Raw genomic sequence first — 57,671 nt, 5'->3', positions numbered from 1 at the left:
AAAACAAGTGGTGATTAGTTAATGAATGAGTATAAACGTTTTATCCAGAGAATTGGAATTGTTGGAATAACAAATATACTCATATCTATTAGTGGATTAATTTTTATTCCAATAATAACTAAAAATTTTCCAGTAGCTGATTATGGTATTTGGGCACAGGTAAATACTACTATTGCTTTAATTCCTAACATAGCTAATCTTGGGCTTCCTTATACAATGGTAAGATTTTTATCTGCAGAAAATGATAAATTAAAAATTAGGGACTCTTTCTATTCAATGTTGGCAGTTGTTTTTGCTTCAAGTTTAATAATTTCTTTAATTTTTATATTATTTAAAGTACAAATTGCTAATTCTCTTTTTGGAGGAAATTTAAATATACTATATATTGTTTCAATAATCTCCTTTTTTGCATGTATGAATTTAATGCTTATTAGTTTCTTTAGAACTTTTCAACAAATTAAAAGATACTCTTTATTTTTAGCTTTACAAACATATATTGGGGTCATTGTAAGTTCATACCTTGCTTTGTCAGGCTATAATATCGAAATAGTTGTTCTTGGACTTCTTGTTGGATATTTAATTGTTTTTATTATAATGTTACTGATAATTGGGGGTTATTTGGGTTTAAATATTCCAAAATTTAAAAATTTGAAAGAGGAGTTGGAATTTGCTATTCCAACAATTCCTAGCAATGTTTCATCATGGGTAGTTGATTCTAGTGATAAATATGTTATAGGAATATTCCTTGGTTCGGCCGCTGTAGGGTATTATTCTCCAAGTTATGCTCTTGGGAGCATACTTTTAATGTTTTTATCTCCATTTGCACTTCTTCTTCCAGCAGTACTTCCAAAATATTTTGAAGAGGGTAATTTAAAACAAGTAAATGTCTTTCTTAAATATTCTATGAAATATTTTTTGATTATAACAATCCCTGCAGCAGTAGGCCTTTCGGTTCTCTCAAAACAACTTTTACTAATTATAACAACTCCAGAAATAGCTATGAATGGCTATTTAATAACTCCATTTGTTTGTCTTGGTGCTATATTTATGGGAATGTATGGAATAACAAATAATATATTAATATTGGAGAAAAAAACAAAAATTCTTGGTAAAATTTGGATTATTGTAGGGTTCTTAAATATTATATTTAATATTATTGCGGTTCCATTTATTGGAATTATTGGGGCTGCTATTGTAACTTTATTTTGTTATCTTTTCTCATTTTTGATTACTGCAGTTTATAGTAAGAAATATTTAAAACTTCCTTTTGAAATTAATTCTTTAATAAGAATAATCATATCTTCAATTATTATGGGGATATTTGTATTTTTGATGAATCCTTATGGTTTATTAAATGTTTTAGTCACAATAATAGTAGCTATTGCTATTTATTTCATAATTCTATTTTTAATAAGGGGAATAAATAAAGAAGAAATTAACTTCTTCAAAAAAATGATAAATGAAAGCTGATTTATTATTTTTATTATTTAAGTTTGTATTTGAATAATTTTTAAATAATATCAATTTATAATTTTTTATTATCAAAAGAAAATATAAAATTATATAAACCTAAAAAATTAATTTAAATTATTGGACTATATTTAACTAAATTTAAAATATAGATAAACAAAAAGGTTATTAATTTGATTGCTGTATTATCTGGTGGAACTGGAACTCCAAAATTAATTCAAGGAATTAAAAATATTCATGATCCGTCTGATTTGAATATAATTGTTAATACTGTTGAGAATGATTACTTTTCAGGAGTATATGTAGCAGCAGACATTGACACTGTTCTATATACTTTAGCTGATGTTATTAATGATGAAACTTGGTATGGAATTAAAAACGATACATTTTTAACAAATGAGTCTCTTAAAAAATTAGGCTGTCCTGAACTTCTAAGAATAGGGGATAAGGACAGAGCTACTAAGATTCAAAAAACAATATTAATGAAAAAATATGGGCTTAGTCAAGCTGTAGATATTCAAAGAAAAAAGATGGGTATTAAATCAAAAGTAATTCCAATGAGTGATGAACACTCTGATATAACTGTTAAAACAAGCATAGGGCACCTTAAATTTCATGAATTTTTAATAGAGCATCAAACTAAACCAGAAGTATTTGGAATAGATTATACTAGTGTAAAACCAAGTCCAAATATATTAGAAATAATAGAAGAATCTGAGATGGTTATTATCGGACCTTCAAATCCTATAACTTCAATTCTCCCGATAGTAAATCTCGAAGGGGTTGAAAAAGCATTAAAAAACAATTATGTGGTTGCTGTTTCACCTATAATTGGAAATAGTCCTTTCAGCGGACCTGCTGGGAAATTTATGAAATCTATGGGTTATGAAGTTTCTTCTTTTGGTGTTGCATCTATTTATAAAAATTTTTTAGATAGGTTTATAATTGATGATGTTGACAGAGAATTAAAAGAAAATATAGAAAAACTAATTGAAGAGGTTATTGTAGCTAATACTAATATGAAAAATATTATTGATAAAGAAAACTTAGCTAGAATAGTTTTAAAATAAATATTTTAGTTTAATCTTTTTTATTCTATTAAATCTTCTATAGTTAATTAATTTATTATAAAATTAACTTATTATACATTTAAGTTATTATAAAATTAACTTATTATACATTTAAGTTATTATAAGATTAATTTATTATAGAATTAATTTAAAAATATATTAATTTATTCAATGAATAAATGGAAGATAAAAATAAGTTTAATAGATAATTAAGAGGTAACTATTTAAAATTTAATTAATAACTAGGATTTAAAATACAATAAATTTAATATAAATCTTATATTTATACTCTTTAAAAAATTTTATTCTTCTTGAAAAATTTTAAAATTATATAAAATTATATAACAATATATTTAAGTACTAACAATAAAAGGCTATATGTAATATTTATTTTAAGTATTAAGGTGAGATTAATATGATACAAATGACATTAATTCAGATTGATAATTATGGGCCATGGACTGTCACTCCAAACCCTAGGAATGAATCAGACCTCCAAATTTTACAGGCAGAACTTTTTGCAGATGTACAAAGACAAATCGCAATGAAAAAAGGTTTAGTATTTTATACTAGGTTTGATAATATGTTAGCAGTCACAAATGGTCTTAATGAAGAAGATCATATGAGGATTCAACGTTCTATAAGAAATAGATATCCTATAACCATTAGTATGGGAGTTGGAACTGCAAAAACACCTTATGAAGCACAAAAAATAGCTACTGAAGTTCTTCAAAAGAAGGGAGGGGCTCAATCTGAAGATAGAAAGGAAATTTTAGCTATTGATTCTCTTGTGAAACCTGAAGATAGCTTTGTTCAAATGGCGCATATAGATATTAATGGGATTACTGACTCTTTAACCGATATAATTCCTGCTTTTGACACTAATTTTCTTGTAAATAAAGCTCAACATTATCTCATGACAAAATTAATTGAAAAAGGATCTTTACTTTTCTTCATTGGTGGGGATAATTTCATGTCTCCTTGTAATGAGCTAAGTATTGATGAATTAATGGAAATTATCGAGGAAATTGATGAAGAAATTGATATTCCTCTAAAAGCAGGTGTTGGAAGGAGTGACAATGCTGAAGATGCTGCTTATATGGCGGATTTAGGTTTAGAAGAAATAAGGGAAGGAAATAATGAAGAATTAGTTTATGTTTTAGAAAAAATAAATTGATCTCAATTATTTAAATAATGATCTAATGTATAATATTTATAGATAAATATTAATTAATCTTTAAAAACCTAAATACTTAACAATTCTCTTTTATTTTTAATAGATATGAATTGAAGATACTATACAATAAAATAACTAAAAAATATTTTTAAAATAAGTTATTTAATTATTTAATAAGTTTTTATAAAATTAAGTATTTATTAATCTACTTTTAATTTATATTTTGTATAATTTTTTATTTTTAATTCTATTTATTTTATTTATATTATTAATTTCATTTATTTTTTAATTCTATTTATTTTATTTATATTATTAATTTTATTTATTTTTTAATTTTATTTTATATTAAATTTAAATTTTATATTGCCTAGATAATTATTTTTATTGTTTTAATTGTATTATTCTATCTATATATGGTCTTAAATTATAATAAAAATGATTAAATAAAATATTTAAATTAATAAAAATAAATATTATATAATCATTTTAAAAAAATTAAAAATTTTTAAGTAATATTAAAATATTATTAGGATGATAATATTATTGTAGAATTTGGGGTAAAGATTAAATATTTAAATTGATATTATTATAAAATGAAATATCTAATTTATATTAACCTTTGTTATTTTATTAACTTTTATGCCCTAAACTTAAAAATAATAACTAAATTTTTATTATGTGGAAATTTTTATTGAAAATTGCCATTATTAGATATTCATTTGTAATTTTTATATTTACTGGAGAGAATATGATTAAAGTAATTGCTCCCATGGCAGGAATAACTGATAGTAACTTTGCATTAAAAGTCATACCCTATGGATTTGATGTTTTTACTCTTGGAGGGTATAATACTGATTATAAAACAGTAATTGCTGGGGAAAAAATTTTAAAAAGGGGTAGAAGTGAATTTATAATTCCATTGGAGGAATTGTATTCGTATATTGAAAATGAAATAAATATAATAAAAAACAGGCATCCAGAAATTAAAATTTCTGTAAATTTACGGGCTACTTCTCCCGATTCAATTATAGCAATTAGTAAGATAAATAATTTAGATATTATTGAAATAAATGCACATTGCAGACAAAAAGAATTTTTAGACATTGGTTGTGGTCAAAATATGCTTAATGATCTAAATAATTTGAATGATTTTGTCAGTGAAGTTGTTAAAAAAGTAAAATCTAATCAAAAAGTTTCTGTAAAGGTTAGGGCTAATGTTAAAAATGTAGATAACTTAATTGTAGCTAAGGAAATAGAAAATTCGGGTGCAGATTATATTCATATCGATGCTATGAAACCAGGGGTCCCTAATGCTGATTTTAACTTAATAAAGGAAATATCTAATGAAACAGATATTTTTATAATTGGTAATAATTCAATAATTGATATTGAAAGTGGAAAAAGGATGATTGATGCTGGTGCTTCAGGAATATCTATTGCAAGAGCTTTAATTGATGGAAAATTAAATTTTGATATTTCTAAAATATGAAATTATATTAAAAAATTATCAATAAACATTAATTTTAAATGCTATAAGTGCGAATATTATACTATTGGGAGTGTATTTAGATAATAAAATAAATATAACGATAATTATATTATTAAATCGTATAATAATATATTTTGAATATTAGATTAAGATATTACTAATATACAATCAATTTAATTTTTAAAGGTGGAGATATGTCTTTTATAGAGCTTAAAAATATTACAAAAACATTCAATGGAGTTATTGTTCTTAAAGATTTGAATGTTGAAATTGAAGAAGGAAGTGTTCTTGGAATTCTTGGTAGGAGTGGATGTGGTAAATCTGTTCTAATAAATATGCTGAGGGGAACAAAAGAATATGAGCCAGATAGTGGCCAAATGATTTTTAACATAGCTATATGTAATAAGTGCTCTCATGTTGAACCTCCATCAAAAGTAGGCGAAACATGTAATTGTGGAGGTAAATTAGAAGCTAAAACTGTTGATTTTTGGCATTCCGATAGAAAAGATTATGTAGAAATTCGAAAAAGAGTTTCAATAATGCTTCAAAGGAATTTTGCTCTTTATGAAAGAGAAACAGTAATTGAAAATGTTTTGAGAGCAATGGATGAGGGAGAATATGAAGATAATCTTTATAAAGCTTTAGATCTTCTTGACATGGTTCAAATGAGTCACAGAATTACTCATGTTGCTCGTGATTTGAGTGGTGGTGAAAAACAGAGAGTTGTTCTTGCAAGGCAAATGGCTAAAGAACCTATGTTATTTTTAGCGGATGAACCAACAGGAACATTAGATCCACAAACTGCTGAATATCTTCACCAAACCTTAATTAATGGTGTTAAAAACAAAGGTACAACCATGGTAATTACTTCTCATTGGCCTGAAGTAATGAATAAACTTGCCGATAAAGTTATTTGGTTAGATAATGGGGAAATAATTGAAGAAGGATCTGCAAATGATGTTGTAGGACATTTTTTAGAGACTGTCCCATTACCTAAAAAAGTAGATGAAGTAGAATATGGTGGTCCTGTTATTAATGTTGATGATGTGAAAAAACATTATTACTCAATTGAAAGAGGGGTTATTAAAGCCGTAGATGGTGTTGATCTTAATATTAATAAGAATGAAATATTTGGTATTGTAGGACTTAGTGGATCTGGAAAAACCACTCTATCCCGGATGCTAATTGGATTAACTGAACCTAGTTCTGGTGAAATAGAAATTAAATTAGGGGATGACTGGATTGATATGACTAAATCTGGTCCATTAGGTAGAGGTAGAGTTATACCTTATATTGGTTTACTCCATCAGGAATACTCTTTATATCCTTATAGGTCAGTTCTTGAAAATTTAACAGAATCTATAAGTTTAGAACTTCCTGCAGAATTTGCTAAAATGAAAGCTATACACACATTGAATGCAGTAGGTTTTGATGATGATAAGGCTAATGTTATATTAAATAAAGAACCTAATGAACTAAGTGGTGGAGAACGTCATAGGGTTGCAATAGCTCAAGTATTAATCAAAGAACCAAATATTATAATATTGGATGAACCAACTGGAACAATGGACCCTATTACAAGAGTACAAGTAACAGATTCAATATTAAAAGCTAGAGAAGAATTAGAACAGACTTTTATAATTATTTCTCACGATATGGACTTTGTGATTGATGTATGTGATAGGACTGCTTTGATGAGGGGAGGAAAAATTCTTAAAATAGGGGAACCTAAAGACATAGTAAAAGAATTAACTCCTGAAGAAGAAGAAAAGATGTTAGGTTAATTAATATTAATAATTAATAGATTGCTGTTTTTGGATAAGAATATGTAATCTAAATATTATTAATAACTCTTTTTATTTTAATAATAATTATAATAATCATAAATTATATGATTAAAAATACATAATTAAAAATTATAATGTATCTTATTTTTGAATTTTAGAACTAAATGAGAATAATTTAAATATAATGTATAATTAATATAATATTTAAAATTAGAAATTTATTGTAAACTAAATTTTATTTTAGACTAAATATACTTTTTTTAAAAAATTGATTTTTTTAAATCATATTTATTAATAATTAAATTAATAACTAAATTAATAATTAGGATTTATTATTAAATTATAATATTATAGTTTAATTAAAAGTTTATACTAAATTTTATTCACAATAATAAAATATTAAGTCAAATAATAACTTATATATAATTTAAAAGAATATAATAAGTCATTAGTGGCATGTTTTGAGATTAATATTTAAAAATAACTAAATCTTAATTTAAAATATACTAAATAATTTTAAATATTAAATAATTTTAAATATTAAATTTTATCGGAGGATTATTAATGGTATGGGATGACGCACCATCACATGTATGCAGGGGTGGAGATAGCAGGGCATTAGCTTTTTGTTGCCCACCAGTAAAACCTTGTCCAATATTACACGCTCTTGATGATGTAAATTTATCTCCACAAGAATATATGGATATTAAAGAGGACTTTGCGAAAAAAACTAGACTTGGGGAAGGAGCTGGGACATGTTTTGGGTCTTTAGTCTGGTGTTGTAAAACATCAAAACCTTGTCCACTTAGAGATATGGTTTTGAGAAATATTGATATGAGTGTAGATGAGTATTTAACTTTAAAAAAACAATTATCTGAAACTTTAGTTGGAAGTAGCAATAGTAATAATAATGATAATGTAAATGCATTAGTTGATGCATTTTCAATTACTGATGAAGAGGCAGTTAAGGTTCTTCATGATTGTGATAATGATTTAAGAACTGCTATGAAGTTACTCAGAATGAAAGCTTTGGAAAAATCAGAATAAATATTTTAATTTTTTATTTATATTTAAAAATTTATTTTTTTTATTTAATAAATTATCAAAGCAGAAAATAGGAAATTTTTAATTTATATAATTAAAAATTTTCTATAATAAAAAATATGTTCTTAATTAAAATATAAAAAAATTAGTTTATAATCAGTTATTATTCTATTAAAAATATTATTATATAAATTAAAATGATAATATTTTATATTATATAGTAACTATAATTATTAATGGAATATATCTTTTTATTTAGGATTATATTTTTAAAGTTTAATTCCTTATATTTATAAAATTAAAATATATTATAAAATATATTATAAAATATTTATTTATATTATTCCCTTTTTGAATATTTTATAAAATATTTTAGCTAAATACTTTTTGCACATTTTTTAATCAAATATTTTTCAATTAAACTATAAATAAGTTTGTATAAAGTGATATAATGACTTGGACTTCAATTTTTTTGGATGCTAATGAAAAAAAGGTATTTATATTGGGGACTGGCGAAGTTGCACATCGCAGAGCTGATAAATTTCTTAAAAATGGTTCAAAAGTTATATTATCTGGAAATAGGATTTCAAAAGAATTAATGGACAAAGGGGCAATATTGGAAAAAGATAACTCTAAAGAAACATATAAAAAATTAGTTAGTTGGGCAGATATTGTTGTTGTAGCTAGTGGGGATAAAATTAAAAATGATTATATATCATTAATTAGTAAAGATAAATTATTAAACCGGGCAGATTTTCCTGAAAAAGGGAATCTTATTGTTCCAACTAGTTTTTATATTGAAGATATTCAGATATCAATTTTCACTAATGGTAAAAGTCCATTAATGGCTCGAGAACTTCGAAAAAAGATTCAAAATATAATTTCTGAAGAGGATATACTTCAAATTAAGTTACAAGATTTTTCAAGAAAGATTTTGAAAGAAAAATTTGATAATCAAAAAACTAGAAAAGAATATTTATATAAAATTCTTCAAGATGATAATATTTCTCATTTATTAAAAGAAAATGATTTAAAAGAAGCTAAAATATGTGCTGAAAAAATTATAAACAATGAAGGAGGATAACTATTGATAATCAATTTGAGAGTTGACCATAAAGTTGCTAATATTGAAACAATAGAAACAACAGCAAAAGATTTAGAAATCATATTCAACAAGATTAAAAAAGATTTAGATATTAAAGAATATGTTGAGATAAATACTTGTAATAGGGTTGAATATTATATAAATACTGATATTGTTAGCTATGAAAATGATTGTTTTAAAACTGAAAATGAGAATATAATTATTCATTATGATGATATGGCTATAATTCATCTTTTTAGAATGACTTCTGGGCTTGAATCAATGATAATTGGGGAAGATCAAATATTGGGTCAAATTAAAAGTGCTAAAAAAAGAAGTATTGATGAAAATCACTGTGGTAAGATATTAAACACTTTATTTACAAAAGCTATTCATGTAGGACAAGTTGTAAGGCAAAAAACATATATAAATAGAGGTTCTGTTTCTATTGGATCTGCAGCTGTGGATTTGGCAGAAGAGAATATTGGTGATTTAAAAGGCAAGCATGTTTTGGTAATTGGTGCTGGGAAAATGGGAAAATTAGTTGCAAAAGCTCTCGCTGAAAAGGATTTAAAAGCTATATTTGTTGCAAATAGAACTTACTATCGTGCAGTTAGATTAGCTGATGAACTTAATGGAAAAGCTATTCTTTTAGATGAATTAAGTCAATGTTTGCCTACAGCTGATGTTATTATAAGTGCTACTGGGGCTCCTCACACTATACTAAATAAAGAAAAAATTGAAGATTTTATAGATTCTAAAAAAGCTTCTTCAATTATAATGATTGATATAGCTAATCCACGAGATATTGATGAAGATGTATTAGATCTAGGTGTTAAACTTTTTAATATTGATGATTTAAGGGGAATAGCTGATGAAAATAAAAAGCTAAGGGAAAATGAAGCTAAAGAAGCAGAAAGAATCATAGAATCTGAGTTTAATTTACTTAAAAATTCTTTTAAATTAATGGAAGTTGAAGATCTTTTAGCGGATATAAGGTTATCAATGGAGAATATTCGAACAAAAGAAGCATTAAAAGCTACTTCAAAACTTTCAAATGTTGAAGGTAGTGCTAAAATAATTGATAATATGTCCAAATCTATTGTGAATAAAATATTTCATGATATGTCTTTAAATATCAAAAAAGTTGCTGAAGAAGAAGATCATGATGTTATAAAGACATTAGAATCCATATTTAAATAATAATTCATTAATGATCTTTTAATTATAACTATAGTTAGTAATATTCCTTTTTTAAATTTAAAATCTTTTTGAATATGATGTATTATTATATAAAATATTTATATTATTATTATTATTATTATCTTTTTATTGATTTTTATTAATTTATTTTTCCTAATTATATTTTATTTTTAACTTATTTTCATTCTATCTATTTCTATTCTATCTATTTTTATTCTATATATTCTTATTTTATAATTTTAAAATTAAATGATCTGATTATTACTCTTTAAAATGATATCTGCCTATTAATCCCATGAATCTAGCCGAAAATACTGCTAAAAATGGTAATATTGTAAATGCTAGTATTAGGGATAATAAAGGGTGAATATGTTCAGAAATATCTGATAAAGTCGGTTGTAAAATTAATGTAAATAATATTACAAATGAAAAAGAGCTAATAAATTTACCAGTTCCCATGTTTTTTAATTTTTTTAATATAGTTCTAATCTCAAATATTGCACGTAAATTGGAATGATTGTATTCATAATGAATAATTGCTGCCTGAACAACAAACAATGAACCAAATAATGATAAAATGAACAATATAAATATAATAAAATTAGAAATGTCGTCTGAAAATATAATAGTATCAATTAATGATATTATCAATACTACTAATGGTATAAACAAATAAACAACAAATATTATAACCTCTTTTATTCCTCTCCAAATTAATATTTTAATATTTTTAAATTGAGGATGGACATCTGAACCAAATATACTATCTTCAATTATAGTGGCAAGATATCCTCCTTCTATAAGTAAAAAAATTGATAGAGGAATAAATAAAAAAATCCCTATTATTAAATATTCTTCAGTAATATAAGTACTAATACTTATTGACCAAAGAAGAAGCCCCAAAAAAATAAAATCTTTTTTTCCTTTTAGTGCATATTTTACAGAATCAATAAGCATCTCTTTAACATTCATATTTTCCATATTTATTATATGGATTATATTTATATTTATATTTGCTATGTAAAATAGCATAATTTTATCATAAATTAAGTTTTTTAATAGTGTTTGTTAATTTTTTTAATCATTATTTTATTTTTTGTAATTATTTTTAGTATCTATTTTTATAAAATATTAGGTTAATAATCATATTAATAATATTGATTATTTTTGTAATATTTAAATAATATTTATATATTTTTATACACATAATATTTATAATTAATAATTAGAATTTTTAAAGTTTTATTCAATATTGAAATTAAAATTAAGTATTTATAACTTAGGAGGATTATATTATGGAAAGCTTTAAAAAAGAAGATATTATAAAATTGGTAATTTCTTTCTTAATAGTTTATATAATTGCTATTATTGGTTCTTTGTTTACATCTCCGGAAATATCTACTTGGTATGCTTCTATTGCAAAGCCAGCTTGGACTCCTGCAGGTTGGGTTTTTCCAATAGTCTGGAATATTCTTTATATATTAATGAGTATTGGACTATTTTTAGTCTGGAGAGAAGGTATTCAAAATAAAAATGTAAAAACTGCTTTAATCATATTTTCCATACAGCTCAGTTTAAATTTAATATGGTCCATAATTTTCTTCGGATTTCATTCTATAGTTGGAGGATTAGGAATTATAATAATTCTATGGATATTTATACTTCTGAACATAATTACTTTTTATAAGGTTTCTAAGTTAGCAGGGATAGTTCTGATTCCTTATATCATATGGGTTACCATAGCTATGTATTTGAACTACTCAGTTTATCTTTTAAATTTATATTAATAAATGGTGATAAAGTTGGTAAGTAAATCTTCAAGAAATACAGAAAAAGCCTGCACGAAAGTAAAATGTAAATGCTTATATCGTGATTGTCTAAATACTATTGAATGGGTTTGTCCTAGATGTGGTAGGGTATATGAACTCATAGGCAATGAGTATGTACTAAAAATTGATATTTAATAATAAATTTTTCTATTTTTTTTAAATAATTTATTCTATGTTATTGATAATTATAAAAAATATATTAAAAAGAATTAAATGTGGAGAAAAACTCACATTTTTATAACTGGAAATTGAATTTCAGTCAACAACTCATTTTCTGGAACTTCATGGGGACTATTTATATAAACTTCTTTAGGAGATCCAATAATATCATAATTATTTTTAATAGAATATTCCACCATTTTTTCATATGATTGTTTTAATGTTTCATAAGATCCTTTATGTATAGTGGATAGTACTCTATGTTCTAAAAGTTCGACAACTTTTATTTCTCCTTCTTCAGAAAGTTCAGTGTCTTTTGAAATAGGGATGCCCATATCATATACCATTTCTTCAGGATCAGTATTTTGAGGGCTAGTAAAATAAATAGAGAAAGGGTTTCCAATAACTTCAACTTTTTTAACTTCTGCCCATGCTAATAATTTTGCAATAAGTATTCCCATATCTTTAACATTTCCTATATAGTTAATTATAGCTAATCTCTGTTCTTCAACGATTTTATCTTCTATTTCCATCTTTTCACCTATTATTTAAGTATTCAATTAAATTGATTTAGAATTTAGATTCAATTAAATATTAGCTTATCAAAAATTTTATATTATTTGTAGATTTAATTAATTTTAGCTAATTATTTGAAAAGTCTAACTTTAACATTTTCTCCTTTATCTAAAAGTTCTATAGCTTTAGGAATTTTTATATATCCATCTGCATGAGCAAGAGAGGTTATAGCACCTGAATCTTTTACAATTGGATATGCTAATCCATCTTTTATATGAACTAAATTATAATGTATTCTACCTTTTGGAGAATGAATTCTATTTGCTAAAGCAGCATTAACTTTTTCATTATTATCTCCTAATTTTCCTGCTAACTCTCTAATATTTGGAATTATAAAAACATAAAAAATAATTAGTGCCGAAACAGGGTTTCCTGGAAGCCCAATAACAATTTTTTCATCTACCTTTCCAATAATTGTAGGTTTTCCTGGCTTTACTGAAACTCCATGAAGTATTACTTCTCCAATATCCTCTAAGACATTTCTTAACACGTCTCCAACTCCTGCTGAAGTTCCGCCAGAACAAATAACTATTTCTGAATCTTTAAGGGAATTTTCTATTTTTGTTTTTAGTTCATTGTAATTATCTTTTACTATGCCATTAGAAGTAGCTTCTGCTCCATTTGATATAGATGCATTTTTAATAGAGTAACTGTTAACATCAAATATCTTCCCATATTCAAGGGATTCATTTTCCATAACAAGCTCATTTCCAGTAGAAATTACTCCAATTTTAGGTTTATCAAATACTTCAACCTCTTTAATTCCTTGAGCAGCTAAAACGCCTATCTTATCGGGACTTATGGATGTATTTTCTTTTAAAAGTAATTCATCCTTTTTTATATCTGAACCTTGAAGTGCCAAATCCTGATTTGGAGTTACACTTTTTAGAATATGAATTTTTTCACATTTTTCATTTTTTTCAGATTCTCTATCTGTGAATTCAACCATAACTACTGCATCTGCTCCATTAGGAATTGGTGCACCAGTACTTATCTCAATGCATTCTCCATTTTTTATTGTTTTTTTACTAAATGATCCTGCTTCGATACGATCAATACATTTTAATATTTTTGGATTTTCATCGGTAGCTCCAAATGTATCCTCTGATTTAACAGCAAATCCATCCATAAGAGATCGATTAAATGGAGGAAGATCCATTGAAGCAAAAATATCTTTAAAAATTATTTTTTGATGGCTTTTTTCAATAGGAACTATTTTTGACTTCTTTTGATAAAGTTCTTCAAAAAGATTTTTTATAATTTTTTTAGCTTCATCTGCTTCTTTTATCTTTAAAAATTCAGTTCCCATTTTTTATCTCCAACCAATTAATAAAATTATTTTCTAAAAATATCTAATTCTTTTGCTCGTATTAAGGGTTTTATATTTGATTGACTATCTTTCAATTTATCAAAATTTGAAAATCCTCTTATTATGACAATTGGGATTCCTTCATCTGCTTGACCCATTAAAAGTGATGCAGAAGCAGCTAGTTCATCTGCAATAGCTATCTCAGTAGTTTGAAGACTTCGACCATAAAGATCTTTTTCTCCAATTCTTTCCCAAAGCGGTTTTATTCCACTACAACCTATTGCTACACCAACGGCACCATTTCTAAATGCTCGTCCTTGGGTGTCGGTTATTATGACCCCTATTTCTTTTTCTGTTTTATTTTTCAAAGATTTGTAAATTTTTTGTGCTGATTTATCAGGATTTATTGGCATTGGTGTGGCTAAACCATCTTCAACATTAGATTCATCAATCCCTGCATTAGCACAAACAAATCCATGTTTAGTTTCACTAATAATGAAATTATGTCCAATAGCTATAATTTCTTTAGATTCTTTTATTATTGATTCAACCAGTTTTGGATCTTTATTAGATTTTTCAGCTATTTTTTTAGCTTCGAGGCTTGGATTTATTTTTTTTAAATCAATATAATTACCTTCGACTTTTGATATTAATGTTTCAGCTATTAATATAACATCTCCTTCTTTTAGGCTGTTTTTCTGTTTTTTAAGTGACGATAATATTAATTCAACTAAATTATCTCCTTCAACTACTAAAGGAATTTCTGTTAATCCAAACATCTCTAATTTCATGATTAACCCATTTAATATTTTAAATAATTAAATATTCATTGATTCAATAATCCATTTTCCGTCAAAGACTGATCCTACTGAAGCTACTGGATTTGTAAAATTTTTAAATTCGCCTTCATCAAGTATAAATTTTGCTGAAGACTTTGAATCACTTGCAACGAAATTTACTTCATTTGGGGATTGACATTCATATGTGGATATGAAAAAAGCTTTATTTTTACTTATCTTTTCAACTAATATTTTTTCATGAGTTACAATCCCAATGTATCCCTCATATTCATTTTTATTTGTTTCAGGCTTTATGACTGCAGCTATTCGTGGAGTGTTATAATCATCTTTTTCATAATCCATAGCAATTAATGATAAAGTCAATGCATCTTTTATATTCATCCCTACAGATATTTTATCTGCAATCACATCTGTATGTGATCCATTTGATACAATTGCTGTGTTTTCTATTATTTTAATACAATTATAAGCTATATATGCATTTTCAAAAATGTCTGTTTCATATCCTTCTTTTGGGATTATAGCTGCTTTGTCTTCAAAACTTTTAGCCATTCTATTCGGAAAAGACCTACTAGATACTCTATATGCTATAAATGGGGTTCCTTCATTATTCATTCCTGCGGATATTATTCTTCCTAAATACATTAAAATTCCTCTTATTTTATTAATTAGTTAAAAATATTCAATATTTTTTTAAGTTATCTTATTATATGTTTCATTAATAGATATTTAGTTAATATATTATTTCATTGTGGAGAACGCACTGCTTGTTCAGGAGTCATACCTGGTGGAGTCATGATTGTAATGGATCTATCTTTTGGTTTTATACTAATTTCTCCCTCATCAATAACCTTCGTCTGAACAGCTATAGCATGATCTTTAATAAGTGAAGACATATCTTGACCATTAACAATAACTTTTTCTAATCCTGCTACTGGTATTAAATAGTATTCTGAGTTACCTGATGTATCGGTTATGTTGGGCTTACCTGTAGCCCCATCGGTAGTGTCTTGGATTCCTGCACCACTAAAACTACTTGTCACAACTAAAAATATTAACAGTGTAAATAGGATATCAATAAATGGAACAAGATTAAATTGAGGGCTTGTATCTTTTAATTTTTCTTTATGTCTTTTAATATCTAATGACATTTTAATCACTTAATGTATCATATTTCAATAATTATTGTTTTAGTTTACTTTCAGTTATTTCTGATTTTATATCACATTTTTCTAGTATAATATTGTTTATACTTTTTTCAAGCATACTTGGCTTGAATGAGATTTGTATATTTGCTCTATTAATATCTTCTCCAATAATTTCTCTTGTATTTACAATTCCTTCTGCTTCTTTTAATGCTTCTAAAGCACATGGAATATTTCCACTAACTCTAATTTTAGCAACTGCATAACTCCAATTAGTCATTTTGTTGGCTAATTCTATTTTATCCATTTCTGTATCAATTAAACTTTTTATATAAGTTTGAATTGGTAAAAGTATAATTGCAGTAGCTAAACCAACTATTGTAGTTATTAATGCGATATAAATTCCTTCAGCCATTGCAGTACTATTTGCTTCTACTCCTAATGTTCTAAATGTCATCCATATGCCTATAACTGTTCCAATAAGTCCTAAAAATGGTGCAAGTTCAATCATGGTCTTCAGAGTATTAAGTCCTTTTGTCATTTTACTTAATTCAACGATAAAAACTTGTTCCATACCTTCTTCAACTTCGGTCTTATTTTTGTATCCAATTTTAAGGGCTTCTGATATGATTTTTGAGACAGGATTTTTATATTGGCTTATTGATTTTAATGCTTCAATCGCCCCTCCCCTATTCATAGCTTCTGTAACAGTTCCCATAATTTCTGTGGTGTCAGATTTACTTATGCTTCTTAAGTAACGTATTTTTTGTATTGAGGTAATTAAACCATAAATTCCAATAAGAACTATTATATAGGTTATTACTCCTCCACTTTGAAATATTTCTAAAATACTTTGAAATATGCCAGTAAAAAATTCAATTATCATTCTATCCTCTAATTAGTTATAATTATAATTTATCTATTTTTCATATTTGAGATTTTATTATACTTTAGAACTCATAATATTTTTAGTAGACTTCTATTTTTATTTTAAATTATCAATTCTTAATTATAAATTATTTTTATTCAAAATTAGCTATATTTGTTTAAAAATACTTTTTTATTTTTTATCTTTACGATATATACATTTAGATTATATAAATATCTATTTTTTGTTTTTTCAAAATGTTATTCATATTATATAATTATTTTTATTAATTATATTTATAAATTAAAATACTATAATTTTATTAATATATTATACTATTTTTTAATATATTTTACTTTTTAATATAATTTTATTTTTAATATATTATTTTTAGTATAATATTTTTCATTATGTAAAATAAAATTTTTTAATAATATTGCATTAAATGATTTTTTTTTATTGTTACAATTAATATTATTTATTATTATTTTTAATTTAGGATTTTTAATTTAGAAAGTGAATTCTTAAAACAATTATTATAGATTAAATTTTCATAAACTGTATTTTATTCAGTTATTTCATTGTCTTTTATGTTTTGAATAGTTTTCCAAGATTTTCTAACAATCTTTGGCATTTCTTCATAAGTAAAATTTTCTAAAAATCTTTTTGTTTTAGGGTCACTTGGATATCCTGATCCAATTTCTCCTATTTTTCTATATTCTTTTTTTAGATTTTCTATTATGGAATCTCTTTCATATTTGGCTACTATTGATGCAGCTGCAACCTGAATATATTTATCATCTGCTTTATGTTCAGATATTATCTCAATATTTCCCACAATGGATTGTATTTCATTTTTTAATCTTTCTGGTTTTATATCGACTGAATCTATGATTACACAATCATAATCTAATTTATTGATGATTTTTAACATAGCTATTTTTTCTATTTCATTTAAGTTCACATCACTTGCTCTTAGATTATCTATATCCTGAGCAGTTATTTCTACTGTTTCATATTCAAACATATTTTTTAATTTTCGTGATAGGACTTTTCTTCGTGTTGGTGTTAATTTTTTGGAGTCTTTTATACCCATTCTCTCCAATACTGGGATTTTATCATCAGGAATCACAATTCCTGCAACTATGAGTGGACCAATAACAGGGCCCCTACCAGCTTCATCTATTCCTAAAATATTCATTTGTTCACCATTAATTAGTTTAAGCAATAATTAATTTATAATAATTTTAATTATAATATTTTACTGATTTAATTAGAATTAATAAAAGTTAGTTATATATTTATCTTAATAGTTATTATTAAATATAGTTAGTATTTGAATTATAATTTAATAATAACTCAAAATATCATTTTAAATTTATTAGAATATCTTAGATAAATAATATCAATAACTAAATTTAATTAAAGAAATATCCTGCATATAATATTTAGAAATATATTTTGGAGGATTTTTCCTGATTTTTTTTAGAGTATGTTTCAAATTTTTATTTAATTGATATTTGATACAACAAATATTAAATTAAATAAAGTTAGGATAATATTAAAATTAAACTAAATTTAATAAATAAAAACTAAATTTAATAATAAAATAATAAATTCTAATAAATAATTTAAATTTAACAGGAAATATAATTGAATTAATATTATAATATATTTATAAGTGTAATAATAAATAATTAGCTAATAAGATAACTAATATATTTTCAATAAACTATTATTGTAGATTATGATTAATAAAATATAATAAAATATATTTTTATATAATTATATTGTGGATTATATTTAATAATGTATATTTTTATATAATTACACTATTTTTTATATAATTATTATATTTTTATATAATTATAATATTTTTTATATAATTATCTTAAATATTATATATTTGAACTTATGGTATAATTTTTATAATATCTGAATTTTTATTTAAATATCTATAATTTCTTTTATTTGCTAAAATAGGTTTATAATTCTTATTTTATAATTTTAATTGATTATTAAGGTTATTAAAAAGCAAATATTAATAAATAATCAAAATAATAACATTTTAAGGAGTCAAATTATGGAATTAAAAAAAACTAATATTGGATTTTTTATGGCAGTGCCTGATCTGATTTCATTGTTGAATTTATCATTTGGATTTTTAGCAATTTTAATGGCTATTAATAACCAAATTTATATTTCTGCAATTTTCATCATCATTGCATTAATATTTGACTCTTTAGATGGTTGGATAGCTAGAAAATTATCTAGAATTGATAATTATGGCTTTGGAAAAAATATTGATTCCTTATCGGACATTGTTTCCTTTGGAGTTGCTCCAGGCATACTTTTATATTGCTCTGGAAGGTATATTGGAACTATTGGATTGCTTGGTCAATTTCATTATTTGGATTATTTATTGGCTTTTGTAGCATTATTTGTTGTTATTTGTGGTGTTTTGCGACTTACTCGTTTTAATGTAATTGCTGATAATTTAGATTTCAAAGGATTTATTGGTATACCTATTCCGACTGCAGGAATCGTTTTATCCTCTTTTATATTAACTGGATTTTTTAATATATACTTTGCAATGATTTTGATGATGGTTGTTGGAATTTTAATGATAAGTAATATTAAATATTCTAAATTAAATAATCCTAAATTATTATTAATTTGTGCAATATTGGTGATTTTAGCTATAATTCCTTATAAGATAATTTATTTAAATATAAACATTCCTGCAACTATTATATTTATAATAACTTTAATTTATATCCTTTATGGCTTATTGGGACGATTGATTATTAAAGAGAATAATTAATAAACTACTATTCTTTTTCAATTTTAATTATTGCATATATTAAAGAAATTATTATTTTATTTTCTTTTGAATCATTCTAAAGTTAAATAATAAACCAATTGATATTAAACATATTTTATTAATTTTCTAGCTCATCTCATTTTTTTATTAACACTTTATTTAGTAATGAGGTTTGATAACTTGAAAAATAAGGATAATAAACAAGATAAATCTAAATTTGATAAATCTAAATTTATCAAATCTAAATTAAATAAGTTTAAAACAATTAAATGTGAATTAATTAAGTTTAAATCAGATAAATTTAAAATAATTAAATCTAAATTAACCATGTTTAAGTTTATTAAATTTAAATCAATTAACTATAAAAGTTGTAATATATTTAAATTTCTTTTTAAAAACTTTTCAACGAGTAAAAATAAAAATAAAACTAAAAATAATAAAAATAATCTTAATTCTATTAATCCTAATAAATATGAGGGAGATCTCAGTAAATTCAATAATATCAGGAAGATTAATATTAATGATAACGGTCATATCAATGATTATTGTTCTAATAATGATAATGATTATAAATCTAATGAGGATAATAAGTATAAATCTGTTAGGGATAATGATTATAAATCTGTTAGGGATAATGATTATAACTCTATTAATGATGATAATTATAAAAAATATAATTCTGAAGAAATTAGTACCATTGCTATAAAAAATGTTCATAATATTAAAAAAAACTTCCTTTCAGATAGAAAAAAAGAATTTCAAGATAAAAATAATAAAATTGACACTAAAAATAAATTTAAAATTTTTAAAGAAAATTATAGTAATGATATGAGTAAAAATTTAGAATTAAAAAATAATAAAATTAGAAAAATAAAATTTTTATTTAATAAAATCACCAATTTTAGCAATTTTAATATTAATAACTCTCCTCATGATGATATTCAAAAAATAAATAATGATATGGAAAATTTAGAGAATAATGAATCAAAAATAGTTATGGGGGCAGCTGTATTTGGTTTAATAATTCTAATTATTCTATTTTCTTCTTACTATTTTTTATTTTATCAACCCTATCAAAATGATTTAGCTACAGCTAAAAATGATAAACTAAATGAATTAAATTCTCTTTTTAAAGGGCCCCTTACACTTGATAATAATGTAATGTCTCTTAATTCTGAAATTGAATTATCCAAATCTCCAGAAGAAGTTAAAGCAATTGATGTCATAAGGCCTGCCACTAGCTCTTGGAGAGAATATCAGAATAATCAGATAAATAAAACTCAAGATGATTTTGGAAGAGTTATGCTAAATTATGAGGATTTTGGTAATGAAATTTCTATGAGCATGTCTGAAAAAAGTGAAGGGGGAAATAATATTAAATCTAAGAATATTATAATGAATAGTAGCGATGCCCATTCATTTGTAATTGAAAATGATGCTAATATTTTGTCTAATATTTTTTTTAAAAAACCTGATACTGTTGTTGTCCCTATTTTAATTAATAGGTTACAGGCAGGTGCAGGTCTGATATCGGTTGGCTCAATTGTTGATATTTATACTTTATCTAATAGCAGCTATCAAACTCAATTAGAAAGTTCTAATTCTATTGAAAATGATAATAATTCAATTAATGATAGTTCGAATAATAATGATTATAGTAGTAATAATGCAAATAATTCTCAAGATTCTAATAATATTGATTTGAATAATAATAATATGGATTCAAATATTAATGATAATTCTAATTTAAATATAAATAATTTGAATAGTTATATTAGTGGAAGTAATGGTTCTCCTGATATTAGTGGATCCACTGTTCTTGCTATTATGCGTTCAAAAGATAGTGGTGTTATAGATGCAAATTACATAAAATCTAGATCAAATATTAATGGGAATTATACAAATCAATTTGAAAATAGTAGCTCCTTTTCTACTGATATTGAAGAAATAATCAGGGCATCTATTGCGGGTGGTTATAATGAGGGGTATTTTTTACCTATACTTGAGAAATATGGGTTAAAACTTTCTGATTATGAAAGAGAATCAAGTTTGGGAGAAATTGATGTTCAATATTTGTTATTGATAGAAATCCCAAGAGAAGATGTTTCACATGTCATAAATAATATGGATAATATAATTTTGACTATACCTACTTCAAATGCTCCTAATTGGATGTTATATGAACTTAAAAAAACATATTCGGGCAATTGATTTAAATTAGTAATTTTTAAGAGTAATATAAATCAATTGAACTTTATATGAATAATATTGAATTATTATTTATATTAATATTTTTTGATTAGCTATAATATCAAAATACTCATTTGTGTATTATAAAACATAATAGCAAATTATATAAATATTCATCAAGATACATATAATATATATATTACTTATTTTTAATAAATATATTATAAATAAATATTTGCTATTTTATATTTTATTATTCTAATTTGATTATTAAATTTTAATAAGATTATAATTATTAATTAAATTTTATTTCTCTAAAATTATTTATTTCTCTATTGTATGTTATGGGCTTATTATATAAAATTTATCTTAATATGGTGAAAATTTGGTAAAACTTGCAACAATCGTGGTTATTGTGGGCCTTATAGTGGTTGGTATGTATGCTTTATTAGAAGTATCATACTATTCATCAAAGTTATCTGTTGAGAAAGATATATCTTCTCCGGTGGTTTTAATACCTTCTATTGGGGTTAATGAAAAAATAAATAACATTTCTATCTCTCAGGGGGTTTATCATGAAGAAGTTTCAAAACTTCCTTCAAAAGGTGATGTAATATTGTTTGGTCATAGGACAAGTTATAGTTCTCCTTTTCTACGTTTAAATGAACTTAAGGCGGGAGATAATATTATTTTAGAATGGCCTGAAATAGGTCAAATTAATTACACTGTTAAAAATTCAACAATTGTGCCTGCTAGCTATTTATTGCCAGTTCATAATGATACTCAAAGATTGTATTTGATTACCTGTGACCCTCCGGGTTTTACAACAAATAGGCTAATTGTCACTGGAGATATGAGTACTTTAGGTCCAGTAAATGAAACAATCACAAAAGAAAATCCAAATACTTCGAATGCTTTAATTATTTGTTTATTGTTTTTGATTTTAGGATTGGTTCTTTCATATTTCTATCCTATCAAAGAAGATAGATTGTTTATATTAATTTTTGTGTTGATAATATCAGGGGCTTTATTTTTTGCCTATTTTGTTCCATTTAATCCTGATATAATAGCATCTAAAATTAATTGGTTGAATGGTGATTTCAGCACTTGAATTAAATATTAATTATTTGGGTATTTAATAATTTATTTCTCTTTCATAATTTTTTATTTACTCTATTTTATTTAGTTTATCATGATATTCTATTCATTTATTTATCTCATATTTTACTAACTAATTAATAATTTGGAATATAAAAGCTTTTTAAAAATTAATTGAGATATTATATAAATAAATGCATATAAGATATAAAATAAAAGTATATAAATAAAAAATTTTATGGAATATTTTCAATAATATACTATTTTATATATTATTTTTTATATATCCTTATTTTATAAAGTAATTTTATTAAGTAATTTTATAAAATATCATTTTATAAAGTATTTCTGAAGTTAAAATGATATAAATGAATTATTATATGGGGAATTTTCATGGTAGACGTTGAAAAAGAATTTTTTTATAATATTACAAATAGAGAACGGGCAATATTTGAAGGAGCAATAAGTATGGGTGCTCTTTTCCATCAGTTTATTGGTACTCCTTTAAATAAAGAAACAGTAAATAATTTAGAGAATGCAATTGAAAATTCTCTTTCTCTTCAACCAGCTATTGATAAAGTTGAAGTTAAAATTAATTTAGATCTACTAGAAAAAGAAATTTCTAAGTTTGATTATACTTCTTTAACTGGTGAAATGCTTGATGTTAAAATTTACTCAAAAGTTAATGGAATATTAGCAATTATTCGCATGAAATTTATAGATGATCTTAATTATCCATTAATGTATGTTGAAGAGATCAAAGAAGATTTTGAATCATAATTGGCCTTATAATACTATTTTTTATTTGAAAATATTTTTTGATAATATGGGGAAAAATAATTAATTTATTTGTAAATATTTTAAATTTATTAATTTTATAAACTGATTAAAAAATTAATTGATTGAAAATATACTAATGATATAAGAAGTAAAAGGTAAAATTCACATTTTTATTATTGTTGTTATTTTTATTTTTATTTTTTATTATTTTTTATTGTATGGTATAATAATATGAATTCTTAATTAATTGATTTTCCAATCAATATTTTTTTAAAAAGGCTCAATTTAATATATAAAAAAGTTAAAATGTTTTTTTTTCAATGAAAAATCTTTAATTATAATAAAAACTATTGAAACGCTTTAATAAAAATTTTTTTAACATTATACATAAATATTAAATTTTTTATAATTATTCTATATTTTTAATTCCTTTTTATTTCTTAAATCTTACATGTTGTTTATTAAATATCATTTTACATTATAAGTATTGTTTATTGATAAATTTATTTTATATGCATTGACTATTAAGTTATCAATAGAAAATATAAAAAAATTATAAAAGAATAAATTTAAATATTAATAGAATATATCTTATTATGTTACATGATGAGTCCATAATATTTAAAAATATCTATTTAATTTTTATATATTTATAGGCATAAACAGATTTTAAATTTAATTTTTTATTAAAAACTGTTTTTTATGTTTTTGATTATTCTTTTATTTTGACTAAATGGAATGTAATAGATTTGGTTTTTAATAATTTAAAGAATTCTTGAATTTACATAATCCTTGTAGTGTATTGTGTATAATTATGCACAGGACGTGAACATAATGATAGAAGATAAAATACAAGTTCTAAGAAAAGCTGCTAAAGTTTCTAATGAACAAAGTTCAGATAAATTGTGGTGTGTTGCCGCTGGAAATGAAGAACTAGTTAATAATATAGCTTATGCGGCTATTGCTTCTAAAGATAGAGTTAAAATACTTTTTAGAGAACATGTTACTTTGGAAGAATCTTATGTTCATAAGAAATTTGATTTTATCATGTTATATGGAGATTCTGATAAAATAAGGGAACTTAGCTATGTTTGTAAAGAAAATGGTGGGGCATATATTCAAATAGCTCCTTTCTATGTAGGAAATGAACCTAATTTAACTTTACTTGTGGCTCCTGATGATGCTCTCAAGAAACTTGTGGGTGATGCAGAAAGAAATAGTTCTCAATTTTCTATATTGTTGGAAGATCAAACCACTGGGTTTATTGAAACTGATTTAAAGCTAAGAATTAACCTTCCTAATTTTTTACAGACCATGTTAACTCCATTATTTAATATGAGTGATGTTGTTTTATCAACAATCCTTATTTCAATTGAAAACAAAGAGGATGTTGGGAAAATTAGAAAAATAGCTGCTAATAATAATGTATTTTTGATTGATTTCAAAGATATTATTGAAAATGAAAATTAATATATTTAATATAAATAAAAAATTAATTTTAATACAATAAATTTTAATATAATTGATTTTAATATAATTAATTTTAATATAATTAATTTTAAAATAATTAATTTTAATATGATATTATTTATTCGTTAATATTATTATATTATTATGCAATTAAGATAACTAAGAGGAATTTATATGAAACTATTTGGAAGTAATGATAATAAAAAGAAAACAGAACCTAAAAAAGGAATTACTAATAGTTTAGGTATTGATTTAGGTACTTTAAATACTGTAATTGCAAAACCTTCTGGGGATAAATTTGATTTATATCAAATACCTTCAGTGGTAGCTGTAAAAAAAGAAGATAGTTCTGCTGTTTTAGCTGTTGGTGAAGAAGCAAAATTAATGCTTGGTAGAACTCCTGAAGATATTGTAGCACTCAGACCTTTGAAAAAAGGTGTTATTGAAAGTATTGCTCAGGCTCAAGCTTTATTAGTCAAAGCTATGGAAATAGGTATTAAAGAAGGAGATTCTGTTGGTAGGATTGTCATTGGAATTCCTGGAGATGCTTCCGAAGTAGAAAGAGAAGCTGCTGAAAAAATAGGTAGGGATGCTGGAGCAAGTTATGTTTTAGTTATTAGTGAAGGATTAGCTGCAGCTATTGGTGCTGGATTGCCTATTGCAGAACCAGATGGAACAATGGTCGTTGATATTGGTGCAGGATCTACTGATTTAGTTGTTATTTCTCTTGGAGGTATAACTGATATTGAAACTGTACGGGTCGGTGGGGATGATATTGATAATAATATTGTAAATCTTGTCAAAGAGAAATATAATGTTGGAATTGGTATACATGATGCTGAAGCTGCTAAAATTAAGGTTGGTATGTTCCATTGTAGTGAAGATTTAGAAGTTGAAACTACTGAAATAATCGGTAAATCTGCTGAAACTAACAGGCCTAAAAAGGTAGTCATTGATTCTTTACTTGTAGCTGATGCTGCTGAACCAATAATTCAAGAAATTATTAATGGTTTAAATATTGTATTAGAAAGACTCTCTCCCGAATTAATAACTGGTGTTTATCATAATAGTGTTGCTGTTGGTGGAAGTTCCCAATTAAGAGGTCTAAAAGAAAGAATATGTGATGAATTATCCATCCCTGTATCTATTTCTGATGACCCAATGACTGTCGTAGCTAAAGGGGCAGCTATTGTTGCAGCAGAACCAAGGGCTTTAGAACCTGAAGTTCGTTTAAAAGCAATGAAATAATTTTTTAATTTTTAAATATATTATTTCTTAATTTTAAATATATTATTTTTTATCTTTTTTCAACTTATCTTTAACTAAATATAATTATTTTTTTAATTAATATTTAATTTTTTAAAATTTGTTATTGATGATTTAATATACTTTTTAAGTTTAATTTACATATTCTAATTATTTGCTTATTTTAGTTACTATATATTCTTTTTATTCTATTTTTTACATTATATCCAATATTATTATTTATAAAATTATAATAATGATTTTATAAAAAAATTTAATTGTAGTTTATTTATTAAAACTATATTTGCTAGTATTCTATTTTATTACTAAAATTCTTTTTTTCTTATTAATATTCTGTTTTATATTTTTATAACATTAATAATATTATTAATATTATAATGAATACTTTAATGAATAATTTTATTAATTAATAAAATAAATCTATATATCATAATAAAAATATTATATATTAATCTAAGGTTGATTAAGATATTATTGATATTTAATAATTATATTGATATCTTAAAGATTTTCATAAGTTCTTAAAAGTTCTTAAAAGTTCTTAAAAGTTCTTATAATTTTATTTAGATAACATAGTAAAATAAAATTTTATCAATTATTTACTAATGATTTATTACAGAGAATTTATAGGAGATTTTCATGATTAAAATAGAATCTGACTTATGTAAAGGATGTGATTTATGTATTGAATCTTGTCCTAAGCATGTTTATATAAAATCATCTAATGAGAACAAAAAAGGTGTTTATTTACCCTGTCCGGTTAATGAGGTAGAATGTAATAAATGCCATCTTTGTGAATTGATGTGTCCTGATCAAGCTATTACTGTCGAAGATTTTGATGATGAAGAAATAAAAAAAGACAATAATGGGGATAATAGGTCTGATAAAGAGGATTTGGAGGAATAATATGTCTGAAGAATTATTTGTTCAGGGAAATGAAGCTTGTGCTCATGGAGCTATTAAAGCGGGATGTAGATTTTTTGCAGGCTACCCAATTACTCCTTCTACTGAAGTAGCTGAAGATTTAGCTGGACTTCTTCCAAAACATGGAGGTTCTTTCCTTCAAATGGAAGATGAAATTGGTGCTGTTGGGGCAATAATTGGTGCAAGTTGGAGTGGTTTGAAAGCAATGACTTCCACATCTGGTCCAGGATTTTCACTTATGCAAGAAAATATTGGTTATGCTCATATAACTGAAACACCTCTTGTTATTGTAGATGTACAAAGAGGGGGGCCGTCTACTGGACAACCAACTATGGCTTCTCAAGGGGATATGATGCAGATGAGATGGGGTTCACATGGGGATTACGAACCAATCGCCATCTCTCCTTCATCTGTTCAAGAGTTTTTTGATTTTACAGTTAAAGCATTTAATTTAGCTGAAAAATATAGGATTCCTGTTATTTTAGCCGCCGATGAAGTAATTGGGCATATGAGGGAAAAAATAACTATTCCTGATAAAGTAGATATAGTAAAAAGAATAATGCCTAAAGAAAATCCTAATAATTTTAGTGAAAATAACCCTTATCTTCCATTTAAAGCCGATAAAAATGGTACGCCTCCAATGGCTCCATTTGGAGAAGGATATAATGTTTCTGTGACTGGTTTAACTCATAATGAAAGAGGTTATCCTGATTCTTCAGATCCTAAAGCTCATGAAAAACTTATTAGTCGTTTATGTAATAAAATATTGAATAATCGGGAAGAAATTGTATCCGTTCATGAAAGCTTTTGTGATGATGCAGATACTATTATTATTTCATATGGTGCTCCTGTGCGGTCTGTTTTTACAGCTGTTGAATTAGGTAGGGAAAAAGGATTAAAAGTTGGTTCAATAAAAATTGATACTCCTTGGCCTTTCCCTGAAGCTCAAATATTAAAAGCAGCTGAATCAGCTAAAAATTTAGTTGTAGTTGAAATGAATCTTGGGCAAATGGTCCATGAAGTAGAAAGGGTTGCTGGTTTAGTAGATGAAAATAAACCTAATGTTTATTTAATTCCAAAAATTGGTGGGGAACTTCATAAACCTAGCGAAATATTATCTAAAATTAAGGAAATAAATTAAGGGGTTTTTTCATGGTAACTATTAATTCAAATAAAGAATCAAATAAAGAATTAAATAAAAAATCAATTAATGATTTGGATAATAAACAAAATTCTAAAAATAAAATTATTAAAAATAATCAAAATCCTTTTATGAAATATCTTAGAAAAGATAGGCTTCCCAATATATTCTGTGCAGGATGTGGGAATGGAATTGCTATGAATACTTTCTTTAAGGGAATTGAATCTGCAAAAATTGATTTTGAAACAGTATGCTTAGTATCAGGCATAGGATGTTCATCACGTATTCCAGGTTATGTTAATTGTGACTCATTACATACTACTCATGGAAGGGCGATTACATTTGCTACTGGATTGAAGGTAGGAAACCCTGATTTAAATGTTGTTGTATTTACTGGAGATGGAGATGCTGCTTCTATTGGTGGAAACCATTTAATTCATGGGGCTAGAAAGAATATCAATATCACTGTAATTTGTGTTAATAATAATATTTATGGAATGACTGGTGGACAAATTAGTCCTACTTCTCCTGAGGGTAGTTTTGGAACAACTGCGCCTTATGGTTCTAGAGATAAACCATTTAATTTAGCAGAACTTGTAACTGCTGCTGGTGCAACATATGTTTCTAGATGGACAACTGCTCATCCATTACAACTTTCAAATTCTATTAAAAAGGCATTATTAAACCCTGGATTTTCTTTTGTTGAGATTGTTTCTCAATGTCCTACATATTATGGAAGAAAAAATAAACTCAGAACTCCTGTTGATATGATTAATGCATTTAAAGAAAATAGTATTAATATAAGAAAAGCTAACAAAATGAGCTATGATGAACTTCAGGGAAAGATTATTGTAGGTGAATTTGTCAATAATACTAGAAAAGAACTAACTGAAAATGTTTGTGATCTTTCTGTTGAACAGTGTGGTCGAAATTTAGCTATCAAATCAGCATATATTGATGAATTTGATGATTAAAAACTAATTAATAATTCTATAAATCTTATTTTTATAAAAGATATTTAAAAGCTATTTTAAAAGATATCTAAAAGATATTTTAAAATATATTTTTATAAAAATTAATTCTAAATGAGTTATTTTTCAAGCGTTTTATTTTTATAATATGTATTTTTTTATAAGAGGTAATTTTATGCGAAAAGAACTAAGAATAGCAGGATTTGGAGGACAAGGTGTTATATTGGCAGGAATAATTGTCGGAAAAGCAGCTTCTCTCTTTGATGGGATTAATGCAGTTCAAACCCAGTCTTATGGTCCTGAAGCAAGAGGAGGGGCTTCAAAAACTGAAGTTGTGCTTTCTAATAATGAAATTCATTATCCTAAAGTAATAAGTCCTGATATATTGGTGGCTATGTCTCATGAAGCATTATTGGCATATATTGGTGATTTAAAAGATGAAGGTACTCTTATAATAGATCCTGACATGATTGATGAATCTGAAATAGAAGACTTTTTAAAAGAGCATAATATTAATTTATACTATGCAAGAGTAACTAAAACTGCGATGAATGATATCGGTCTTAGAATAGTAGCTAATATTGTAATGGTGGGCGCTATTTCAAAAATTACTAATGTTATTTCTCATGATGCTGCTAAAAAGGCTATTTTACAGAGTGTTCCTCCAGGTACTGAAAAAAAGAATATACAAGCTTTTGAAGCGGGTTATGCTATGGATGGTACTTAGATATCCATATGGAATTTATTATTGATATTTTATCAATTTATAAAAGATGATTATAGATTAATGTTTTATTATGTGTTAATAATTTCTAAACTGGTTTATTAGTGAAACTAGTTTACAGGTTGGTTGTTGTATATGAAGTTTTTTGAACATGCTGCAAAAAAATTATTTAAAAAAAATGGAATAAGTATTTTAGAAGGACATGTAGCTTACTCTCCTGAAGAAGCTATGGAAATAACAAGTGAGATGGGAGGCCCAGTAGCTTTAAAATCACAAGTTTTAGTTGGAGGTAGGGGAAAAGCAGGTGGAATAAAATTTGCAGATGATCCTGGTGAAGCTTTTGAGATTGCAGGAAATTTATTAGATTTAGAAATTAAAGGTGAAAAGGTAAAACACTTATTAGTCGAAAAAAAGGCAAATATTAAAAAAGAGTTTTTTTTAAGTGTTTCTATTGATAGGTCTTCTAAAAAACCTATTATTATGGCTAGTATGGATGGAGGAGTTGAAATTGAACAGTTAGCTATTGATAATCCTGAAAAAATTATTAAATATCATGTTAATCCTCTAGAAGAATTTTTACCATATGAAGCAAGAGAAATAGCTCGTAAAATGGGGGTTAGTTCTAATTTAATTTCTTCAGTTGGAGGTATTATATGGAAATTATATAATGTTTTTGATAAATATGATGCACAAGTTGCTGAGATTAATCCATTAATCCTTACTGAAGATGGTTTAATTGCTGCAGATGCCAAACTCGAAATTGAAAACGATTCTTTGTTTCGTCATAAAGAATTAGCAGAGGCTAACTCATTTAAACCTAAAGAATTTGCTTTTGTTAAACTTGATGGGGATATTGCGGTTATAGGTAATGGTGCAGGATTAACTCTTACTGGAATGGACATGATAAAGCTTAATGGTGGAAATCCAGCAACATTCTTAGATATTGGTGGTGGTGCTTCTGAAAACACTATTAAAAAAGCTTTAAATTTAGTATTAAATTATTCTCCAGTTAAAGTTGTTTTTTTAAATGTTCTTGGAGGAATAACTCGTGCTGATGATGTAGCTAAAGGTGTAATAAGGGCACTTGATTCATCAAAAAGGAAAATAAATATTGTAATACGCCTTACTGGAACTAATGAAGAAGAAGGTCAAAAAATTTTAGAAGAAGCAGGGATTCCATTTGAAATTTCAATGGAAAAAGCAGCTAAAAAAGCTGTCGAGATTCGAAATTCATTAGCTGAATAAATTTTTATATTTATTAATTAATATTCAATAGAGAATATTTAATAAATATAAAAAATTTAATTTAATAAATTATTAAATATTTAATATAATTATTAATATGTATTATATATCTGCTATTATTTGTTATAATATAAATAATTAGTTCTTAATTCTCGAATAATAATAAAAATGCTTAGTGATAATGTTTATTAATAATAATATTGTAACAATAGTATAATAATAATAATAATAATAATAATAATAAACTGATGTTTTATGTCAAATTCATTTAATAATAAAGAATCTAATAATAAAGAAGAAAACTTTTCTTTATCATTAGAAGATCAAAAAAAACTAGAGTATAGTGGGTATCGTTTTCTTGGAAAAAATAATCATGCTGCTGCTAAAATATGTCATTGGACTAAAAAAAGTATTCTTAATGAAGGAGTATGTTATAAAGAGAAATTTTATGGTGTTGAAAGTCATAGATGTCTTCAAATGTCTCCAGCAGTACCTTTCTGTAATCAAAAGTGTTCTTTTTGTTGGAGGGATCTTTCTGTCACTAAAACTGAATGGGTAGGTCATTACGATGATCCAAAAACTATAATAGAAGATGGGATAAATGCACAAAATAAACTTCTATGTGGGTTTTTTGGAAATGATAAAGCAGATAAAAAGAAATTAGAAGAATCTAAAAAGCCAAATAATGCCGCTATATCTCTAGCAGGGGAACCAATGATTTATCCTGACATTGGTGAGCTTTTAGCTGAATTTAAAAAACAGGATTTCACAACATTTTTGGTTAGTAATGGTGTAATGTATGAAGAATTATCTAATCTTGAAAATGAACCAACACAACTATATCTTTCCTTAGATGCTCCTGATAGGAAAACATATGTTGACCTCTGTAGCCCTCAAATAAATGAAGCTTGGGATAAAATAAACAAGTCACTTGAAACATTGAATAGTTTTAACTCTAAGACATGTATACGAACTACTTGTGTAAAGCATAAAAACATGTTTGATCATGAAAATTATGCAAAATTAATTGATATAGCAAACCCAGATTATATTGAAATCAAAGCATATATGTGTGTTGGATATTCTAGAGAAAGATTAACTTTAGATAATATGCCAACATTTAAAGAAGTTATTGATTTTGCTCAAAAAATAGCAGATCTAACTGGAAGGTCTATTACTAATGACTCAGAAATTAGCCGGGTCGTTCTATTGGAATAGTTTTTATAATAAACATAATATATAACACCTAAAATAAAAAAATCCTCATAATTTCCTTAATTTTCACTGTTTTTTAATTTCTAAATTTCTATAAAAATCATAATAATTTTTCTAATATTTACTTGCTTCAAAAAAAATTCTAATATTTTTTTAAATATAATAAATTTTTAGTAAATTAGGATTATCTGTTATATTATAAAAATTATTTCTATATATTTTATAATAGTTTATAATATTTTATAATAATTTATAATATTTTATAATAGTTTATATATTGAATGATATTTTTTAACTTAAAATAAATTACCTATTATTAATAAATTTTTCATATTTTTATCAACATTTTTTAGTTGAAATGATTTTTTTATATTATAAAAAATAGGTTATTATATTTTATTTTATACAATTAAATTAAATTTTTAATTAGTTTTATATGGGATTTTTAAATGAATTTATATATTTTTCTATATTTTTTATTTAATTTTTCTAATCATTGAAATTAAGGCTATTTTTCACTTTTTTAGAGGCTTTAAAATCCTTTTTTTTGCCCATAACTTCATTATTAAACTTATTTTTTTTGATTGATTTATATTTCTTATTTTATGAAAATTGTTTCTATTTGTCCTTATTTATTTGAAATCTGAATAGTAAGCCTCTTTTCATAATTTATTCAAATACGTATTCATGGCCTTTTTAGTATTTAACAAGCAAATTCCAATTCCCTCATTTTATCCTTTATATGTTAAAAAAAGCTTTATTTAAGCTTTGTCGCTAAAAAATTTTCAAAACATTTATATAGTATTGTTGTTTTAAATAAAAGGTGATAAAAAAATGTAGCTTTATAATTTTAAAGTTAGAAAATAATTTTATATTAAAATAATTTTATATTTCTTGTATTTAGTAAAATAAAATTTTAAAAATTTTATAAAAATATTTATTAAAATATTTTTCATTTAAATTTTTTTTTAAATCAAGATAAAATTCTTATTTAAGATGGATTCTATTTAAAATAAATTTTAAATTAAATAAATTTTAATTTTAAAAATGAATTTTTTATATATAATTTTTTTCAAAATAAGAATTTATTTCTAATGAGTTGGATTATATAGCTCGGAGGCGGTATAATTAGTAGATACTCGAAATATGGACCAATTATTGTAATTATTGCAATTTTTGCATTAGCTTCAATGGTCTGTGCAACTCCTTTTGGAGTAAATTTAGATAATCAAACCCATTCTGATAAGTCACATAATAATGGAATAAAAGCTTCAGCAGCTTCAGAAATTGTTAAAAAGACAAATACTTCTGATGTATCAGATAAAAATACAACAAAAACTGTTAAAGTCGTTGTTAAATCTGTTAAAATGTCTAAAAGCGATTATAAAGTAATGAAAACTTCTATTAACAAATATAAATCTGTAAATGGATCTAATCCTAATAGTTATTATTGGAAGTCTAAAGCATTAACTATTTATAAAAAAGATTATCTTGATGCTATAAGTAGATATAATAAATTTGTAAAAACTAATAAAGTTGATCCTGTTTATGTAAATATTTTTAATGCTGTAAAATATGTAAAGTGTACTGATGCAGATGATGTCAATAAAGTTAAAAAATCTCCTAGTTTACCACTAGCAGGTGAATTATCTGGTGTCAAAGGCTTAACAGTTTTACAAAAGTATATGAACAGACATCTTAACCATGTAAACGGAGGCCCTTCAACTTTTAAAGGTGTTGTAAAATCAAAAGTTGGGGACTGTTGGGGTTTAGCTGAGTGGGCAGCTAAACAACTAAAGGCAAATAGTTATAAGGTTAGAATTGTTCAAGGTGCAACTTCACTTGCTTCAAATCATAGATGGGTTCAAGTAAGACTCAATGGTAAGTGGATTAACTTTGAATCTTCATTAGTTACTAAAAAATATGGAAGTAAAAATTATTCCCAAACATGTGCAAGAGCAAATACTATAGTTAAAACTTTGTAGCTATCTAAAAGTTACAAAGTATTTTATACTTATTTTTTAGCTTTATTTTTAGTTTTATTTTTAGTTTTATTTTTAGTTTTATTTTTAGTTTTTTTAGCTTTTATTTAGATTTAATTTTATATTTATTATCATGTCCCTGTTTTATTTATTTTAATTCTAGATTTATCTTTTGGATTGTGATTTAATTTTATCTTATTTTTATTTTTAATTTTATCTTATTTTATGTTATAATTAATTTAGGTATACTAACTTATTTTTTGAATTAATTTTCATGAATATTTAAAATTCAATTATCATTAAAACTTTCACCTATTTTTTTCATTATTTGTTTCAAAATTAGTTAAATTTAACATAATTAAATTAATATATAATATTTAATAAAATACAATTTATAAAATACTTTACAAAAATATATTATATATTAATAATAATCTAAGATATATTGAGAGTAATTTAAATTAATCTAATAATGATAATAATAATCTATATAAAATTTCCTATTAAAAATCAAATAACTTTTAATTATAATTATTATTAGAGTTTTATTTAAATTATTAAATTTTATCTAAATATTTTAAAGAAAATAGTTATATAATTTATTTCATGAATATATTTTAGATTATATTTATAAATTCAATAATTAAGTGAGGAATTTTTTTGTCAATGAAAAAAATTAAAACCCCTATTGTTATTTTAAATTTTAAGACTTATATAGAATCTAGCGGAGAAAATGCACTTAATTTAGCTAAAGATCTTGAGTCTGCTGCTATTGAATCTGGTATTAACATGGCAGCTGCTCCTCAAACTACGGATATATTTAGAATAAGTCAAGAAACAGATATTCCTATATTGGCTCAACATATTGATCCTGTAAGCCCTGGAGGCCATACTGGGAGTAATCTCATAGATTCTATGATTGAATCTGGAATAAGTGGAACTCTATTAAATCACTCAGAAAAAAGAATGGGAATAGCTGATATTGATGAAGTTGTAAAATACTCTAAGGAAAAGGATATTTTTTCGGTTATTTGTACAAATAATATTGAAACAAGTGTGGCTGTAGCAACTCTAAATCCAGAATTTGTTGCTGTTGAACCTCCAGAACTTATTGGATCGGGGATTCCTGTATCTCAAGCAGAACCCGAGATTGTTGAAGGAACAGTATCTAAAGTAAAAAAAATTAATAAAAAAATAGATGTATTATGTGGTGCAGGAATTTCTACAGGTGATGATATGCGCGCTGCCCTAGATTTAGGTGCATCTGGAGTTCTTCTTGCTTCTGGTATAGTATTGTCAGATAATCCTAAAGATGCATTGTTAGATTTGGTTAGTAAAATTTAATTTATTTATTTTATGGAGATATAATGACAATTAAATTCAATACTATTGATAATTTTGATGTTAAAGGAAAAACAGTTCTTGTAAGGGTAGATATTAATTCTCCTGTTGATCCAAATTCAGGCATTATTCTGGATGATACTAGGATGAAATTACATAGTGAAACACTGAAAGAACTTTCAAATAAAGGAGCAAAGGTTGTTATATTAGCTCATCAAAGCCGGCCGGGTAAAAAAGATTTTACAACACTTGAGCAACACAAAAATGTTCTTTCAAGAAATTTAGATGTTGATGTTAAGTACATTGACTCAATTTTCTCCCATGAAGCTAAAGAAGCTATAAAAAATTTAAACAATGGGCAAATTCTTCTTCTTGAAAATGTTAGATTTTTTTCTGAAGAATCAATTAGTAAAACACCCAAAGAACAGTCTCAAACTTTAATTCCTCAGAATTTGGCTCCTTTAATAGATATTTTTGTAAATGATGCATTTGCAGCTGCACATAGATCTCAACCATCATTAGTTGGTTTTACTCCTATTCTTCCATCTGCTGCAGGCCGACTTATGGAAAAAGAGCTAAAAATTATTCAAAATGCTATTGATAATGTTGAACATCCTTGTGTTTTTGTTCTTGGGGGGATGAAATCTGATGATTCTATTGATGTTATGGAAAATGTTCTAAAGAATGGAACTGCTGATTATGTCTTAACATCTGGTTTGGTAGCTAATATTCTCCTTTTAGCCGCAGGTTATGATATTGGCAAAATAAATAAAAAATTTATTAAAGATAGGGGCTACTGTTATTTAGTCAAAAAATCTAAAAAACTACTTAAAAATTATGAATCTAAAATAGTATATCCTAAAGATGTTGCTGTTGAAAATAAGCAAGGTCTAAGAGAAGATGTTTCGGTTGAAAATATTCCTAATCTTTCTATTTTTGATATAGGAATCGAATCAATTAAAGAATATGCAAAAATAATAAGAAGTGCTAAAACTATTTTTGCCAATGGTCCTGCAGGAGTTTTTGAAGAGCCAAAATTTGCAATGGGTACTGAAGATATTTTAAATGCTATAGCTAATTCTAAAGGATTTTCTATAATTGGTGGAGGTCATATTGCAGCTGCAACTACTGCTATGGGATTTCAAAATGATGTAAACCATATTAGTAGTGGTGGTGGTGCTTGTATAAATCTTTTATCTGGGAAAAATCTAGTTGCAGTTCAAGCTTTAATTGAATCTGCTAAAAAATAAATTCTTAATTTATTTAGATATAATTATGATTATTGTTATAATTTAATCAAATGATAAAATTATACTATATTTTTAATTATTATATTTTTAATTATTATATTTTCAATTTACATTTTTAATTATTATATTTTTAATTATTATATTTTCAATTTATATTTTTAATTTATAATTTAATTTTCTTGATTTAAATTTATAATTTAATTAGATAGTTTTTGACAATTTTAAAAATTATAATATATTAAACTTATTTTTTAAATTTTCAGCTGATTTTTTAGGATTATTACTATTCATAATGGCTGAAACAACGGAAATTCCTTTAATTTTAGTTTTTTGTAGTGAATTAAGATTATTCTCATTTAATCCTCCAATAGCAACAACCGGAATGTTAATATTATTCACAATTTCTTTAAGATATTCTATACTTATACAGTCTGCTGTTTTTGTTTCTGTTGGAAAAATAGCTCCACTTCCAATATAATCTGCCCCATTTTTTTCAGCTATTTTTGCTTTTGGAACTGTAGCTGCAGATACTCCTAATATTTTATCATTTCCAATTATATTTCTTACTATGTCTGCCGGCATATCACTTTGACCTACATGGACTCCTTCAGCATCTATAGCTATTGCAATATCTAATCTATCATTTATAATTAGTGGAATATCATATTTTGAAGTTAAATTTTTAAGTTTTAATGCAATATCATAAAATTTTCCAGTTGGAGCATCTTTCTCTCTTAATTGCACAACAGTAACTCCTCCTAAAATAGCTTCTTCAACAATATTCAAAAATTCTTCTTCTGTATGCCTATATCTATTTGTAACAAGATATAATGAGTAATCTATATTGTTCATATTAATACTCCTTAATAAATTCAAATTTTTTATAATAATATTAAATAAATTAAAACATGATTATTATTGAATGTAAAATAAATAATATAAATTGATAAAAATATATAAGGATTATAATTATCTTTTAATGGCTTTTAATCGAGTATTTCATACAATTTTATGTTTTCTTTAATAGTTTTTTCATCTAAATTGTATAAATTATCTATTAATCTTACTCTAAAAGTTCCAGTTCCACATTTTTCTTTCTTTACTGACTGTCCAGCTATTTCACCAGCTATTCCCATAGCTATTGTCCCACTCAATCCTCCAATAAAAGGATCATTAGCTCCACAAAAAGTTCCAACAATTGAAGTAAGCATACAACCACTTCCAGTTATTTTTGGCATTAATTCATCACCATTTTCACAGGCATATGTTATTTTTCCATTTGAAATTATATCTATGGCTCCACTAGCTATAATAACAGTATCTAATTTTTTTGCCAATGCTTTCACAATTATTCCATTATCCTTTAAGTTGTTTTTAGTTATTTCATCATCTTCTGAAACATCTACTCCTTTACTTTTAGCTTTAATTGTAGATAATATTTCTTCTAATTTTATTAATCTTGCTATAGCTTTTATTTCAGACATATTTCCTCTAATAACAGATATTTTTGATTTATTTATTAATTCAAGTACTAGATTATTTCTAAGGTTTGTTACTCCTACTGCAACAGGATCTAAAACAATAGGTGTATTAGTTTCTTTTCCATGTTTACTTCCAATAATCATTGCTTCAACTTGACTCTGGCTCATTTTACCTATATTTATAACTAAAGCATTTGCTATTTCAACAAATTCTTTAACTTCTTCAGGGTCATCTGCCATCATAGGTGATCCTCCAATGGCTAAAACTGCATTTGCACAATCATTAATTGTAACATAATTGGTTATACAGTGTGTAAGAGGATTGATATCTTTTACATTTTTTAATGCTTTTATGGATTCTTTTATAATTTTAGAGTTAGTTTCAGTCATTTAAACCACATATTATTTATTAAATCTTTAAGAAATATTGTTATTGGTAAATTACTATTGTTATGCTATAATTGTTCTTTTTGTTTTATTATTAATAAATTTTTAGAGAATATTTTTAATAAAAATCATTATTTTTATATCCTTATTTTTATTTATTATATTTTTTATATAAATTATCATTCACAATTAGATATAATTTTTTATTAGCTAGATTATACTTTTAGTTAAACTATCCTTTTTCTCTTTTGCCCTATTTTTCCTCTTTATATAGTTTAATATCTTTATAAAGTTTAGTATCTTCATATAATTTAACAATATTATTAATAATAATATTTATATGGGACTTCAACAAAATTATTATTATTATAGTCATTTTAGAAATGAATATGAGTTTTGGTAATAAATATTTAATTTTTATAATGTTAAATAAAAAGTTTGGAGGTATTAATTTAGAAAAGTATTTAAACTAAAATATACTAAAAGAGTGATGTTGCATCATTAGGTGTTCTGAATATGTGCCTCGGTAGCTCAGTCTGGTGGAGCGCGAGACTTGTAATCTCGTGGTCGCGGGTTCAATTCCCGTCCGGGGCTTTTAAAACTAGTTATATGTAATTTTAATTTCTAATATATGTATTTTTTGTCGATATCCTGTTTAAAGTGATTTAATACTTTGATATGTGATTTTAGATTTTTCATTTATATCTATTATGAATTTTTGTTTCAATAGATTCCTATAATGGATTTTAAAAATACTAATTATTGATAATATTGATTATAACTTTAATATTATAATCAAAATAATATTATGTGTAAAATTTTATTGTGTTAAATATAAAATCTTGTTGTGGAATTTTTCAAATATGAAAAAGTATATATATGATTAAATTTAACATAGTATAATGTGCTGTGTGGTTGAGATTTGATTTCTAAAATTCAAACACAATAGCTTAACATATTCAATAGATTAAATTAAGTAAATTTGGGACCATAGGGTAGCTTGGTCGATCCTTTGGGCTTTGGGAGCCTGAGACTCCGGTTCAAATCCGGGTGGTCCCATCATTAATACCCGCCTTAGCTCAATTTGGCAGAGCGTTGGACTGTAGATCCAAATGTTGCTGGTTCAAGTCCGGCAGGCGGGATTTTATATTATGGTTTCAAAAATTAAGTCAAATATAAAAATTCAGATTTAATATAAATTAACAATTAAATAAATTAGGATATTTTATTTGAAATTTATATAAAATCAAAAGTTTTATATATAAGTAATTTTATAACTAATTATGTGTCGATTGTACTAATTAAATTTTAAAATTTAATTTTTGATAATTATAATTGATTTTATTGACCTTTAGTGTTCTAATTGTTATTATAATAATTTCACTAAGTTTTCAAGCATTCATAATAGTTAAATATTATTATAACAGCTAAATATTTATATAGTATGAAATATTATATAATATTAAGTATAATAAATTTAAAATCCCTGCCCTGGTGGTGTAGGGGCTATCATGTGGGCCTGTCGAGCCCGCGACTCGGGTTCAAATCCCGGCCAGGGCGTTTAAATATATATTTAAAGTATTAATAAAATACATTATATATATTTAGTATATTTGAGATGATATATGCATTAAAATCTTAACCTATATATTTATATATCTTAAATAATTATAAATAATAATTTAGGTATTGATTTTTTGCGTTGTTAAATTAATATTGCATATATTTGAGAAAGTATATTTAAATATAAATTATTTGCATATCAACCAGGGCCCGTAGCTCAGTCTGGCAGAGCGCTTGGCTTTTAACCAAGCGGCCGCGGGTTCAATTCCCGTCGGGCCCGTTCTAATTTTATATTTAAATTTTCTTATCCGGAGGAAATATTGTGAGTAAAGATATTCTAATACATGAACTTGTTCCAAGTCATGCTATTTTATCTAAACCAGAAATAGAAAAAATTTTTAAAGATCTTGATTTTGAAATAGAACATCTTCCTAGAATTAAAACAACTGATCCTGTAGTCAAATCTATTGATGCTAAAAAGGGAGATATTTTAGAAATTACACGTGATAGTCCTACTGCTGGAACTTTTGTTACTTATAGATTAGTAGATTAACATATAGCTTATTTGATTAATCCTCATTTTACTAAACTATTCTATAAACTTATTTTAATTAAGTATCATTTAATTTTCAGTGGGTTTATATTCTTGTGGTTTTATATTCAATCTAGTTATTATGATATAAAACGAGTAAAATTAGGAATATATAGATTGAAATTTTATTAATTCAATTTTCTCAATTAAATAGAATAACTCATTTAAAATAGAGCAATCAAATAATATATTCAATTAATCAATGAAGTAATTAGATATAAAATTTAGATATTTATAAAATTTAGATTTAATGAATTTATATTTAATGAATTTATATTTTGAGTAAATTCTAATACTTTTATTAAAGAATAAAACTTGTTGAAGTAATTTATTATTTATGAAATTATAATTATTTTTGATAATTGAAATCTAAGCATTTTTTCTTATAATATTTTAAAATTTGTGATATAGGTTATAATATTATTTATAATATAATTTTTGTTTTAATTATATTCTAAATTTATAATTATATTTTATAGATTTATATATTATCAAAAAGATATAATATATAATTATATATTAAATATGTAATGCTTATAAATAATAGAATAATATGTTTAAAAATAATAGATACATTATGGTTAAACCTTTATGAGAATCTAATATATCATTTGGCAATATTTATTAAATTCTATATTTTTTATTTTAATGAATTTGATATCGTAAATGGATATCTGAACTTAAATAATAGCAAATTATGGCTTTTATATGTAGCAGGAAGTTGAAGAATTATTATTATTAAATCTTTAAGACTAAAACTACTCAGATAATTTAAATAGTTATTGGACAAATAGAATTTAGTAACGATTGGGGATTTGTTTTTTCTTTTGATTTATAATTTTTGTAAATCTATAATTTCAACTTATAAAATTAACATTCAAACTTATAAAAAAATAATTATTATAAATATTCAATTTGTAATAAATTTGATTTTTTATATAATTATTTTAATAATTATAATATATATTTTAATAATTATTATTATAACATTTTATATTAATATAGACTTTATCTGGAGGAAGTCCATGAAAAATAATACATGGGGATTGGTAGACGCATTTTTTGATAAATATGATTTGGTTGATCATCATATCAAATCATATAATGACTTTGTAAATAATCGTATACAAAATATAATTGATATAACTGAGCCTATTACTCTTGAACAAGGAGAATATACTCTTAAAACAGGCAAAATTGAGATTCAAAAGCCATTTACTAAAGAAGCAGATGGTTCTAAGAGTTTAATTTATCCTACTGAAGCAAGACTCAGAAATTTAACTTATTCTGCACATATGTATTTAGAAATGGCATTAGATCATGGGGAAGAAGAAAATCCTCTTGAAAAAGTTTACATTGGTGAACTTCCTTTAATGCTAAAATCTGACGTTTGCCATTTAAATGGTTTGGATAAGGATGAACTTTTAGTTAAAGGTGAAGACCCACAAGATCCTGGTGGTTATTTCATTGTTAATGGTTCTGAAAGAGCTGTTGTTACAATGGAGGAAATAGCTCCAAATAAAATTATATTGGAACGTATTGGTGAAGTGGAAGACAGGCGTGCTAAAGCTATTGTTACTTCTATTAAAAGTGGTTTCAGAGCAAGAATTTCTCTTGAATATAGGAAACCAAGAAAAAGTGGGGTATTTTTAAGGATATCTTTCCCATATGTTCCTGGTGAAATTCCTCTTGTAATATTACTTAGGGCATTAGGACTTTCTACTGATGAAGAGATTATTACTGCTATTTCTGATGACTTTAATTTTCAGATGGTTGTAGCTGATGATATACAAGTTTCAGAAGCAGCATTAAAACTTGATTCAAAAGAGATGGAAGGTCTTAATAAAGAAGAAAGAGAAGAATACCTTCAAAAAGCAGCAGTTAAATATATTGGTAATCGTGTTGCAAAAGGTATGACTGAAGAATATCGTATCAAACGTGCTGAAGATGTTATTGATAGATATTTACTTCCACACATGGGTGTAGAAGGGAATAGAAGAGGAGATAAAGCTACTTATCTTGCTGAAATGTGTGAAATGTTACTTCAAGTAATATATGAAATGAGAGAACCTCATGATAAGGATCATTATACTAATAAAAGGCTTCGTGTTTCTGGAGATCTAATGGAAGATTTATTCCGTGTTGCATTTACAAGTCTTACAAGAGATATGAGTTATCAACTTGAAAGAAGTATTTCTAGAGGTAAAGAACCTTCAATTAAACAAGCGGTAAGATCCGATGTTTTAACTGAAAATATTAAGCATGCTATTGCAACTGGTAATTGGGTTGGTGGAAGAGCTGGTGTAAGCCAATTACTTGATAGAACTAGTTATATGGGAACACTTTCTCACCTTAGGAGAGTTGTTTCACCATTAAGTAGAAGTCAACCGCATTTTGAAGCTAGGGATTTGCATCCAACTCAATTTGGTAAAATTTGTCCTAATGAAACTCCAGAGGGTCCTAATTGTGGTTTAGTAAAGAATTTAGCTCTTATGTGTAAAATTTCTGAAGGTTCTGATTCAGAAGAAATTAAAACAGTAATTAGAGAAATGGGTATTTTGGAGTAAAATTAAATTAATATTCGTATATTACTTCTTGATTACGATTGTTAAAAATTATTCAATGTTATATTTAAACAGTTATTTTATTTTTTTGGAGGAGTTAGGTGACTAAAGCAAAGATTTATATAAATGGGGAATTAGTCGGAAATTGTGAAGATCCTGAAAATTTCGTCACTGAAATGAGAGAAAAAAGAAGGTCTGGTGAAGTTTCTGATGAAATGAATATTACTTATTATGATGAAACTGATGAGATATATATATTTAATGATCCTGGAAGAGCTAGAAGGCCACTTATTATAGTTAAAAATGGGGTTCCTTTGCTTAAAGATGAACATATTGAAAAAATAGCTCATGGTGAACTTAAATGGGATGAAATTATAAATTCTGGAGTTATTGAGTATCTTGATGCTGAGGAAGAAGAAAACTCATATATTGCAATGGGATTGAATTATTTAAATGAAGATCATACTCATTTAGAAATAGATCCTTCTACTATGTTAGGTATTTGTGCAGGAATTATTCCGTTTTCTGATCATAATTCTTCTCCAAGAAATACTATGGAAGCAGGTATGACAAAACAAGCATTAGGTTTATATGTATCTAATTACGGATTGCGTACTGATACTAGGGCACATCTTTTACATCACCCTCAAACTCCTTTAGTTAAAACACGTATTATAGATGCAACTAATTATGATAAAAGACCTTCTGGACAGAATTTTGTAGTAGCGGTAATGTCTTTTGAAGGATACAATATGGAAGATTCATTGATTTTAAACAAATCCTCTTTAGAAAGAGGAATGTCAAGATCTTCATTCTTTAGATCTTATGAAGCTTCTGAAAGAAGATATCCTGGTGGACAAGAGGATAAATTTGAAGTTCCTGAAAAAGGTGTACGGGGGTACCGTTCTGAAGAAGCTTACCGTCACTTAGATGATGATGGTATTGTTAATCCAGAGTCTTATGTTGAGTCTGGGGATGTTTTAATTGGTAAAACTTCTCCTCCAAGGTTTTTAGAAGAAATCGACGAATTTGGTACTGTAGCTGAAAGAAGAAGAGAAACCTCTGTTACTGTTAGGCATGGTGAGAAAGGTATAGTTGATGCAGTGCTTCTTACAGAAACTGTAGAAGGAAGCAAATTAGCAAAAATAAGAGTTAGGGATACTAGGCAACCTGAATTTGGGGATAAATTTGCTTCAAGACATGGTCAGAAAGGTGTTGTGGGCCTTATATTATCTCAAGAAGATGTCCCTTTTACAGAAGAGGGTGTTGTACCAGATTTAATAGTTAATCCTCATGCTATTCCTTCAAGAATGTCTGTTGGTCAGGTAATCGAAATGGTTGCAGGTAAAGCTGGATGTATGGAAGGAACAAGGGTTGATGGAACTCCATTTAACGAAGATTTAGAAGCAGAATTAAAAGAATCTTTAAAAGCAAATGGTTTTGAATCAGCTGGATGTGAGTCTTTGTATAATGGTATGAATGGAGAAAGAATAGAAGCTGAAATATTTGTTGGGGTAGCTTTCTACCAAAAACTTCACCATATGACTACTGACAAAGTTTATGCTCGTTCAAGAGGTCCTGTACAAGTTCTTACACGTCAACCTACTGAAGGTAGGGCACGTGAAGGTGGTTTAAGATTTGGAGAAATGGAAAGAGATTGTTTAATTGCTCATGGTGCTGCTTTAGCACTTAAAGAAAGACTTTTAGATGAGTCTGATAAATATGAGGCAATCATATGTGGAGATTGTGGAATGATTTCTGTTTATGATAAAATTAGAGATAAAAAATATTGCCCTATTTGTGGTGATGTTGATTCTTATCCGGTTGAAATCTCTTATGCATTTAAATTGCTATTAGATGAGCTTAAAAGTTTATGTATTTTCCCTAAACTAGTTTTAGAGGATAAAGCATAAATATTATTTATTATATTATTACTCTTATTAGTTTAGCTTACTAATTAATCGTAAATTATTAAATAATCATAGATTATTGATTATTATGAATTATTGAATTATTGAATTAGGAATTATTGAATTAGGAATTTTTAAGGAGCCAATATTTTGAAAGGAATAATAAAACAGATTTCTCAAATTAACTTTGGGCTTATGTCTCCAGAGGATATTAGAAAAATGTCTGTTACTAAGATTGAAACTCCAGATACCTATGATGAAGATGGATACCCTATTGAAAATGGATTAATGGATCCTCATTTAGGTGTTATTGATCCAAGTTTAAGGTGCCGTGCTTGTGGGGCTAAAGGTGGAGAATGTCAAGGGCATTTTGGTAGTATAGATTTAGCAAGACCTGTAATCCATGTAGGATTTGGAGATACTATTCACAAAATTTTAAGGTCAACATGTAACTCTTGTGGTCGTGTTCTTTTAACTGATACTGAAATTGAAGATTATAGGACAAAGATTGATGCTTTAAAAGAAAATGATGAAAGCATTAATGATATTATTAAAGAAATTTATTCTACTGCTAGAAGAGATAAATGTCCTCATTGTGATGAAGAACAAGAAGATATTAAAATTGATAAGCCAATTTCCATAATTGAGGGAGATTACAAATTAACTCCGAGTGAAGTAAGGGAAAAACTTGAAAAAATTACTGATTCGGATGCTTATATTTTAGGAGTTAATCCTGAAGTTGCTAGGCCAGAGTGGATGGTTTTAACTGTTTTACCTGTTCCTCCCGTCACTGTAAGGCCTTCAATAACTCTTGAAACTGGTGAGCGTTCTGAGGATGATTTAACTCACAAACTTGTTGATATTCTTAGAATTAATCAAAGATTAGTCGAAAATATGGAAGCTGGTGCTCCACAACTTATTGTAGAAGATTTATGGGAATTATTACAATACCATGTAACAACTTATTTTGATAATGAGGCATCTGGTGTTCCTCCAGCAAGACATAGATCTGGAAGACCACTTAAAACATTAGCTCAAAGACTTAAAGGAAAAGAAGGTAGGTTTAGGAGCAATCTTTCTGGTAAAAGGGTTAACTTTTCTGCACGTACTGTAATTTCACCTGATCCAAATATTAGTATTAATGAAGTTGGAGTTCCTGAGATGATAGCTAAAGAGGTTACCGTTCCAGTCCATGTTAATGAATGGAATATGAAACAAATGAAAGAACATATTAAAAATGGACCTAATGTTCATCCTGGTGCTAACTATGCTATTAGGCTTGATGGTAGGAAAATTAGGGTTCTTGACGAAACAAAAGAAGCAATACTTGAAATGTTAGAACCTGGATTTGTTATTGAGCGTCATTTAAAAGATGGAGACATTGTTTTATTCAATCGTCAACCTTCTCTTCATAGAATGTCAATGATGGCTCATGAAGTTAAAGTTTTACCCTATAAAACATTCAGGCTTAATTTATGTGTATGTCCTCCTTACAATGCTGATTTTGATGGGGATGAAATGAATATGCATGTTTTCCAGACAGATGAGTCTAGAGCTGAGGCTAAATCTCTTATGAGGGTTCAAGAACATATATTATCTCCTAGATTTGGTGGTCCGATTATTGGTGCTATACATGATCATATTTCTGGAGCATATTTACTTACAAGAACTGGTTCTGAATTTACTGAAGAACAAGCATTTCAAATTATAAGAAAGGCTAAACTTCCAATTCCAAAAAGAAAGAATCGTGATTGGTCTGGAAAAGAGTTATTTAGTTTATTACTTCCTGAAAACCTTAATATGCAATATAAAGCAGAAATTTGTAAAAAATGTGATGAATGTATGCTTAAAGATTGTGAATATGATGCTTATGTTGTTATTGAGGATGGACAACTTATTACTGGAGCAATGGATGAAAAAGCTTATGGTTCTTTTTCTGGTAAAATATTAGATACCATAATGAAAGAATATGGGTCAGATGAAGCTAGAAAATTCCTTGATGCATCTACTGATCTTGCTATTTCGGGTATTATGAAAACAGGTATTACTACAAGTACTAATGATGAAGAGATTCCCGAAGAAGCTAAGGAAAGAATTGAAGCCCATCTTCACAGTGCAGAACAAAGAGTAGATAAATTAGTTGAAGCTTATGAAAATGAAGAACTTGAAGCACTTCCTGGAAGAAGCTTAGAAGAAACACTTGAAATGAAAATTATGCAAGTTCTTGGTGAAGCAAGAGACAAATCTGGTGAAATTGCTGAAAGTTACTTTGGAATGGATAATCATTCTGTTATAATGGCAACTACTGGAGCAAGGGCTTCTATGCTTAATTTAACTCAGATTACTGCTTGTGTTGGCCAACAGTCTGTTCGTGGTGGTCGTATTGATAGGGGATATATAGAAAGAACTTTACCTCATTTTAGAAAAAATGAACTTGGTGCAAAAGCAAGAGGTTTTGTTCACTCAAGTTATAAAGAGGGACTTGACCCAATTGAATTTTTCTTCCATGCTATGGGGGGAAGAGAAGGTTTAGTTGATACAGCTATACGTACTGCACAAAGTGGTTACATGCAAAGAAGGCTTGTTAATGCTCTTCAAGATCTTAATGTAAGAGAAAATGGATTAGTCACTGATAATAGGGGAATGGTTATTCAAACAATGTTCGGTGAAGATGGTGTAGATCCTGCTAAAAGTGATTATGGTAAAGCTGCAGATTTAGACAAAATCATTGATGAAATGAGGGTTAAATAATTTAGCTATTGATTTATTAGTGTTTAATTAGGTGATTTTTGTGGAAGAAATGGGAATTGACAAAAAAATAATTGAAAAGGTAGAGAAGGTAGCTAAAAAGAAAAAAGCAGACTTTCCAGAAAGTTATATCAATGATATTGCTGAAGCATATATTAGGCGAGAACTTACAGATTCTGAACTTGAAAAACTTATTGTGAAGGTTAAAAAAGCCTATGATCGAGCTAGAGTTGAAGCTGGAGAGGCAGTTGGTACAGTTGCTGCTCAATCTGTTGGTGAACCAGGTACTCAGATGACTATGCGTACTTTTCACTATGCGGGTGTAGCAGAATTAAATGTTACTTTAGGTCTTCCAAGACTAATTGAAATTGTAGATGCAAGAAAGAAAATCTCAACTCCAACTATGGCTATTTATTTTGATGAAGACCATAGAGATGATGAGGAATTTGTTAAGAAATTAGCTAACCGTATTGGTAAAAGCACATTAAATGATATTTTAAAAGATTTTTATATTAATTATGCCGAAATGAAAGTTGAAGCTGTACTTGATAAAGAAAAAATTGAAGATAAAAGGCTTGACTTAGAAGAAATTTTGGCTAATATTGAAAAAGCATTTAAAAAAGCTAATATAAAAGAAGATGTCATTGTTTTTGAACCTCCAAAACAAACTATAAGAGAACTTAGACTTCTTGCAGATAAAGTCCGTGATTTACAAATAAGTGGTATTAAGAATATTGGTAAAGTAATTATAAGAAGGGAGGATGAATGGATTATCCATACCGAAGGTTCAAATCTTGGAGATATTCTTAAAATTGATGGTGTAGATGGAGTTAGAACCACCACAAATGATATTCATGAAATTGAAACTGTTTTAGGTATTGAAGCTGCTCGTAATTCTATTATTAATGAAGCTCTTCGTACTCTTGAAGAACAGGGTCTTAGTGTTGATGTTAGACACATTATGTTAGTAGCTGATATGATGACTTCTGAAGGAATAGTTCGTTCTATTGGACGTCATGGTATTAGTGGTGAAAAAGCAAGTGTTCTTGCTCGTGCAGCATTCGAAGAAACCGGTAAACATCTCCTACGTGCAAGTATACGTGGAGAAATTGATAAATTGACTGGTATCATCGAAAACATTATCATTGGACAACCTATACCCCTCGGTACCGGTTCAGTCGGTGTCGTCATGAAACCAAATAAATCTAAGAAATAATAAAGGAGGCAGATGATGGACGTAGATAGAGGAATTAGAGTAGCAGTTGACACAGGTGATGTCACTTTAGGCTCTGAAAAATCAATTCAATCTTTGAAGTTAGGAAAAGGACAGCTCGTAATTGTTGCTGAAAATAGTCCTAATGAAATTTTAGAAGATGTAGGATATTATTCAAAACTTTCAGAAATTCCAGTTCACACTTTTAATGGAACAAGTGTAGAATTAGGTTCTGTTTGCGGTAAACCTTTTACTGTGGCTACATTAGTCATAAACGATCCAGGAGATTCTACTATATTAGAAATAATATCTAAGTAGGGGTAGATTTTTGTGTCTATTAAATTTAATGCAAATGAAATAAGATACATAGCTCTATTTGAGAGTATGACTGGAGCAATGGTTAAAGATTGTATCATTGATGAAGATAATGGTAAAGTTACTTTTGTTGTTAAAAATGGTGATATGGGTTTAGCTATTGGTAAAGGTGGAAGTACTGTTACAAAAGTTCAAAAGGCTGTTGATAAGGGTGTTGAAATAATAGAACATTCTGAGGATGTAACTGAATTTATAAAAAACATCATGGCTCCTGCTGAATTAAAATCTATAAAAGTACTTCAAAAAGAAAATAAAGAAAAAGTAGCTACTGTAGTTGCTGATTCTACAAATAAAAGAATTGCCATTGGTAAAAATGGTCATAATATTGAAAGAGCTAAATTGTTAGCTAAAAGACAGCACAATATTAGCAGCATCATTTTAAAATGATGCTTTCAATATTATTTTTAATATTCTTATAAAAGATAGTTTATATTTACAAAATTATTTTATTAAAAAAAAAATTATTCTAAATATTTATTCGAGATATAAAACTAATTATTTTGTTTTATGGGATATTTTCATATAATTGACATTTCTGTATAATATTTATACCATTGAGTATTGATATTAAATTATTGATTTGAATAATTAAATATAAATTTTAGAAATAATACATAAGGTTTATAAAGGTTATAATTAATATATTTTTATAATAGATATAGTTAAAAAAATATAGTAATAAGTTAAATTTTTTCCATCTTAATATATCTCAAAAGACTAAAAAAGATTTAGACTGTAGCTATTGTGTGCCAAATGTTACAGATCATACTTAATTACATATTAATAAGAAGTATCCTTTGAGATTTTTTCTAAATCTTGTTGGATTTATTTTATAATCTATTATATGGATAAACATCATTGATATTTGATATATTTTAAGATTTAATTCTTATTTTTTAAATTCAATGTTTTTCGTCTGTAAGCTATTTACATAGCCAGAGGCATCGTTATTTATCTGTGTATATCTATTAATTTGAATCTAATATAAACATATTATAATTAAATAATATTTAAATATTATCTTAATGAAATCCTAGGATTCAATAATAGAATTGAGTAATATTAGAATATTATTTTCCTTAAATATTAGGATTTAATAATAGAGTTAAATAAAATATTAGATTGTTATGTTTAAAAATTATATATTATTAAAAATAATGAGTTAAAAATTAAAGAGGAATTATTTATGCCAGGACTTTTTGCTGCAAAAAAGCTTAAAAAAAATAGACAGAACTTTAAGTGGAAAGATGTGGACTACAAAAGGAAAGCTTTACGTTTAGATGTGAAAGCAGACCCTCTTGAAGGAGCACCACAAGCTAGAGGAATTGTTATAGAAAAAGTAGGAATTGAGGCTAAACAGCCTAACTCTGCTATAAGAAAATGTGTTCGTGTTCAATTAATTAAAAATGGTAAACAATTAACTGCATTTGCTCCAGGTGATGGTGCTATTGGTTTTATTGATGAGCACGATGAAGTCATGATTGAAGGAATCGGCGGACCTTCTGGAAGATCTATGGGTGATATTCCAGGTGTTCGTTGGAAAGTAAGTAAAGTTAACAATGTTTCTTTAGAACAGATGGTTATTGGTAAAATTGAAAAACCAGTAAGATAATGCTAACGGGGTAATTTAATGAGTCAAGTTTTTGAAAAATGGGACCTAAAAGAAATTAAAATCGAAGATTTAGGTTTAATTAATTATATATGCTTAGATGAAACTTTAGTTCCTCATACATTAGGCAGGCATGTTAGAAGACAATTTGCCAAGTCTAAAGTTTCAATTGTTGAAAGATTAATGAATAAAATAATGAGAACTGAAAGAAATTCTGGGAAGAAGAATAAAGCTTATAATATTGTTAAAGAATCTTTTGAAATTATAAATAAAAGAACTAAACAAAATCCTATTCAGATTCTTGTTAAAGCAGTAGAAAATACTTCTCCTCGTGAAGAAACTACAAGAATTAAATATGGTGGGATTGGTTACCAAGTAGCTGTTGATATAGCACCACAAAGAAGAGTGGATCTTTCTTTAGGATTTTTAACAAAAGGAACTTTACAATCTGCTTTTAAAAATAAAAGATCAGTAGCTGAATGTTTGGCTGATGAATTAATTCTTGCTTCTGAACATGATACAAGAAGTTTTGCTATTGGTAAAAAAGAAGAGAAAGAAAGAGTAGCTAGGGCTGCACACTAATTAATTTATTTTAATTAATATTATTATAATTAATATTATTATAATTAATTTTATTATAATTAATTTTATTTTAATTATATTATTATAATTAATTTATTTTAATTATATTATTATTTTAATTAAATTTATTTTAATTAATTATTTTTAATCAAATCTAATTAAATATTATATTTAGGTGATTGTTGTGAGTAGACGTAATAAAATGATTGAAAAAATTAAGGAATTAATGTATCAGCCTAAATTTATCAGAAATATTGGAATTGTGGCTCACATTGACCATGGTAAAACTACTTTATCTGATAACTTGCTTGCAGGGGCTGGAATGATTTCTGAAGAGCTAGCAGGTGATGCAAGAAGTCTTGATTTTGATGAACAGGAATCAGCAAGAGGTATCACTATAGATGCTGCAAGTGTTTCTATGGTTCATAAATTTGATAATAATGATTATTTAATCAACTTAATTGATACTCCTGGGCATGTTGATTTTGGGGGAGATGTTACACGTGCAATGAGGGCTGTAGATGGTGCAGTTGTTGTTGTTTGTGCTGTTGAAGGTATTATGCCTCAAACCGAAACTGTTTTTAGACAGGCTTTAAAAGAAAATGTTAGACCTGTTTTATTTATTAATAAAGTTGATAGATTAATAAATGAATTAAAACTTGAACCAGAAGAACTTCAAAATAGATTCCTTAAAATAATAGCTGAAGCAAATAAACTCATTAAAGGAATGGCTCCTGAAGATAAGAAAGAAAAATGGAAAGTTGATGTTACTGATGGTAGTGTTGCTTTTGGGTCTGCTTATCATAATTGGGCTATTAATATTCCTATCATGCAGAAATCTGGAATTAACTTTAAAGATATTATAGATTACTGTAATGAAGAAAGGCAAAAAGAATTAGCACAAAAAGTACCAATTACTGAAGTTTTGCTTGGTATGGTTGTTGAGCATTTGCCAAGTCCATTAGTTTCACAAGCATATAGGGTTCCAACTATTTGGGATGGGGATATTGAAACTGAAGAAGGTCAAGCAATGATTAAAACTGATTCAGAAGGTCCTTTAGCTGTTATGGTTACAAATGTTAGTATTGATAAACATGCTGGTGAGATTGCAACTGGAAGAGTATATGGTGGAACTATTGAAAAAGGTAGTGAAATATTCCTTGTAGGTTCTCATGCTAAAGCAAGAACTCAACAGGTTGGAGTATTCTTCGGTGCAGAAAGGGTTAATACTGATAAAGTTCCTGCAGGTAATATTGTTGCAATAACTGGTGCTAAAGGCGCTATTGCTGGTGAAACTATTTGTGATATGGATAAAAAGATAAAAGAGTTCGAAGGCATAGAACACATATCTGAACCTGTTGTCACAGTAGCTGTTGAAGCTAAAAACACTAAAGATCTTCCTAAATTGATTGAAGTTTTAAGACAAGTTTCTAAAGAAGATCCTACTGTTCATGTAAATATTAATGAGGAAACTGGTCAGCATTTAATTTCTGGTATGGGTGAACTCCACTTAGAAATTATCACTTACAGAATTAATGAGAAAGGTGTTGAAATAGAAACTTCTGAACCTATCGTTGTTTACAGAGAAACTGTAGCTGGAAAAATTGATACTCCAGTTGAAGGTAAATCTCCTAACAAACATAACAGATTTTATATTACTGTTGAACCTTTAGAACAGTCTGTATATGATGCAATTGGTGAAGGAACTATTAAAGAAGGTAAAGTCAAAGGAAAAGAAATGGCTACAACCTTTATGGAAGCTGGTCTAGATAAAGAAGAAGCTCGTAGAGTTTGGGATGTCCATAATAGAAGTGTATTCCTTAATATGACTCGTGGTATCCAATACTTAGATGAAGTTAGAGAACTTTTAATTGAAGGTTTTGAATCAGCTTTAGATTCAGGACCAATAGCTAATGAAATAGCTATGGGAATGAAATTTAAACTTATGGATGCAAAACTTCACGAAGATGCAGTTCACAGAGGACCTGCTCAGGTTCTTCCTTCTATAAGAAAAGCAGTTTTCGCTGCAATCATGATGGCTCAACCTACTTTACTTGAACCAATTCAAAAGGTATTTATTAATACTCCTCAAGACTACATGGGTAATGCTACTCGTGAAATTCAAAACAGAAGGGGTCAAATTGTCGACATGGGGCAAGAAGGAGATATGGCTTCTGTCGAATCTAAAGTTCCTGTTGCTGAAATGTTTGGTTTTGCAGGGGATATTAGGTCTGCTACTGAAGGTAGATGTTTATGGTCTACTGAAAATGCAGGATTTGAAAGATTACCACAGGAATTACAAAAGCAGATTATTAGAGAAATAAGAGAAAGAAAAGGATTATCTCCTGAACCTTATGGTCCAGAGCATTACATTGGATAATCTTTAAATTTCTATTTTTATTTTTTAATATTAGTTCTATTTTTATATTTAGTTCTAATATTAATTAATTAAGATAGAAATGTTAATAATATAGAAATTTTAATATAAAATTTTAAATAATAAATTCTTTATAAAAAGATTTAATAATAAATTCTTTATAAAAAGATTTAATATAAATTTTGAGTATAAATTTATTTAATAAATATTAATAAAATATACTAAAAATTAATAAAATAAAACTAATGAAATTTTCAATATATATTGTTTTATTGATACTCATTATTTTATTATAAGGGGTAAGTTTTTATATAGGAAAGTTCAAATTTAATTAAGTTAAACTATTAACTTGAATTTATCTTAATAAAATCAACTAATAAAACTTTTATATTAATATTAAAAAAAACTTAAAAATGTTAATAATAAATTATTATTTAAAAATGAGGTTTTTATTATGGCAAAAGCAAAAGAACATATAAATTTAGCATTTATTGGTCACGTTGACCACGGAAAATCAACTCTCGTAGGGCACGTTTTATTACAAGCTGGAGCAGTTGCTGAACAACAATTAGATGAAGGAGAAAACAAATTTAGATTTCTCATGGATAAACTCGGTGAAGAAAGAGAAAGAGGAGTAACTATCGATTTAGCTCATGCAAAGTTCGAAACTCCAAAATATGAATACACAATTGTGGATTGTCCAGGACACAGAGATTTCGTTAAAAACATGATTACTGGTGCTTCTCAAGCAGATGCTGCAGTATTAGTAGTGGATGTTGTTGATGGTGTTCAACCGCAAACTAAAGAACATATTTATTTATCCATGACTTTAGGAATTAGACAATTAATCATAGCAATTAATAAAATGGATCTTGTTGATTATGCAGAAGATAAATTTAATGCAGTCAAAGAGGAAGTTTCTGCATTGATTGCTGGTATTGGATTTAAACCTTCTGAAGTTCCTTTTATTCCTATTTCTGCATATGAAGGAGATAATATTTCTGAACCTAGTTCTAACACTCCTTGGTATAAAGGAAAAGCTTTAATACCATCTTTCGATGATTTCAAAGCTCCTGAAAAGCCAACTACCTTACCCTTAAGAGTACCTATTCAAGATGTTTATTCTATCACTGGTGTAGGGACTGTACCTGTTGGAAGAGTAGAAACTGGTGTAATGAAAAAAGGAGAAGATGTAATATTTGAACCTGCTGGAGCTTCTGGAGAAGTTAAATCTATCGAAATGCACCACGAAATGTTTGATCAAGCTGAACCTGGTGATAATGTTGGATTCAATGTTAGAGGCGTAGGTAAAAATGATATCCGAAGAGGGGATGTTGCTGGGCATATAAAAGATGCTCCAACTGTAGCTAAAGAATTTGATGCTCAAATAGTTGTTTTACAACACCCTGGTGTCATAACTGTTGGATACACTCCTGTATTCCATTGTCACACTTCTCAAGTTGCATGTACTTTCTTAGAATTAACCAAAAAATTAGATCCTAAGACTGGTCAAGTAGCAGAAGAAAATCCTGATTTCCTTAAAACAGGAGATGCTGCTATTGTAAAAGTTAAACCTACTAAACCTATGGTAATCGAAAACATTAAGACTATTCCTCATATGGGTAGATTTGCTATTAGGGATATGGGTCAAACTGTAGCTGCTGGTATGTGTATTAATATTGAACCTGCTAAATAATTATAATAATCAGCTATAATTTTATTATAGCTTTTATTATTCATTTTTATGGATTAATACCTTTTTATTTTTTTGGAGGGTGAAAATGCATCAAGCAAGAATTAAACTTACTGGGACTGACCCAAATAAACTCAACTTTGTCTGTGATCAACTTAAAAAGATTGCTGAAAGGACTGGTGTAGATCTTTCAGGTCCAATTCCATTACCAACTAAAAAATTAGTTGTTCCAACTAGAAAATCTCCTGATGGAGAAGGAAAAGCTACTTGGGAAAAATGGGAATTAAGAATCCACAAAAGATTAGTTGGAATTGGAGCAGATGAAAGAGCAATGAGACAAGTAATGAAAGTCAATGTTCCAGATAATGTAAGTATTGAAATAGAGCTTAAAAGTTAATTTTAACTAATTTAGTTAATTGATATTCATCATTAAATAATTATTAACTAGTTAATTTTAAAACTTTTAATTTTTATTAAGTCTATTAGCTATATAATATAGTTATACTTTAATTTTATTAAAAATTCCTTAATTTTAATTTCTAATTAGAGGATTCTATCTTCTATTAACTTTTATTATTATGGATAATATTTTTTTATTTGCCGAGATAGCCTAGCCAGGTAAGGCGCAGGACTTGAGATCCTGTGGAGATTTTCTCCGCCTGGGTTCAAATCCCAGTCTCGGCGTTTTTTAGCTGATCAAATGATTTTTTTCTCTATTTATTTTAATATGATTACTATTTTTTATTATTTATAATTTAATCCTTTAATTTGATATTTAAAATTTAATAATTACTCAAATATCTATTTAAATGGTTAATTCAATACTTTAATTTATTATTTCTTATTTTATTGGTTATTATTTCAATAATGAGTATCTATAGAATTTTTTAAAATCATTATTTATAATAAAAAATACTACTATTTTTATATTTTTTTATTATTTTTCTCAAAATTTCTTTATTTTTATTTTTTATCTAATTATTTTATTTTTAGTAAATTTTAATAGTTTCAATTAAAAATATTAAGCTATTAAGATTATTTATGAAAATAGAATAATTGATATAAATTATTAATAGAAATAAAATAAATAAAAATAGATTAATGTAAAATAAAATAGTAATATATTGTTAAAAGAAATATTATAAT

General features: G+C 26.3%; 47 protein-coding genes and 6 tRNA genes. 43 read left to right on the top strand and 10 right to left on the bottom strand.

From position 1 onward, the window contains the following. Positions 1 to 21 precede the first annotated feature (21 nt). The 8 genes from Q0087_RS02705 (at position 22) to hemA (ending at position 10,324) form a co-directional block, all read left to right on the top strand. Entirely contained in the window at positions 22 to 1,470 is a 1,449-nt protein-coding gene (locus Q0087_RS02705; RefSeq protein WP_297898134.1) for a polysaccharide biosynthesis C-terminal domain-containing protein, read from the top strand. Between the two features lie 173 nt (positions 1,471 to 1,643). Continuing rightward, positions 1,644 to 2,540 carry a 2-phospho-L-lactate transferase gene (cofD, locus tag Q0087_RS02700; RefSeq protein WP_297898133.1) on the top strand — a complete coding sequence of 299 codons (897 nt, stop codon included), beginning with the start codon at positions 1,644 to 1,646 and terminating at the stop codon, positions 2,538 to 2,540. A 415-nt stretch (positions 2,541 to 2,955) separates the two neighbouring features. After that, entirely contained in the window at positions 2,956 to 3,717 is a 762-nt protein-coding gene (locus Q0087_RS02695) for a GTP cyclohydrolase III (RefSeq protein ID WP_297898132.1), read from the top strand. 769 nt (positions 3,718 to 4,486) lie between these two features. Further along, entirely contained in the window at positions 4,487 to 5,206 is a 720-nt protein-coding gene (locus Q0087_RS02690; protein WP_297898156.1) for an MJ0144 family RNA dihydrouridine synthase-like protein, read from the top strand. Between the two features lie 194 nt (positions 5,207 to 5,400). Continuing rightward, entirely contained in the window at positions 5,401 to 6,990 is a 1,590-nt protein-coding gene (gene atwA / locus Q0087_RS02685; protein WP_297898131.1) for a methyl coenzyme M reductase system, component A2, read from the top strand. A 567-nt stretch (positions 6,991 to 7,557) separates the two neighbouring features. Next, a complete protein-coding gene (locus tag Q0087_RS02680; RefSeq protein WP_297898130.1) occupies positions 7,558 to 8,040 on the top strand; it encodes a methanogenesis marker 9 domain-containing protein in 483 nt (160 codons plus the stop codon). Between the two features lie 448 nt (positions 8,041 to 8,488). Further along, positions 8,489 to 9,121 carry a bifunctional precorrin-2 dehydrogenase/sirohydrochlorin ferrochelatase gene (locus Q0087_RS02675; protein WP_297898129.1) on the top strand — a complete coding sequence of 211 codons (633 nt, stop codon included), beginning with the start codon at positions 8,489 to 8,491 and terminating at the stop codon, positions 9,119 to 9,121. Positions 9,122 to 9,124: 3 nt separating this feature from the next. Continuing rightward, positions 9,125 to 10,324 carry a glutamyl-tRNA reductase gene (gene hemA, locus Q0087_RS02670; RefSeq protein ID WP_297898128.1) on the top strand — a complete coding sequence of 400 codons (1,200 nt, stop codon included), beginning with the start codon at positions 9,125 to 9,127 and terminating at the stop codon, positions 10,322 to 10,324. A gap of 261 nt (positions 10,325 to 10,585) precedes the next feature. Here the strand turns inward: hemA and Q0087_RS02665 are convergent, their stop codons facing one another. Beyond that, the gene (locus Q0087_RS02665; RefSeq protein ID WP_297898127.1) at positions 10,586 to 11,305 is read right to left on the bottom strand and encodes a DUF4013 domain-containing protein; all 720 of its coding nucleotides are present in this window, start codon (positions 11,303 to 11,305) and stop codon (positions 10,586 to 10,588) included. Positions 11,306 to 11,619: 314 nt separating this feature from the next. Here Q0087_RS02665 and Q0087_RS02660 point away from each other — a divergent pair, with 314 nt between their 5' ends. Both Q0087_RS02660 and Q0087_RS02655 read left to right on the top strand, forming a co-directional pair. Beyond that, on the top strand, positions 11,620 to 12,111 hold the full coding sequence (locus Q0087_RS02660) for a TspO/MBR family protein (RefSeq protein WP_297898126.1): 492 nt from the start codon (positions 11,620 to 11,622) through the stop codon (positions 12,109 to 12,111). A 15-nt stretch (positions 12,112 to 12,126) separates the two neighbouring features. Further along, positions 12,127 to 12,288 carry a hypothetical protein gene (locus Q0087_RS02655; protein ID WP_297898125.1) on the top strand — a complete coding sequence of 54 codons (162 nt, stop codon included), beginning with the start codon at positions 12,127 to 12,129 and terminating at the stop codon, positions 12,286 to 12,288. A gap of 92 nt (positions 12,289 to 12,380) precedes the next feature. On the opposite strand, the gene Q0087_RS02650 is transcribed toward Q0087_RS02655, so the two are convergent. From Q0087_RS02650 to rnhB, 7 genes are all read right to left on the bottom strand, one after another. Continuing rightward, positions 12,381 to 12,845 carry a GyrI-like domain-containing protein gene (locus Q0087_RS02650; RefSeq protein WP_297898124.1) on the bottom strand — a complete coding sequence of 155 codons (465 nt, stop codon included), beginning with the start codon at positions 12,843 to 12,845 and terminating at the stop codon, positions 12,381 to 12,383. 113 nt (positions 12,846 to 12,958) lie between these two features. Then, on the bottom strand, positions 12,959 to 14,197 hold the full coding sequence (glp, locus tag Q0087_RS02645; protein WP_297898123.1) for a gephyrin-like molybdotransferase Glp: 1,239 nt from the start codon (positions 14,195 to 14,197) through the stop codon (positions 12,959 to 12,961). Between the two features lie 26 nt (positions 14,198 to 14,223). After that, complete coding sequence (locus tag Q0087_RS02640) at positions 14,224 to 14,988, bottom strand: coenzyme F420-0:L-glutamate ligase (protein ID WP_297898122.1); 765 nt, start codon at positions 14,986 to 14,988, stop codon at positions 14,224 to 14,226. Positions 14,989 to 15,015: 27 nt separating this feature from the next. Further along, the gene (locus Q0087_RS02635; protein WP_297898121.1) at positions 15,016 to 15,642 is read right to left on the bottom strand and encodes an IMP cyclohydrolase; all 627 of its coding nucleotides are present in this window, start codon (positions 15,640 to 15,642) and stop codon (positions 15,016 to 15,018) included. A 101-nt stretch (positions 15,643 to 15,743) separates the two neighbouring features. Further along, complete coding sequence (locus tag Q0087_RS02630) at positions 15,744 to 16,148, bottom strand: biopolymer transporter ExbD (protein WP_297898120.1); 405 nt, start codon at positions 16,146 to 16,148, stop codon at positions 15,744 to 15,746. A gap of 31 nt (positions 16,149 to 16,179) precedes the next feature. Beyond that, positions 16,180 to 17,028, bottom strand: coding sequence for a MotA/TolQ/ExbB proton channel family protein (locus Q0087_RS02625; protein ID WP_297898119.1), 849 nt, complete (start codon positions 17,026 to 17,028; stop codon positions 16,180 to 16,182). 547 nt (positions 17,029 to 17,575) lie between these two features. Then, positions 17,576 to 18,211 carry a ribonuclease HII gene (gene rnhB, locus Q0087_RS02620; RefSeq protein WP_297898118.1) on the bottom strand — a complete coding sequence of 212 codons (636 nt, stop codon included), beginning with the start codon at positions 18,209 to 18,211 and terminating at the stop codon, positions 17,576 to 17,578. An 882-nt stretch (positions 18,212 to 19,093) separates the two neighbouring features. Here rnhB and Q0087_RS02615 point away from each other — a divergent pair. From Q0087_RS02615 to Q0087_RS02545, 15 genes are all read left to right on the top strand, one after another. Beyond that, the gene (locus Q0087_RS02615) at positions 19,094 to 19,834 is read left to right on the top strand and encodes an archaetidylserine synthase (RefSeq protein ID WP_297898117.1); all 741 of its coding nucleotides are present in this window, start codon (positions 19,094 to 19,096) and stop codon (positions 19,832 to 19,834) included. A 180-nt stretch (positions 19,835 to 20,014) separates the two neighbouring features. Then, positions 20,015 to 22,045 carry a DUF515 domain-containing protein gene (locus Q0087_RS02610; protein ID WP_297898116.1) on the top strand — a complete coding sequence of 677 codons (2,031 nt, stop codon included), beginning with the start codon at positions 20,015 to 20,017 and terminating at the stop codon, positions 22,043 to 22,045. A gap of 364 nt (positions 22,046 to 22,409) precedes the next feature. Then, positions 22,410 to 23,135, top strand: a complete 726-nt coding sequence (locus Q0087_RS02605; RefSeq protein WP_297898115.1) for a class E sortase — start codon at positions 22,410 to 22,412, stop codon at positions 23,133 to 23,135. 380 nt (positions 23,136 to 23,515) lie between these two features. Beyond that, positions 23,516 to 23,902, top strand: coding sequence for a dihydroneopterin aldolase family protein (locus Q0087_RS02600; RefSeq protein WP_297898114.1), 387 nt, complete (start codon positions 23,516 to 23,518; stop codon positions 23,900 to 23,902). An 834-nt stretch (positions 23,903 to 24,736) separates the two neighbouring features. After that, positions 24,737 to 25,372, top strand: coding sequence for a hypothetical protein (locus tag Q0087_RS02595; protein WP_297898113.1), 636 nt, complete (start codon positions 24,737 to 24,739; stop codon positions 25,370 to 25,372). Between the two features lie 174 nt (positions 25,373 to 25,546). Next, positions 25,547 to 26,620 carry a rod shape-determining protein gene (locus Q0087_RS02590; RefSeq protein ID WP_297898112.1) on the top strand — a complete coding sequence of 358 codons (1,074 nt, stop codon included), beginning with the start codon at positions 25,547 to 25,549 and terminating at the stop codon, positions 26,618 to 26,620. A gap of 657 nt (positions 26,621 to 27,277) precedes the next feature. Continuing rightward, positions 27,278 to 27,544, top strand: coding sequence for a ferredoxin family protein (locus tag Q0087_RS02585; RefSeq protein ID WP_297898111.1), 267 nt, complete (start codon positions 27,278 to 27,280; stop codon positions 27,542 to 27,544). 1 nt (position 27,545) lies between these two features. Further along, on the top strand, positions 27,546 to 28,703 hold the full coding sequence (locus Q0087_RS02580; protein ID WP_297898110.1) for a 2-oxoacid:acceptor oxidoreductase subunit alpha: 1,158 nt from the start codon (positions 27,546 to 27,548) through the stop codon (positions 28,701 to 28,703). Between the two features lie 131 nt (positions 28,704 to 28,834). Further along, on the top strand, positions 28,835 to 29,677 hold the full coding sequence (locus Q0087_RS02575) for a 2-oxoacid:ferredoxin oxidoreductase subunit beta (protein WP_297898155.1): 843 nt from the start codon (positions 28,835 to 28,837) through the stop codon (positions 29,675 to 29,677). A 172-nt stretch (positions 29,678 to 29,849) separates the two neighbouring features. Next, a complete protein-coding gene (locus Q0087_RS02570) occupies positions 29,850 to 30,401 on the top strand; it encodes a 2-oxoacid:ferredoxin oxidoreductase subunit gamma (RefSeq protein WP_297898109.1) in 552 nt (183 codons plus the stop codon). A 132-nt stretch (positions 30,402 to 30,533) separates the two neighbouring features. Then, positions 30,534 to 31,643: an ADP-forming succinate--CoA ligase subunit beta gene (gene sucC / locus Q0087_RS02565; protein WP_297898108.1), complete on the top strand. Its 1,110-nt coding sequence runs from the start codon at positions 30,534 to 30,536 to the stop codon at positions 31,641 to 31,643. 255 nt (positions 31,644 to 31,898) lie between these two features. Continuing rightward, positions 31,899 to 32,861 carry a 4-demethylwyosine synthase TYW1 gene (gene twy1 / locus Q0087_RS02560; protein ID WP_297898107.1) on the top strand — a complete coding sequence of 321 codons (963 nt, stop codon included), beginning with the start codon at positions 31,899 to 31,901 and terminating at the stop codon, positions 32,859 to 32,861. Positions 32,862 to 34,048: 1,187 nt separating this feature from the next. Continuing rightward, the gene (locus Q0087_RS02555; protein WP_297898106.1) at positions 34,049 to 34,843 is read left to right on the top strand and encodes a transglutaminase domain-containing protein; all 795 of its coding nucleotides are present in this window, start codon (positions 34,049 to 34,051) and stop codon (positions 34,841 to 34,843) included. A 672-nt stretch (positions 34,844 to 35,515) separates the two neighbouring features. Then, the gene (gene tpiA, locus Q0087_RS02550) at positions 35,516 to 36,184 is read left to right on the top strand and encodes a triose-phosphate isomerase (protein ID WP_297898154.1); all 669 of its coding nucleotides are present in this window, start codon (positions 35,516 to 35,518) and stop codon (positions 36,182 to 36,184) included. A gap of 20 nt (positions 36,185 to 36,204) precedes the next feature. Further along, positions 36,205 to 37,431, top strand: coding sequence for a phosphoglycerate kinase (locus tag Q0087_RS02545; RefSeq protein WP_297898153.1), 1,227 nt, complete (start codon positions 36,205 to 36,207; stop codon positions 37,429 to 37,431). Positions 37,432 to 37,659: 228 nt separating this feature from the next. On the opposite strand, the gene thiE is transcribed toward Q0087_RS02545, so the two are convergent. Together thiE and thiM are read right to left on the bottom strand one after the other, a co-directional pair. Then, on the bottom strand, positions 37,660 to 38,283 hold the full coding sequence (gene thiE, locus Q0087_RS02540) for a thiamine phosphate synthase (RefSeq protein WP_297898105.1): 624 nt from the start codon (positions 38,281 to 38,283) through the stop codon (positions 37,660 to 37,662). 134 nt (positions 38,284 to 38,417) lie between these two features. After that, on the bottom strand, positions 38,418 to 39,302 hold the full coding sequence (gene thiM / locus Q0087_RS02535) for a hydroxyethylthiazole kinase (RefSeq protein WP_297898104.1): 885 nt from the start codon (positions 39,300 to 39,302) through the stop codon (positions 38,418 to 38,420). Positions 39,303 to 39,819: 517 nt separating this feature from the next. On the opposite strand from thiM, the gene Q0087_RS02530 reads away from it, so the two are divergent. The 18 genes from Q0087_RS02530 (at position 39,820) to Q0087_RS02445 (ending at position 57,209) form a co-directional block, all read left to right on the top strand. Next, positions 39,820 to 39,893: transfer RNA gene (locus tag Q0087_RS02530), tRNA-Thr, on the top strand. Between the two features lie 390 nt (positions 39,894 to 40,283). Then, positions 40,284 to 40,358: transfer RNA gene (locus Q0087_RS02525), tRNA-Pro, on the top strand. Between the two features lie 9 nt (positions 40,359 to 40,367). Then, a tRNA-Tyr gene (locus Q0087_RS02520) sits at positions 40,368 to 40,441 on the top strand. Between the two features lie 346 nt (positions 40,442 to 40,787). Next, positions 40,788 to 40,859 (top strand) — tRNA-Asp (locus Q0087_RS02515). Between the two features lie 209 nt (positions 40,860 to 41,068). Beyond that, a tRNA-Lys gene (locus Q0087_RS02510) sits at positions 41,069 to 41,142 on the top strand. Positions 41,143 to 41,184: 42 nt separating this feature from the next. Beyond that, positions 41,185 to 41,415 carry a DNA-directed RNA polymerase subunit H gene (locus Q0087_RS02505; protein ID WP_297898103.1) on the top strand — a complete coding sequence of 77 codons (231 nt, stop codon included), beginning with the start codon at positions 41,185 to 41,187 and terminating at the stop codon, positions 41,413 to 41,415. Between the two features lie 1,064 nt (positions 41,416 to 42,479). After that, a complete protein-coding gene (locus Q0087_RS02500) occupies positions 42,480 to 44,021 on the top strand; it encodes a DNA-directed RNA polymerase subunit B'' (protein ID WP_297898102.1) in 1,542 nt (513 codons plus the stop codon). 98 nt (positions 44,022 to 44,119) lie between these two features. Further along, positions 44,120 to 45,931, top strand: coding sequence for a DNA-directed RNA polymerase subunit B (gene rpoB, locus Q0087_RS02495; protein WP_297898101.1), 1,812 nt, complete (start codon positions 44,120 to 44,122; stop codon positions 45,929 to 45,931). A gap of 147 nt (positions 45,932 to 46,078) precedes the next feature. Then, positions 46,079 to 48,679, top strand: coding sequence for a DNA-directed RNA polymerase subunit A' (locus tag Q0087_RS02490; RefSeq protein ID WP_297898100.1), 2,601 nt, complete (start codon positions 46,079 to 46,081; stop codon positions 48,677 to 48,679). Positions 48,680 to 48,728: 49 nt separating this feature from the next. Then, positions 48,729 to 49,892 carry a DNA-directed RNA polymerase subunit A'' gene (gene rpoA2, locus Q0087_RS02485; RefSeq protein ID WP_297898152.1) on the top strand — a complete coding sequence of 388 codons (1,164 nt, stop codon included), beginning with the start codon at positions 48,729 to 48,731 and terminating at the stop codon, positions 49,890 to 49,892. A gap of 12 nt (positions 49,893 to 49,904) precedes the next feature. Beyond that, on the top strand, positions 49,905 to 50,207 hold the full coding sequence (locus tag Q0087_RS02480) for a 50S ribosomal protein L30e (RefSeq protein WP_297898099.1): 303 nt from the start codon (positions 49,905 to 49,907) through the stop codon (positions 50,205 to 50,207). A gap of 12 nt (positions 50,208 to 50,219) precedes the next feature. After that, positions 50,220 to 50,651 carry a NusA-like transcription termination signal-binding factor gene (locus tag Q0087_RS02475; protein ID WP_297898098.1) on the top strand — a complete coding sequence of 144 codons (432 nt, stop codon included), beginning with the start codon at positions 50,220 to 50,222 and terminating at the stop codon, positions 50,649 to 50,651. 799 nt (positions 50,652 to 51,450) lie between these two features. Continuing rightward, entirely contained in the window at positions 51,451 to 51,876 is a 426-nt protein-coding gene (locus Q0087_RS02470; protein ID WP_042703270.1) for a 30S ribosomal protein S12, read from the top strand. A gap of 18 nt (positions 51,877 to 51,894) precedes the next feature. Then, a complete protein-coding gene (locus Q0087_RS02465) occupies positions 51,895 to 52,455 on the top strand; it encodes a 30S ribosomal protein S7 (protein ID WP_297898097.1) in 561 nt (186 codons plus the stop codon). A gap of 184 nt (positions 52,456 to 52,639) precedes the next feature. Continuing rightward, positions 52,640 to 54,835, top strand: coding sequence for an elongation factor EF-2 (locus Q0087_RS02460; protein WP_297898096.1), 2,196 nt, complete (start codon positions 52,640 to 52,642; stop codon positions 54,833 to 54,835). Positions 54,836 to 55,286: 451 nt separating this feature from the next. After that, entirely contained in the window at positions 55,287 to 56,528 is a 1,242-nt protein-coding gene (gene tuf, locus Q0087_RS02455; RefSeq protein ID WP_297898095.1) for a translation elongation factor EF-1 subunit alpha, read from the top strand. An 85-nt stretch (positions 56,529 to 56,613) separates the two neighbouring features. Then, positions 56,614 to 56,922 carry a 30S ribosomal protein S10 gene (rpsJ, locus tag Q0087_RS02450; RefSeq protein ID WP_042703277.1) on the top strand — a complete coding sequence of 103 codons (309 nt, stop codon included), beginning with the start codon at positions 56,614 to 56,616 and terminating at the stop codon, positions 56,920 to 56,922. A gap of 202 nt (positions 56,923 to 57,124) precedes the next feature. Further along, a tRNA-Ser gene (locus Q0087_RS02445) sits at positions 57,125 to 57,209 on the top strand. The last annotated feature ends 462 nt before the right edge of the window (positions 57,210 to 57,671 follow it).

The sequence above is a fragment of the uncultured Methanobrevibacter sp. genome (assembly GCF_937881195.1).
Classification (GTDB): Archaea; Methanobacteriota; Methanobacteria; order Methanobacteriales; family Methanobacteriaceae; genus Methanobinarius.
The sequence above is the reverse complement of the archived record's forward strand: the minus strand, read 5'-3'. Positions and strand labels throughout refer to the sequence as shown.

What these genes read in the sequence shown, in the direction of transcription:
- Q0087_RS02705 (WP_297898134.1), top strand. Translation starts at nt 22, where the DNA reads ATGAATGAGTATAAACGTTTTATCCAGAGAATTGGAATTGTTGGAATA.
- Q0087_RS02695 (WP_297898132.1), top strand. Translation starts at nt 2,956, where the DNA reads ATGATACAAATGACATTAATTCAGATTGATAATTATGGGCCATGGACT.
- Q0087_RS02690 (WP_297898156.1), top strand. Translation starts at nt 4,487, where the DNA reads ATGGCAGGAATAACTGATAGTAACTTTGCATTAAAAGTCATACCCTAT.
- atwA (WP_297898131.1), top strand. Translation starts at nt 5,401, where the DNA reads ATGTCTTTTATAGAGCTTAAAAATATTACAAAAACATTCAATGGAGTT.
- Q0087_RS02680 (WP_297898130.1), top strand. Translation starts at nt 7,558, where the DNA reads ATGGTATGGGATGACGCACCATCACATGTATGCAGGGGTGGAGATAGC.
- Q0087_RS02675 (WP_297898129.1), top strand. Translation starts at nt 8,489, where the DNA reads ATGACTTGGACTTCAATTTTTTTGGATGCTAATGAAAAAAAGGTATTT.
- Q0087_RS02665 (WP_297898127.1), bottom strand. Translation starts at nt 11,305, where the DNA reads ATGGAAAATATGAATGTTAAAGAGATGCTTATTGATTCTGTAAAATAT.
- Q0087_RS02660 (WP_297898126.1), top strand. Translation starts at nt 11,620, where the DNA reads ATGGAAAGCTTTAAAAAAGAAGATATTATAAAATTGGTAATTTCTTTC.
- Q0087_RS02650 (WP_297898124.1), bottom strand. Translation starts at nt 12,845, where the DNA reads ATGGAAATAGAAGATAAAATCGTTGAAGAACAGAGATTAGCTATAATT.
- glp (WP_297898123.1), bottom strand. Translation starts at nt 14,197, where the DNA reads ATGGGAACTGAATTTTTAAAGATAAAAGAAGCAGATGAAGCTAAAAAA.
- Q0087_RS02640 (WP_297898122.1), bottom strand. Translation starts at nt 14,988, where the DNA reads ATGAAATTAGAGATGTTTGGATTAACAGAAATTCCTTTAGTAGTTGAA.
- Q0087_RS02635 (WP_297898121.1), bottom strand. Translation starts at nt 15,642, where the DNA reads ATGTATTTAGGAAGAATAATATCCGCAGGAATGAATAATGAAGGAACC.
- Q0087_RS02630 (WP_297898120.1), bottom strand. Translation starts at nt 16,148, where the DNA reads ATGTCATTAGATATTAAAAGACATAAAGAAAAATTAAAAGATACAAGC.
- Q0087_RS02625 (WP_297898119.1), bottom strand. Translation starts at nt 17,028, where the DNA reads ATGATAATTGAATTTTTTACTGGCATATTTCAAAGTATTTTAGAAATA.
- rnhB (WP_297898118.1), bottom strand. Translation starts at nt 18,211, where the DNA reads ATGAATATTTTAGGAATAGATGAAGCTGGTAGGGGCCCTGTTATTGGT.
- Q0087_RS02615 (WP_297898117.1), top strand. Translation starts at nt 19,094, where the DNA reads ATGGAATTAAAAAAAACTAATATTGGATTTTTTATGGCAGTGCCTGAT.
- Q0087_RS02600 (WP_297898114.1), top strand. Translation starts at nt 23,516, where the DNA reads ATGGTAGACGTTGAAAAAGAATTTTTTTATAATATTACAAATAGAGAA.
- Q0087_RS02595 (WP_297898113.1), top strand. Translation starts at nt 24,737, where the DNA reads ATGATAGAAGATAAAATACAAGTTCTAAGAAAAGCTGCTAAAGTTTCT.
- Q0087_RS02590 (WP_297898112.1), top strand. Translation starts at nt 25,547, where the DNA reads ATGAAACTATTTGGAAGTAATGATAATAAAAAGAAAACAGAACCTAAA.
- Q0087_RS02585 (WP_297898111.1), top strand. Translation starts at nt 27,278, where the DNA reads ATGATTAAAATAGAATCTGACTTATGTAAAGGATGTGATTTATGTATT.
- Q0087_RS02580 (WP_297898110.1), top strand. Translation starts at nt 27,546, where the DNA reads ATGTCTGAAGAATTATTTGTTCAGGGAAATGAAGCTTGTGCTCATGGA.
- Q0087_RS02575 (WP_297898155.1), top strand. Translation starts at nt 28,835, where the DNA reads ATGAAATATCTTAGAAAAGATAGGCTTCCCAATATATTCTGTGCAGGA.
- Q0087_RS02570 (WP_297898109.1), top strand. Translation starts at nt 29,850, where the DNA reads ATGCGAAAAGAACTAAGAATAGCAGGATTTGGAGGACAAGGTGTTATA.
- sucC (WP_297898108.1), top strand. Translation starts at nt 30,534, where the DNA reads ATGAAGTTTTTTGAACATGCTGCAAAAAAATTATTTAAAAAAAATGGA.
- twy1 (WP_297898107.1), top strand. Translation starts at nt 31,899, where the DNA reads ATGTCAAATTCATTTAATAATAAAGAATCTAATAATAAAGAAGAAAAC.
- Q0087_RS02555 (WP_297898106.1), top strand. Translation starts at nt 34,049, where the DNA reads ATGGTCTGTGCAACTCCTTTTGGAGTAAATTTAGATAATCAAACCCAT.
- thiE (WP_297898105.1), bottom strand. Translation starts at nt 38,283, where the DNA reads ATGAACAATATAGATTACTCATTATATCTTGTTACAAATAGATATAGG.
- thiM (WP_297898104.1), bottom strand. Translation starts at nt 39,302, where the DNA reads ATGACTGAAACTAACTCTAAAATTATAAAAGAATCCATAAAAGCATTA.
- Q0087_RS02500 (WP_297898102.1), top strand. Translation starts at nt 42,480, where the DNA reads ATGAAAAATAATACATGGGGATTGGTAGACGCATTTTTTGATAAATAT.
- rpoA2 (WP_297898152.1), top strand. Translation starts at nt 48,729, where the DNA reads ATGGGAATTGACAAAAAAATAATTGAAAAGGTAGAGAAGGTAGCTAAA.
- Q0087_RS02480 (WP_297898099.1), top strand. Translation starts at nt 49,905, where the DNA reads ATGATGGACGTAGATAGAGGAATTAGAGTAGCAGTTGACACAGGTGAT.
- Q0087_RS02470 (WP_042703270.1), top strand. Translation starts at nt 51,451, where the DNA reads ATGCCAGGACTTTTTGCTGCAAAAAAGCTTAAAAAAAATAGACAGAAC.
- Q0087_RS02465 (WP_297898097.1), top strand. Translation starts at nt 51,895, where the DNA reads ATGAGTCAAGTTTTTGAAAAATGGGACCTAAAAGAAATTAAAATCGAA.
- tuf (WP_297898095.1), top strand. Translation starts at nt 55,287, where the DNA reads ATGGCAAAAGCAAAAGAACATATAAATTTAGCATTTATTGGTCACGTT.
- rpsJ (WP_042703277.1), top strand. Translation starts at nt 56,614, where the DNA reads ATGCATCAAGCAAGAATTAAACTTACTGGGACTGACCCAAATAAACTC.